Raw genomic sequence first — 56,614 nt, forward strand, 5'->3', positions numbered from 1 at the left:
AAAATCAACGTTTAGATAACCTTGATCCGCAAGCAGTTCAATATGTGGAAGATCTACTAAATAATAGACCTCGAAAGGTGTTAGGATATTTAACACCTTATGAGTATTTGGTCAAAAACGTACTTGTTGCGCTTCGTATTTGAATCTGCCTTCTTTAAAATTTTATTGGTTTTTTGTAAAAGATTGCATGAAATTTCCTTAAGAATTTTTAGGTGCTTTATATAGACTTCCTGAATGAGATTCGATGGTTAAAATCTATCTAAGCTAGATTTTATAAAGGTTATAGCCGTTTCTAGCTAGTTATAAAGCATCTTTCTTGATAGAGGTAAAACAACGAAAAATGAGTATGAATAAGGCATTAAAGACATCAATTTTTTATTAATAAGGAATAATCCTGCGGTTAATTTGATTGTATATATTTAATGATTATGTAGTATACATTAATTTTTTAACAAAGAGGATCATCATGATGAATCATTATCTTATGAAAGCGGTTGGAATATTGGTGTTAGTATCGATGTTGTATGGATGTGATTTGGATAAAGCTGCGGATTCTCAATTTGGAGATCAACACTTTAAAACGGCCATTGCTTTGATCGAGCTTCATAAAGTAAGGACGGGAGATTATCCGGACACGCTTTCGCAATTGCAGTATGTCGGAGATTGGGATCAAATAGCACTTACTTCGGTAAGATATAAGAGGTTGAGAGAAGGTTATGAGCTCGACATCACAAAAGGATTTACCGGAACACCAGAATTAAAATACGATGCCGGTTTTTGGAAAGGTTTAGGGATCAAAAAGACAAATGTTAAAAGTTTGTAAGTGTCGGTTTCTTATAGCAGAAACTGATATTTCATCAACAATTTTAATTTACTGGATATTGTAATATTTCAGTAAAGTATTAAGTTCGATTTCGATGCCAAATTCATTTAGTTTCTCTTTTCGTAATTGGTACAGCTTTTGGAGAGCTTCTTTTTTTGTCTTTGGTTCAGAATGATGGATTAGGCGATGGCAGTTTGGGCATAAGGCTACAATATTTCCTGTAAAATCCAACGAGTGATCGAAGTTATTCTGGAAAGCCATTGGCACCAAATGATGTGCTTCAAGAAAAGGCTTATTATGTGAATCTGCGATAAAAGTGGTGTGAGAAGGATTTAATTCACAGTTCCATTCACTTAGAATTTTCGCAGCAAGACCTTCTATGGGGTTTCTAGTATAAGCATTAGATGCATTTGGTTTTGTTGATTTTTCAGGACGAGGTTTAGGAGTTTTTAGAATACTGGCTAAAACCTTTTCGCCATCAATATCTTTGATATTATTAATCTTTGTTTGAAACTCAATATCAGATTGATCTTCGGAAGTTGAAGCCAAGTGGATTAAAAATTCCTTGAAACAAGTAAAGGTAGCACTAAAAAAACCATGACCTTTCTTGCCGTCCAAACCGCCCCTATTTAATGTTCTGAAGTCTGGTAATTCATTGATACGATTTATTTTCCTTAATGTATCGAAGGTATTTAGCTCATGAATTTCTTCTTTGAATTTTTCTTGGTATAGTAGAATATATCGTATTAAGTACAGCCTATAAGAACCAGCCTTACCACTTGGCTTTTGCGCCTTACCTACTTTAATAGATTGCTGTTCAGCAAAGTCATGAAATTGTTGTAAGGGTGCTTCAAATTTTTTTCGAATAGCTTTGAATTTGGGATCTGTTGCCGGATGTTCATATAATTGGTTCAAAATTATTCTCCTTTAGTTTGTTATCAAAAAATACCGACGGTTATCTAATAACGCCGGTATTTTTTATGATGACTTGATCGCTTTTTTGAGCTGTTTTGAATCTATTTAGGTTAAAGAAGCATTGATATAATGATCTTTTTCGCGGTAGATGCGAACGCCGACTGCTTCCGTATCTTCGATTGCCGTGAGTTTATTGAGTTCAATCGTTAATGCCGGAATATTAAACTCTTCAATGAGCTGTCTTGCGAGCTTTTCTGTGAAGGTTTCGACTAATAGAAATGCCGAGTTTTTCGCAAAATCTTTCACGTAATTACTGACTTTTTCATAATCGAGCGTGAGGGCAATATCATCACTTTTTGCCGCAGGGCGATTATCCCAAACCATCTCAATATTGAGCGTGATGGGTTGGATATTCGTGCGTTCATGGGGATAAATGCCGATGATCACATCGAGCGCTAAATTTTTAATAAAAACGATGTCGTGCTTAGGAATGTATGTATGTTGCATAGTGACCGAATCCTTGGTGAATTGAGAAATGCCGGCGGTTACCGGCACTATTTTATATCTGTTTTATAATATTATTAATAGCGTCGTTAGTAGAGCGCAATAGGATATGATCCGAGCACTTTAAAGTACGAGGAAACATCTTCGATCTCTTTTAGCGCAAGCTGTAATCCGTGCTCTTCAAAATGCCCAAGAACATCAATGAAGAAAACGTAGCTCCAATTACTGTTTTTTGACGGGCGAGATTCTATGCGTGTCATCGTAATATTGTATTTGGAAAGAGGCGCAATGAGATGCAGTAATAACCCCGGGCGATCATTTGCTGATACAAGGATGGTGGTTTTATCATTGCCACTTGCCGGAATACGTTTATTGCCGATAATCAGGAATCGTGTGCTATTCGTGAGATTATCTTCGATGTTTTTCTCTAAAATCGGTAGATCATAAACTTCAGCCGCTTGCTTTCCGCCAAGTGCCGCTGAGCCTTTCTCTTTTGCCGCTCTTTCTGCAGCGCCGGCATTAGAATTTGTTGCAATCTGTTCTACATGTGGAAGATGCTCATCAATCCATGAGCGGCATTGCGCTAGTGATTGCGGATGTGCATAGAGCGTTTTGATCGCTTTGAGATCGGTTTCATGAGACATCAAATTTTGATGAATCTTCAGCTCTGTTTCTCCGCAGATATAGACATTGGAAGATGGGAAGCAATCTAACGTTTGATTAACGGCGCCTTCTGTGGAGTTTTCGATCGGCACGACTCCAAAATCATATTTTCCAGATTCAACGGCATGGAAAATTTCATCAATGGTGCGAACCGGCGTTCTATGCGCAGAACCGCCAAAATGCTTAATCGTCGCTTCTTCGGTAAATGTGCCTTCAGGGCCGAGATAACCGATATTGAGAGGTTTTTCTAATGACAAACAGACCGACATAATTTCTCGAAATAGGCGCGCAATATCGGTATCAGGAATCGGCCCGGGATTAGCTTTCATCTTATTAGAAAGTACTTGTGCTTCTCGCTCCGGGCGATACATTTCTGTATCTCCGCTGGCGATTTTAATATCGCCGATGGCTTTCGCTTCCTTTGCGCGTTCGTTTAGGAGTCTTAAAATCTCACTATCAATTTTATCGATCGCTTCTCGATGTGGCGCTAGTGGATTTATTTTTATCTCGTTTGTCATTTTTATTCCATATCATCAATGAGTGCAGTAAAAGGTTGGCAACTCAATGTTCTTCGGGGTTTATCGTGAAATCCTTATAATATGCTGTATGATTTAATGAATGTTTCATATATTGAATGTTTAGTGACATCCATCAAATCAGTACTGTAATAGTAGTAGCATAAAAACGAAGGTGAACAATGAATAATATTATGGGTTTCGAAGGCAAAAATCCAGAGATTGGTGAGCGGGCTTGGATTGATCCAAGCGCACGATTAATCGGCGATATTAAACTCGGCGATGATGTTTCCATTTGGCCGGGCGTGATTATGCGTGCGGATGTGAATTATATTGAGATTGGAGATCGTACGAATATCCAAGATGGCTCTATTATTCACGTCACAAATATTGGCGCTCATCCACCTCATGGTTTTCCAACGATTATCGGCAGAGATGCCACGATTGGTCACGGCGCAATGCTTCATGGTTGCACGGTGGAAGAAGGTGTATTAATTGGAATGCGTGCGACATTGCTCGATGGATCAAAGGTAGAGAAACATAGTATTTTAGGCGCGGGTGCACTTTTAGCACCAGGAAAAATCGTGAAAACAGGCGAAGTTTGGGTCGGCGCTCCGGCACGAAGAATTAAGACATTAACGGATAAAGAGATCGAAGGTTTATTCTTCTCGGCGCAGCAATATGTGACTTTGAAAGATCGCTATTTAAAAGATTGGGCAGGTCAGCTTTAGGCTTGATTTACGCTTTTTAGGATTCAAGTTCTTAATTAGTTTTAAAAAATGAATTATAAAAAACCATGAGGAATTGACATATTTACGGCATTTAATGCTATAAATATGGATTAAGTGATTGATGAGAAATTCATTCTTCATACACTTTTAATAAGAATTGACCAAAGAAATCAGTATCTGTGAATAAGATTGTGGATAAGCCTTGTAGAGATTGATATGATGCGGAATATGCTTCAAATGTCGCATTTCTACGTGCTTTTTACGCGTGGTAAGCTTCAAAATATCGTGCTATAATTTTTGCAGTGAATTTATTTTTTTGACGGATATGATCTTATAAAAGTGATTCCGAGTTGGAAAGAGTTTCCATCATAATGATATTTACTTATTACTCACAAACATAAGATTCTAGAAGAGGACATATGAAGTTAGTTATTCAAAGAGAACAGTTGATGAAGCCACTACAGGCGATCATCGGTGTGATTGATAGAACACAAACGCTCCCGATTTTAGCGAATGTAAAGTGTGTAGTGAGTGAAGATGAAATTACCTTAACCACTACGGATTTAGAGATTGAGTTAACATGCTCATTCCCGCACATTCCGATCGAGCAAGGCGCTGTGACGTTTCCGGCACGTAAATTGTTTGATATTTTAAAAGCGCTTCCAGATGGCATCGAAGTGCAAATTGAAGTGTCGGATTTAAGAGCAACGATCACTGCCGGCAGATCCCGTTTTACGTTGAGCTGTTTATCGGTGGAAGATTATCCGGTATCAGATCATTTAGAATTTGAGAAAACATTAACGCTTCCGAAAAATGCCCTGCGTAAATTGATTGAGCGTGTTGCGTTCTCAATGGCGGTTTCGGATGTACGTTATTTCTTAAATGGTTTACTGCTGGATGTGAACGGTACGCAGTTAAATGCGGTTGCAACAGATGGTCACCGTTTATCGGTTTCTTATTTAGAGCTTTCAGAATCATCAGGCTTACAAAAACAGCTTATTATCCCAAGAAAAGGGGTAGAAGAGCTATTGAAGCTGATCGAGAATGAATCTGCGCCATTACATTTAGAATTAAGCGAAAATCATCTTCGTGTAGAGCTTGGAAGTATCGTTTTCACAACGAAACTTATTGATGGTAAATTCCCCGATTATAATCGTGTAGTTCCGCCATTAGGTGACAAAATCATTGTGGCAGATCGCCAAGGGTTGATCGAAGCATTGAGCCGAGCATCTGTGTTATCACAAGATAAATTCCGTGGTATTCGCTTCACAGTATCTGATTATCTCTTAAAGCTTCAGGTAAATAACCCAGAGCAAGAGCAAGCGGAAGAAGAAGTGGAAGTAAACTACCAAGGCGAATCATTCGCAACAGCATTTAATGTGGGTTATTTAATCGAAGCATTAAAAGTATTAGATGACGATATGGTGCGTTTAAGCTTTACGGCAACGAATTCGAGCTGTTTGATTCAAAACTCCGATAGCGATGATGTTCGTTATGTTGTAATGCCGATGAGACTCTAATTTCGAGTGATTATTCGATCTCTTCAGGTAGAAAAATTTAGACATTTAGCGAGTCAGAACTTTGAGTTTGACTCGCGATTTAATTTAATTGTTGGAAAAAATGCTTCCGGCAAAACCTCTCTCTTAGAATCCCTCTATTTCCTTTCTCAAGTTGGATCTTTCCGCACTTCTCGTATTAATCAGGCCATTTGTGAAGGCGAAGAGTATTTTCGTGTGATCGCGAAACTCTATTCTCCAAAGCTTGATCTTGAATCTTTACTCGGGCTTGAACGCACGAAAGCGGAAGTCAAAGTCCGGCAAGATGGGGAAACGGTTCAAAGACGTTCGCACTTAGCAAAACTCTTACCGATGCTCTTTTTAGGGCCAGATACCGGTACGAACTTAATGCAAGAGCCAAAAGCGCGTCGGCAATTTATGGATTGGGGGCTGTTTCAAAATTACGAATCGTATTTACGGATTTGGCAACGCTATGATCGTGCATTATCTCAAAGAAATGCGGCGCTCAAAGGGCATTATCCGGATTCCGTTTTAGCAAGTTTAGAGGAAGAGATGGCAGATGCCGGCGAGAGTTTGCATCTTTCCCGGCAATCGTTTGTGGCGGAATTAACGCCGTTAGTCTTAGATCTCTTATCTCGTTTAATTTCTACGGATATTGCATGGACTTTGGAGTATCAAGCGGGTTTTACAGAAGGGAAATTACGAGAAGAGCTCGCTGAAACAAGAGCAAGAGATCGGCAGATGACATTTACCCGAACAGGGCCACATCGGGCAGATTTTTCGCTGAAAAGCAATGGCAGAATAGCGGCGCAACATCTTTCTCGTGGGCAAGTGAAGCTTGCAACCATTGCCTTAATGTTATCGCAAATACGTTTACATCAAACATTAAATCAATCTTCCACGATATTATTAATGGACGATTTGACAGCGGAATTAGATGAAGATAAACGAATAATATTATTAGAAGAATTAATCGCACAAAAATCTCAACTATTTGTGACCTGTTTAGAAGAGAACGAGTTTCCAGAGCTGACAGATCCTATCTTAAAGAGCAGTATGAGTCATTATCAACTTAATGACGGAGTTGCTCAAAAAATGGTATAATCTGCGGTTATTGAATAATAAAAAGTTTTATAAGAATCATAAAGAGGTATTGTGAATGACAACTGAAAGTCAATCTCCAAGCATCAAGGTTTTAAGAGGGCTCGACGCAGTTCGTAAACGTCCTGGAATGTATATTGGAGATACCGATGATGGCACCGGTCTTCATCACATGGTATTTGAAGTGGTTGATAATGCGATTGATGAAGCATTAGCAGGTCACTGCGATGACATCAGCGTGACCATTCATGTCGATAATTCTATTACTGTTACCGATAACGGTCGCGGGATTCCTGTGGATATTCACCCTGAAGAAGGGGTTTCATCCGCGCAAGTTGTGATGACGGTACTTCATGCCGGCGGTAAGTTTGAAGATAATGCCATTTCCGGCGGACTTCACGGCGTTGGGGTTTCGGTTGTAAATGCGCTCTCTTCTAAGTTAAAGCTTGAGATTCATAAGCATGGAAAAATCCATGAACAGGAATATACGCTGGGAGAGCCTGATTATCTCTTAAGAGAGATCGGCGAAACAGATCGTCACGGAACAACCGTCTACTTCAAACCAAGTAAAGAAGTATTCACGAATATTGATTTCGAATATGACATTCTTTATAAGCGTTTAAGAGAACTCGCATTCCTAAACTCCGGCATTCGTATTGTTTTGAAAGATGAGCGTAATGACCGTGAAGATATCTTCGAATATGAAGGCGGAATCAAAGCGTACGTGGAGCTCATTAACAAAAACCGTAATAAAATTCATGATACGATTTTTTACTGCGATAACTTCAAAGATAATATCAGCGTAGAAATCGCCCTTCAGTGGACAGATTCTTATCAAGAGAGCGTATTTTGTTACACGAACAATATTCCACAAAGTGATGGTGGAACGCATTTAGCGGGCTTTAGAGCGGCAATGACAAGAACATTGAACCGTTATATGCAAGATGAAGGTTTACTGAAAAAAGCAAAAATTGCTACAACGGGCGATGATGCAAGAGAAGGCTTAACTGCCATTATCTCTGTGAAAATTCCAGGACCAAAATTCTCATCACAAACGAAAGAAAAACTGGTTTCTAGTGAAGTTCGTCCTGTGGTTGATGGAATTTTAGCAGAGCGTTTAGAAGAGTTTTTATTAGAAAGCCCAGATGATGCAAAAGCGATTACTTCGAAAATTATCGATGCAGCAATGGCAAGGGAAGCGGCTCGTAAAGCGAGAGAAAATACCCGCCGTAAAAGTGCATTAGATATTGCCGGCTTACCAGGGAAATTGGCAGATTGCCAAGAGAAAGATCCTGCGCAATCAGAACTTTTCATTGTGGAAGGAGACTCGGCGGGCGGTTCTGCAAAACAGGGACGTAGCCGAAAATTCCAAGCGATTTTACCGCTTAAAGGAAAAATCCTAAATGTAGAAAGAGCGCGTTTCGACAGAATGATTCAATCTGCCGAGATTGGCACATTGATTACGGCATTAGGTTGCGGCATTGGTCGTGATGAATTTAATCCTGACAAATTACGTTATCATCGCATTGTAATTATGACGGATGCGGACGTGGATGGAGCGCATATTCGTACGCTTCTTCTCACTTTCTTCTATCGTCAAATGCGTGAATTAGTGGAACGTGGACATATCTACATCGCTCAGCCACCACTTTATAAAGTAAAACGTGGCCGTCAAGAAACGTACATCAAAGATGATAATGAATTAGCGTTATATTTCTTAAATACGGCACTTGAAAATGGCTCGATGCATCCAAGCGCTGAAGCGCCGGCAATTTCATCCATTGTGATGGAAAACCTTGCGAAACAGCTGATGAAAGTTGAGCAGATTATTGCGCGTATTAGCCATCGTATTCCGGAAGAAGCACTTTATCATTTCTTAGAACTTCCGGTGATTACTGAAGCATTACTTGGTAGTGGTGATTCGGCTAATTGGGCGAAAGCTTTAGAGAAAGAGTTACAGCACGATATTTCTGAAGGTTCAGTGAATTATACGGTTGTGGCAAATCCTGAAACAGCGCAAATTATCATTACCGGCGAGCGTTATAATATTGAAGATCAATATATTATTGATGCACGTTTTATTAATTCTAATGAATATCAAGAGATTGCTGTGTTATCAGCAGAACTTCATGCATTAATTCAGAAAGGCGCATATGTTCAACGTGGAGAGCGTAAACTTGAAATCACAGGATTTAAGCAAGGTTTAGATTGGTTGATCGATGAAGCAAAACGTGGTCAGCAAGTCTCTCGCTATAAAGGTCTTGGGGAAATGAACGCCGAGCAACTTTGGGATACCACAATGGATCCTGATACTCGCCGTCTGTTACAAGTGAAAGTAGAAGATGCCGTAAAAGCAGATGAAGTATTCACAATGCTCATGGGCGATGAAGTAGAACCTCGCAGAGAATTCATCGAAGAGAATGCACAGCTTGTAGGTAACTTAGACGTATAATTTTGTGTCGGTTCTCATATAAGATGAACCAGCATTCCAATTGATAAACTAAAAGTTGAAAGGCCCTTTTAAGAAAGGGCTTTTTTTCTGTTGAAAATGGGAGGATTATTTTTTTGGAACAAAGTATTCTAACTTTGTATCAAGAATCAAGAGTATATATAGATAGAGAAATTGAAAATGAAGCTTAAAAGGGGAATTAATATATGCGGTTAACGATAGTTTTTATGATTCTTTTATTTAAACTCTCTTTTGGAGCCTGTAGTGATATTTTAGAACTTTTAAATAGTAACAACAAAGATCTTAATGAATCAGAATTGTTAGAAAAAGGGGCCTTAATTGCTATTGGAATAAAATATGTGGATGCAGAAATTCCGTATCAATACGCTCAATATTATATTAAAGAGGATAACTATAATCCCAATAAAATTATGTGTGCTTATAAGATGGCGGCAAGTGTTGGGCACGATATTAGTCAAAAAGAATTAGCGAATATATATGAGTTAGGATTGTACGGTGTTTCTAAAGATATTCTACGAGCAATGTATTGGTATGAAAAAAGTGCACGCCAAAATAACGATGAATCATTGTTAAAGCTAGTATCACTTTATCAAATGCCAGAAATTAAAAAAATGGCAGAAGAACAAGCCTTAAAATCTAAAGATCCTTTAGATCAATATTTAGTTGGCATAATTTACTCGATAAATGAAAACTACCCTGAAGCAATTAAGTGGTATGAATTATCGGCTCTTCAAGGTTTTTCTGAAGCTCAAGGATTACTTGCTGAGTTTTATGAGTTAGGACTTGGTGTACCCATCAATTTAGACAAAGCAATTTATTGGTATAAGTTAGGTGCTGAACAAAATGATGTCCATTCACTAATTAATTTAGGCTTTATATATCTTTTAGATAGAAATTTGGAGCAACATAAAAAGGCTCTAGATTTATTTGAAGTAGCCCGAAATATGCCGGGTGGGAATGATGCTATATATGGATTAGGTTTAATTTATGAGGAAGGATTAGCTGTTCCAAAAGATATGACAAAGGCTAGAAGCCTATATTTAGAAGCTGCTAGAGTCAATGTTATAGATGCACAAATTCATCTAGCAGAAATATATAAAGAAGAAAATAGATTAAAAGAGTCTTTATTTTGGTTGAGGAAAAGTTGTGAAAATGGTTATCAAGAATCTTGTGATTTATTAAGCAATTATTAAATTAAAAGAATGGAGGATAATCATCGATATAAATTTTATCCTTCTTTGTATTTATTTGAGATTTTCCAAGAATGAGATCACTCTATATGAGATTCAATACATAAAATCTAAAAGTGATTGATGCTATTTTTTATCAAGCAGCCTTGGAAATTTTCTTTAAGGCTGTTTTTTATGAACTGATAAAACGGGAATATAAAAAATATCGTAATGGTAATGATGAAGAAAATTAATTTTCAGTACGAGTATCTTGAGTGATTGTTTAGAAAGGGTTTTTATTCTATCTCGCTTTATGAAAATAAGATTTGTTTGTAAAAAGCTTGTGTTTTTGTAATTTTTCTTTAAGATTCATTTTAAATATATCTTTAAGGAGTATGAAATGTTAACAGCCTCGCAAGTACAATTAATTACCGATACCGTTCCTATTCTTCGCGAAAGTGGCGAAGCATTGACGACTTATTTCTATGACAGAATGTTACGTCTTAATCCTGAGTTGAAGGAAGTATTCAATATGGGGCATCAGCGTACCGGCGATCAATCTAAAGCACTTGCATCTGCAGTATTAGCATATGCCGCAAACATTGAAAACCTTGCTGTTTTGGGTTCAGCTGTAAATCAGATTATTACCAAACATGTAAGCTTGAATATTCAGCCAGAGCAGTATGCAATTGTTGGCGAAAACTTATTAGCATCCATCAGCGAAGTACTGAATGTGCCAATGGAAAGTGAGTTAATCGAAGCTTGGAATATTGCTTATACCCAATTGGCGAATATTTTAATTGAAGGCGAAAAAGCACGATATTTAGCCGAGCGTTCAACTGAAAATGGTTGGGATAATTGGCGGGAATTTAAGGTTATTAGAAAAGAACAAGAGAGTGAAGAGATTACTTCTTTTTATCTCAAGCCGAAAGATCAACAATCCGTTGTTGCATATAAAGCAGGGCAATATATTTCAATTCGTCTCTTTGTGCCGGAGCTAGATTGTAAACAACCGCGTCAATATACGTTATCGCATTATGGCTTAGAGGATTGTTATCGAATTTCTGTTAAACGGGAAGATGCGACACAAGAATTGCCGGCAGGCTATGTTTCAACGGTTTTACATCGTGATATAGAAGTGGGCGATATCGTCGAAGTATCAGCGCCGAATGGTATTTTCTATTTACAAAATAGCGATAAACCGAATGTATTAATAAGTGCCGGCGTTGGCATTACACCGATGATGGCAATGCTTCATCAACTTGCAAAAGATGCTTCCGGCAATGATGTTTCCTTTATTCATGCGTGCCGTAATGATCTGGTATTTGCTTTTAACCAAGAAATATTAGAACTACAACAACAATTGCCACAGCTTCAAACATATTTAGCATGTGAACAGAATCATTCTGAGATCATTTCGCCAGATACAATCGGACGATTATCGCTCTCAGAAGTATCGCCAGCATTGTTGCCAAAAGAGGCTGATTACTATATCTGTGGTCCTGATGCATTTATGTTAATCCAAGCTGAAGCATTGAAGCAGTACGGCATTGATGAATCACAGATCTTCATGGAAAGATTTAATGCCGGTAATATTTAAAATATCGCTGTAGAGCATTGTGAGAAAAGTAAACCCTTTCCAAATTAGGCAAGGGTTTTTTTATGCTTCAAAATTGAGAGGCAATAAAAAAGCACGCTGTAGGTAGATCCCACAGCATGCTTATTAGTCATAAAATACTAGAGTTGTGTATTAGCCAATAATGATTTGATTATTTTCTAATAACTCATCTAAAGTCATTTGACGATCTTGGTTTGTTAAGTGAAGCAGAACTTCTGATTCGTAGGTATTTCCAGAACCATCTCTATCCACTGAGATTGTAGCTGTACCAGTTTTCTCATCATAATCTACAGAGATAAACTGACCAACTTTCTCGCTGTTTCCTGAGAGCAAGTCATCCAATGTTAAGCCATTGAAGAAGTCTTCAGTAAACTGAATTACATCTGCATTGCTATCCGCTGGATTACCACGACCAAAGTCTTCCCAAGTATCAATACCATGACCACCTTTACCGCCTTCCCCTTTACCGAATCCTGATAAAAGATCATAAATTAAGGTATCAGTATCATCCGTACCCTCGATAATATCATCGCCTTTCATGGATACGGCAATATCTTCATAGTTAAATTTACCAAGTGAGATAGAACCATTATCTGGGTCGTAGTCTAAGGATCCATTAGCAACTTCAGATTCTAATCCAGTGGTATCTTTAACAGTAATCGAGATACCACGTTTACCTGCCAAGTCTCCTTTAAACATGATGGAGTTCAAAGCATCTTGATAATCCTTAGGAGAGGCTATGCCTGAAAAAACTATTGTCATAACACCATCTATGATGATGATATCTTCAGGATTAGGAGGATTAATCCCATTAGGTAATACAGGTATGAGTATATCCCCGTCTTGTGCACCTGTTATTGTAATCGTCATGCTTTCAAGGTTTTGACTATCTTCATCCGCAATGACAAATTTACCACCAAAGGTAAGTGATAAAGATCCTTGGAGTGAATCATTGCCGACACCATCAGCATTGCCGACAATAATCTCGTTCTTACCTTCATGGAACTTAATGTCATTTAACAGGTCTTTATCGGAAGAGTTTTTAAAGAAAATCTCTTCTAATACTGGTGATGTTGGACTACGTGTTGCATAGAAGCGGATACCATCTTCAGTCATGACAATTTGGAAGCGAGGTAAACCATCTGCATGTTCTACCCAAGGCTTTCCTTCAGATAACCAAGATCCATCTTTAAATACTAAAGCAATTTGATTATCTTCATGTGTCCCATCTCCATGAGGCCCATCTGGTCTTTGGACTTGGAATACATCAGTATTTGCAATGGGCGTATCATTTACCCAGATCATAAATGAGTTATCAAGTTTATCTAGGTTGATAACACTGCGCACAGAGCTAAGATCTTCCCCTTCAGGAATCTCAAATTCTAATTGATGTTTGTAGTATTTGCCAACGACACCATTGCCTGGATTTCGATCCTGGCTATTGTTTGCGAACTTGCCATCTGTAATCGGATTACCATCAGAATCTGTACCTGTAATATCAGGATTAGATAATCCAGAACCGTATTCCACTTTTGGTGGTTTAACAACAACAGAGTCACCGGCTTCTGAACCAACATTACCAACCTTATCAGCATAGAAATTATCGCCATCTACGATGATGTCAATCTTCATCTCACCTTCAGCTTCTGCTTTGATTGGAGCTTTCCAAGTCAAACCATCTTCTGATATCTCTAAGTTGTCAAAATCAATTTCAGCATTTTTCGCTTCGATTAACTCTTTTAACTCTTCTTTAGTCAATGGTTTACCATCTGCGCCATAAGGTACTTCGCTAAATGTGAAGGTTACTTCATTTTTATTGTCCGGATCAATTTCTACAGTGACTGTTGGAGGAGTATCATCTGGAACACCTTCGCCTTGACCCTCAATGCCAATGACAATAGTTGCTTCATCAAAACCACCCTTACCATCAGAAGCTTCTACGATCAGAGTGAAAGGACCTTTTTTACCAATTAAAGATACGCCATCTGCTAGTCTGATTTCACCTTGCTCATTGATAACAAAAAGACCTTCTTCATTACCGGAAAGAATTTTATAAGTAACGTTATCTCCATCTGCATCGACATCATCATGTTTATTTCCGAAGACTTCATTTACATCATGGATAACCTTATCCCCATATACCTCTTGATAATCCTCTTTGATCTCACCAGACCAATCTTCGATATCAGGAGAGGTATTACTCTTGCTATTTTCACCTTTATAGCCCGGATTTTTAGATTTATCTTGATAAGATCCTTCAGGAACTGTCACTGTGAAGTCATTAGAACCTTCAGGTCCTTTTGCAATGTAATTACCATCTTTATCAGGACCTGTAAATTCAATACCAGGGATAAGCTCACCTTCTGGATCTTTGACTTCTACGACGTTATTAGGATCAAAAGAATCATGATCCATATCTTCAGGGAATTTTAGGATGATATTTCCTTCTTTATCAAACTCAATTTTAACCTGTGGACGTTCATTATCAGTATCGCTGTCAGAGTCTGAGTCGCTGTCTGAATCAGAGTCACTATCGGAATCTGAATCGCTGTCTGAATCTGAGTCTGAGTCGCTGTCCGAATCAGAGTCACTGTCGGAATCTGAATCGCTGTCTGAATCTGAGTCTGAGTCGCTGTCCGAATCAGAGTCACTGTCGGAATCTGAGTCGCTATCTGAATCTGAGTCACTGTCAGAGTCTGAGTCGGAGTCACTGTCTGAATCTGAATCACTGTCGGAATCAGAGTCACTATCAGAGTCTGAATCGCTGTCAGAGTCTGAATCGCTGTCCGAATCAGAGTCACTATCGGAATCTGAATCACTGTCAGAGTCTGAATCACTGTCCGAATCTGAATCACTGTCAGAGTCTGAGTCACTGTCTGAATCTGAATCACTGTCAGAGTCTGAGTCACTGTCGGAATCTGAATCACTGTCAGAGTCTGAGTCACTGTCTGAATCTGAATCACTATCAGAGTCTGAGTCGCTATCGGAATCAGAGTCGCTGTCTGAATCTGAATCACTATCAGAGTCTGAATCACTATCGGAATCAGAGTCACTGTCAGAGTCTGAGTCGCTATCGGAATCTGAATCACTGTCTGAATCAGAGTCGCTGTCTGAATCAGAGTCGCTGTCGGAATCTGAATCACTGTCTGAATCTGAATCACTATCAGAGTCTGAGTCGCTGTCTGAATCTGAGTCGCTATCGGAATCTGAATCACTGTCAGAGTCGGAGTCGCTGTCTGAATCTGAGTCACTGTCCGAATCTGAATCACTATCAGAGTCTGAGTCACTGTCGGAATCTGAATCACTGTCAGAGTCGGAGTCACTGTCTGAATCTGAGTCACTGTCGGAATCAGAATCACTATCAGAGTCTGAGTCGCTGTCAGAGTCTGAGTCACTGTCAGAATCAGAGTCGCTGTCAGAATCAGAGTCGCTGTCTGAATCAGAATCACTGTCTGAATCAGAGTCACTGTCGGAATCTGAATCACTGTCGGAATCTGAGTCGCTGTCCGAATCTGAATCGCTGTCTGAATCAGAGTCGCTGTCTGAGTCTGAGTCACTGTCAGAGTCTGAGTCACTGTCCGAATCAGAGTCGCTGTCTGAATCAGAGTCACTGTCAGAGTCGGAATCACTGTCTGAATCTGAGTCTGAATCACTATCCGAATCTGAGTCGCTATCAGAGTCTGAGTCGCTGTCGGAATCTGAATCACTGTCGGAATCAGAGTCACTGTCAGAGTCGGAGTCGCTGTCTGAATCTGAATCACTATCCGAATCAGAGTCGCTGTCTGAATCGCTGTCCGAATCAGAGTCACTGTCAGAGTCTGAATCGCTGTCGGAATCTGAGTCACTGTCTGAATCTGAATCGCTGTCTGAATCTGAGTCACTGTCCGAATCAGAATCACTGTCCGAATCTGAATCGCTGTCTGAGTCTGAGTCGCTGTCGGAATCTGAGTCACTGTCAGAATCTGAATCGCTGTCAGAGTCTGAATCGCTATCTGAGTCTGAGTCGCTGTCTGAATCAGAATCACTGTCTGAATCAGAGTCGCTGTCAGAGTCTGAGTCACTGTCTGAATCTGAATCACTATCAGAGTCTGAGTCACTGTCTGAATCTGAATCACTATCAGAATCAGAGTCGCTATCTGAGTCTGAGTCACTGTCCGAATCAGAATCACTGTCCGAATCAGAGTCACTATCTGAATCAGAGTCACTATCTGAATCAGAGTCACTATCTGAATCAGAATCGCTGTCGGAATCAGAATCACTGTCCGAATCAGAGTCGCTGTCTGAATCACTCTCGAATTCGGAATCATCCGAATCAGAATCTTCACCATTACCTGGATACCAATCATCTCCGCCACCGTCACCACCGCCGCTAGCGAGGGCTGCAATGGCACCAGCGCCTGCTGCGCCTAGTAACCATGGTAAGATTGGGAATGCGCAATCTTCATCTTCGAAAAGTAAATCTGATTCTTCATCATCTTTCTTTGCAAAGAAGTTCTTAATAACGATAGTTTTACCGTTTTTGAGTTTTAAGATGAGATCATTCCCATCTTGAATGAATTCAGCAACATCATCTCTGTGCATTTGCATCTGTATAGTTGATGGTGCTTGAAGGTTTATATTCGAGCCTTCTATGCTCGTTTCACTTAATGATTTTTTGTCTACGACAACAAAAGTGGACATTATTGTATTACCTTAATTTATTAATAATATGTAAATTTGAACGCTATTGAATTCTCTAGAATTATTTATTCAAGATAATGAATGGTTTTCCAGTAGAATCAGCTGATAATGTGAATGATTTCGTCTCGCCGGATTTAATCTCAACATCAGTACCATATGTTGAGCATCTGCCTTGGCAGTTATCGACTTTAAAGTTGTAATTTCCAGGAGCTAGTTGGTAATTTGCGCTGTCATTTATGACAAAGTTACCGACTTTGGTATCATTGATGTAGAAAGCGGTTTGACATTCTTCCGTACCATTTTTACTAATACGTTCAGCTTTATTGTTATCTCTAGTGACCTTAATAATAGGGTCGCTGTTTTCATTGTTAACAGAATATATATCATTATTAACAGATGCACAGCCTATTAAAGCCATCGAAATAGGTATTGCCACTAGGTATTTACCTAACGTAGATGAATAGAAATTTCTCATTGATTATCTTGACCTTAAGCAGTTTAAAACTAAATTTCTGCGAATATTCGCTTGTTTATTGATGTAGATTAAATAAAACTTCAAAATGAATGCGAAATTTTATCACAGTTGTCAAGAATGGTAAATTTTTATACTAAATATGATGGCGTCATAAAATGGCAATAGGAAGATTAAGTTCTATTTTATGAAAGGGTTAGATGCTTAATTGTTAATTAAATCATTACTATTAATATATTGGGTTTTATTTTTGTTTGTTATTAGTAGGATGAGCTTCAATATTTTTAATATTGAATTTTACGAGGGGTATTTTTTCTGATGATAACGTTTCACAATCATCTTCCGAATCTGATCATATCCCCAATTATAGAGGTAGGTATAAAAGAGGAAAAACACGAGTAATCCTGCTTCGATCATCAATGCTTCTAATAATGACACTTTTAGAATATAGGCCAGCATCGGAACTGTGAAAAGTACTAATGTGGCTTCAAATCCTACGGCATGCAATATGCGGATTTTAATCGGGCGGTCGCCATTGACGAAGGGGAATAACTTATCAAAAAGCCAATTAAATAGGATGTTTAGAAGCAGTGCTGTTAGCGAGATTAAGACTGATACAACTCCCATTGAACTTACGGGTTTATTTAGTAGGAAAACACCGATCAGCATTGTAAAAACAATCGCAAAAAATTCAAAAGTACAAGCATGAAAGATTCTTTCAGTGATAGAGCGAGTAGAAGATGTTGCCATAAATGAAGGGTCTTTATTGAATGCTATTCTGTGGGAATTTGAACCTATATGTTCAAATATATAAGGAGATTTTACGATGTCACATCATATATGTTCTTGTTAAAGGCTTCAATATTAATCACTATTTTCACAGTATGACTTTTATAGTGAGCTTTATAAAAAGTAGATGAGTTTATCGAGAAATAGAGGGATACTGAATACTGTTTTATCCGCTTATCAATAGGAACTTTTTCGTAGGAATGGGACTGATATTGAAGGAGTTAAAATGGCGAAGATTAAGATTTTCTTAAGAAAGAAGGATTAAGATAGATTCATGAAAATATTATTGATAGAAGATGACTTATCCCTTGGTGAAACGATTCAGCAATGGCTTGAGATGGATGGCTATATTGTTGATTGGCTGACAAATGGCGCTGATGCAAAAAATGTCATGGTAGATACTTACGATTGTTTACTACTAGATCGTGGTTTGCCGGGATTATCCGGAGATATGATTTTAAAGCTCTTTCGGGGGCAAAAGAAAAATTTACCCATTATTATGATTACGGCAATGGATAGTATTGCAGATCGTATTGAGGGTTTAGATTTAGGTGCAGATGATTATCTTGTGAAGCCTTTTGATTTAGAAGAATTATCCGCAAGAATTAGAGCAATGTCGCGCAGAGTCAGTCAGCAGACGGAAGCAGTATTTACTCACGGAGATGTAACATTAGATCCTGCAACGAAAGTGGTAGAGAAAGAGGGTTGTACAGTAAGCTTAACGGCGAAAGAATATGCCATTTTACATACTTTGATGCAACATCCTACTCGCACATTTACCCGAGAAGAGCTTGAAGATAAGCTATATGCCTGGGGAAATGAAGTGGAAAGTAATGCTGTTGAAGTGCATATTCATCATCTTCGTAAAAAGCTTGGGAATACCTTTATTCGAACTCGCAGGGGATTGGGATATACCTTAATGCAGTAATTTTCATGATCTATAGGTTTATGATTTATAAAAGATTCAGAAAAGATGCATAGAGAGATATGTTAAAAGAAAAAATGAAGAGAAGAATTCGATCATGGTGAATAGATTAACGGCATTTGAGGGGTGATTTTTTGAAACAAAACTTCCAAAAAAAATTGCAGACATTATTTTCGCGCAAAAGAACGTATTCACTTCGTGGAACGCTCATTGCCGGCATTATTGCAACCACGTTAATTTTGGGGGCAATGAGTTTTGTCATTACGACTTATGTGAGTTGGAATCAGACGAAAGATGTGCTTGATGAAGCGCTAGTACGTTCGGCGCAAGTACTGTCTCAATTTGCAGATCGTGATCCAACAGCTTCTCGGCATATGGGAATGCGAGGCTATCATAAAGTGGATCTAGATGAAGATCACTTCTATTTCCAAGTGATTAAAGATGGCAAAGTCGTGGCGAAAAGCAGTAAAGCGCCCAATATTCCTTTTGTTCCAAAGTTTAGAGGTTCTAAAGGATTCGCCGATATTCAAGTGAACGGCGATCCTTGGCGAGTATTTGTTTTGAAAAGACGGCATTCAGATTATGAAGTGCAAGTAGGGCATGCCACTGAAATGCGCCGAGAGTTTCTAGATGATTTAATTGAAGAACTGATTTTTGCCGGATTAATTGTGCTGTTGATTTCTATTATCTTAAATGCGCTTTTAGTCTTTTTTGGCTTAAAGCCTTTAACGGCAATTTCAAAGCAATTGGCAAAATTATCTCCCAAGAATCTGGAGCCGATTGCCGTGAATACTCGTAGTAATGAAATCATTGCCATTGAAGATTCCCTGAATATGCTCTTATCGAACCTAGATATTGCCCGTAAACATGAACGTCAATTTACAGCAGATGCATCTCATGAACTACGAACGCCGTTAAGTGCGATTCAGATGAAGCTTCAGCTTTTGCAACGGCAAGACCCAAGATTGACAAGTACGTTGCAACCTTTGCAACAAGATGTAAAACGAGCAACACATTTAATTGAACATCTTCTGATTCTTGCAAGGCTTGATCCGATGTCTATGGATACTTCAGATCGCTTATCATTAACAAAAGTAGAGGTGAATGAGCTTTTTGCGACATTGAAAGAGAGCTTTCAATCAGAAATTGAAGAAAAATCGATAGTCATTAAAGAAGAGCCGACGTTATTATCCTTTCATGTGAATGATGACTTAATGCTCGTAGCGTTGAAGAATATTATGGGAAATGCCATTAAATATTCGCCGGAAAAAACGACAATCTCTTTGAGTGCTACTGAACGAGGAAAGTATATTGCGCTCACAATTCGAGATTCAGGAGTTGGTGTGAATCCCGATGAGCTTGATCGTTTAACACAACGTTTTTACCGTGTTTTAGGTACGAAAGAGATGGGCAGTGGTTTGGGGTTATCGATTGTGAAGAAGATTGTAGAACTTCATCAAGGAGAGTTAAAACTTCGTTCAAAACCTGAAATAGAAGGATTAGAAGTCACGATTTTAGTGCCTAAAGCATAAGTCGGAATGAGATATAAATTAGAATATTTAGATAAATTTTAGATGGAATAGAGGCGCTCAAAAGAGCGCCTTTTTATCGTTTGTTATTGCGTAATGGCTGATAAATATTATGCCGGACTTTAGAGTTTTTTTGATGATGAAACGACTATTTGATTTTCTATTAACATTTTGAAATTAATCAATAATTATTGATTATCTTAAGTTTAAATTAAGATTGGTTTGTTGTAATAAGCTCATAGAAAACTTTTATCGGTAACTTTTATCAGCACTCACAAGGAGTCAACGTTATGCGTAAGATCATTTTAATATCAGCTTTAGTATTGGGTTCTTCAGTAGCATTTGCACAATTTAATGGACCTGTTGTAGATAATGCAGGAAGTGATTCTAGGAACATGATGCAACAAGTACAAAATCATCCCATGCATTCAGGAATGAACGGAATGCACCAATATCATCAAAATGGACAACATGAACGAGGTCATGGGAATCATGCGCGTCGATCAGATCGTCAACATGATGGATATTACAAAAACCATCAAAATCGTTCAGATAGACAATATCGCGGAGGGCATCGCAGAAATGGTCATAGAATGAATGGTCATTGCTGGTAATATGGATTTTTTAAATAGATTGGAATAGCTACCCCCCTCCTCTTAGATATTTCATCTGCAATTTAACCTTCACATCGTTGTGAAGGTTTTTTTATTAGGAAAGTTTTTTAATATGCCGTGATCCACAAAAATTGATGAAATTATGCTTTTGCCACATCAATCCAAGTTGCTTGTGTAAGGAGCTGTAAGGCTTCCGGCGAAGATTGAAATACTGCATATGGATGTCCGGCGGCTGCCCAAATAGTTTCAAAGCGCTTAAGAGATGGATCTAACATCAATATACATTCGGCGATATGTCCAATAGGAGAAACACCTCCGATGACAAAACCGGTTTTTTCTCTGACAAAATCAGCATTAGCTTTTCCTAACTTTTTGCGGGAAATGCCAAGTTCCTCGGCAACACGTTTTTCATCGACTCTTTTATCGCCACTAATGATGACAAGAACAGCTTGATCATTTTCAAGGTTATGAAATACGATGCTCTTTGCAATTTGGGAAACTTCGCATTGTAACTGATCCGCAGCTTCTTGGGCTGTTTGTGCGGAATCATCTAAAATCGTTACCAAATGTGGATGATGATTTTCCTTTAAAAAATTTTCCACTCGCAAAACTGCGGGATGTTGTTGAATCATAATAGGTATCCTTATAAAGCTTTTGAAAACACATTAATGATAATCACACCAAGTGCGATAAATATCAATCCAATAATGGCAGGAACATCAATCGCTTGTTTAAACCAAAAATATCCTACTAGCGTTACTAAGAGAATGCCGGCACCGCTCCAAATACCGTAAGCAATTCCCACGGGAATAAATTTTAAGGTATGAGATAAACAGTAAAAAGAGCCGGCATATAACAAAATGACCAATACGGAAGGCACAAGTTTTGTGAATTGTTCAGATTTCACTAAAAAGGATGTTGCAATAACTTCTAATAAGATTGCGATCCCGAGCATGGAATAACCAAACATTAGTGGATTCATAGAAGTGCTCCCGAGAATTGGTAGTGTTTATAAAATAGAATAGGGTTGAAAGATACGTCAATAAATGGATGATCGATTTGAAGAATTATTGACGAATAACAACGGGGACATTTTGACTATTTTGCAGTAATCGTTGTAATTCTTGATCATTCAGTTTTATATAAGTTTCTTTCTGTTGATCATTTTGTAATTGTACAATTGGTAACTGGTTGCGTGGTCGTAGGACTTCAGCTTGAAATATTTTTGTGTCATTGGATTTCTGTTTTCTTTGAGCTTTACCGTTTAGGAATGTTTGAACTTCGTAAACCTGTTTGGTAAGTGTTTTTTGTTCTTTATCAACATCCCAAATAAAGAATTCTGTTTTTTCAGAAGTGGCTTTAGCAGAGAAACTAGATAAATGGCGAACGCCCGTTTTATTCGGGAATAGAACGATGACATCTGTCTTACTGAGTCTGTTTTGCGTACTTTTTACTTGCCAAGGGCCTAATAAATCTTGAGGTAACAGAGTATCGCTAGCAATATTGTTGTGTTGCGAGGTTGCGCAAGAGACTAGAAAGACGCTCAAGCAGAGTAGAGTTAATTTTTGTATCAAAGTCATCACTATTTTCCAAGAAAATTGGGGCATAAAATATGGATTATTTTATGACGCAGATTTATGAGTTTACATAATAAAATCACGGAATTGAATAGGGGAAGAGATACTTTTCTAAAGAGATGCTCTTGATGAATATATTCGGCGATGTGAAATCGTCTAATCTGTAATAGAATAGAGCTTCGACCATTCATGATAGAAAATTTTGATGATAGAAATGAGGCTTTCTATCATGTTCGATGGGATGAGCACTATTTTGAGTTTTATGATTCAAGATTTAATAAAAAACTCAAAATAACTGCGGGATTTTAATAGAGGTTTATATGTCTAAGAAAAAAGGCGTGAGTAGCGCACAAATTGCCGGCAATAAGCGGGCATATCATGATTATTTTATTGAAGAGAAAATGGAAGCCGGCCTTGAATTGCAAGGTTGGGAAGTAAAAAGTTTACGAGAAGGTAAAGGACAATTAACAGAAGCTTATGTTCAAGTGAAGAACGGCGAAGTATTTCTGATTGGTTCGAGAATTACACCACTTTTGTCGGCATCAACCCATATTTTTGCGGATGATACGAGAACTCGAAAACTCCTTCTGCATCGCCGAGAAATTGATCGATTAGTGGGTGCTGTGGATCAGAAAGGCCGTACGATTGTTCCTTTAAGTTTGTATTGGAAGAAGGGAATGGTTAAGGTAGAAATCGGGCTTGCGAGAGGTAAGAAAGATCACGATAAGCGCGCAACTATTAAAGAGCGTGATTGGGATCGTGAAAAACAGCGCTTAATGCGTCACGATAATCGCTAAGGATTTATTTGCGAAGTATTGATTTGAGACATTGATTGAAGAGCTGATAAAAAAGATAAAAATTGACGATTTTACAATTTTAAAGTGTTCTCAAAGCGCTCTAAAAGCGCATTAAATCCGTACTAAATTCGAAGAATAACTGAGAGTTGTCATTTGTAGAAATTTACCAAAGGAGATTGGAGATGAAAAAAATTGTTTTTTTAGATCAGGGAACATTAGATCGTTTTACGTTGGATTTTAATTTCCCTCATGAACTCATTAATATTGAAAACTGCCCGCAAGATAAGGTCGCAGAAGCGCTTCAAGGCTGTAAAATCGCAATTACCAATAAAGTGATTATCGATCGTGCGGCGATTGAAGCGAATCCTGAATTAAAACTCATTGCCGTAGCGGCAACAGGTTACAACATTGTTGATGTGGAAGCTGCGAAAGAGCATGGCGTGACCGTTTGTAATGTTGCCGGCTATAGTCAAACGGCAGTGGCAGAACATGCATTTATGATGATGATTGCGCTCATGCACCGGTTACCACTATATGAAACAAGAATGCGAGATGGCGAATGGCAACGATCGCCGTTCTTCTCTATTTTTGGTGCGCCGATTTTTGAATTGAAAGGCAAAACACTCGGTATTTTTGGAAAGGGAAGTATCGGTTCGCAATTTGCTAAATATGCCGAAGATTTCGGAATGAAAGTACTCTTTTCTGAAAGACGAAATGCCGAAGTGATTCGAGAAGGTTACCATTCGTTTGAAGATGTTTTAACAACAAGCGACGTTTACTCGATTCATGCACCATTAACAGCAGATACGAAAGATATGATTGATGTTGCTGAAATTAATCGTATGAAAGAAGGTGCGATTTTATTAAACGTTAGCCGTGGTGGTTTAATCAATGAGCAAGCATTAGCAGATGCGCTTAGATCAGGCAGAATTGGTGGCGCAGGTGTTGATGTTTTAACGACAGAACCGCCAAAGCCTGATAATCCACTTCTTGCAAACGATCTAGGAAACTTTATCATCACGCCACATACGGCATTTGCAAGCGAAGAAGCATTAGCAACTTTGGTAGGGATATTAATCAACAACATTAATCAATTTGTAGCAGGAACGCCGGAAAACGTCGTTAATTAAGAATCATTAAAAGAAAGGAAATATCATGTTAGCAGAAGCTTATTTAGGGATAAAACATACCCATATTATGTTGGCTGTTTTCTCTATCGTCTTTTTCAATTTTCGATTTTGGAAATATTTTTTGTTAAGAAGACCAAAATGGGCACGAATTACACCACATGTTGTGGATACTTTTTTACTGTTAACAGGTATTTTATTAGCGGTAACGTTAAGTATTAACCCCTTTGGTGCAGGTGGTGGTTGGTTAGCGATAAAACTCCTCTTTATCGTGCTCTATATTGTTTTTGCGATTTTTTCAATGAGACGTACGTTAGCTTTGCCATCACGCTTAATCGCTTACTTAATAGCAAATGCAATGGCAATGGGCGTTGTATATATGGCGCTTGTAAGACCATTTATCTATTAGTTGTTTATTCAATGAATGGAAAGTTTGTGTAAATAGTTTACATTTTGTTGATGTGAGTAAAAGATGATGTATACTACTCATCTTAGTTAAGCGCCCATAGCTCAGCTGGATAGAGTACCTGGCTACGAACCAGGCGGTCGGAGGTTCGACTCCTTCTGGGCGCGCCATATGAGAAACCCTAACAACTTGTTGTTAGGGTTTTTTCTTGTTCAAAATAAAACTGAAGGTATATCGGATAGGGATTCATGATGGAGCGTCATATTTGAAAGTTTGAGAAGTATTTTCATATCCTTGCAATGAATGAAAAAGAATTGAGAACTGATGATTTTCTATTTGATGATGGTTTTAAAAATATAGACGGTTAGGTTTATGACTGATAGGTAAATGGTTATACATAGGTTTAAGAAAGTTGCATTGTAAAATAGAGGCTGAATTATCACTGGGTCGAATGCTGGCGTTTTTATGAAGATCCTTAGCCTTAGCTGGCAATATTAATCTTTTTTAGAATTTTAAACCGAAATGACGATAGTTTTTAAGATGATTGTTTTTAAATGGTTTGTAGAAAAAATTTAGGATCTTCTTATCTTTTTGATATTAATTGGTAATTTTATTTATTGGAAAATATGTCAATATAAATGATAGTTTTTTGCGTTAAGAGCGTTGACACCCTTATATATTGATGTATACTACTCATCTTAGTTAAGCGCCCATAGCTCAGCTGGATAGAGTACCTGGCTACGAACCAGGCGGTCGGAGGTTCGACTCCTTCTGGGCGCGCCATACGAGAAACCCTAACAACTTGTTGTTAGGGTTTTTTCTTGTCCGCGATTTAACGATCTTAATTTAATTTCGTAATGAATGAACGTGTGTAGGATTTTTAGGATGTAAAAAAACCTGCATAAAGCAGGTGTTTAGTGCTGTTTTTAAAGAGCATTGTAAGAATTGAGATCTTACTTCTCAATGAGCTCATATTCATAACGTGGACGATCGCCAACTCTGTAATAGATGAAATCTTGTTGGTATGAATCTAAGAATTTTTGACGTGCTTCTAAGCTATCAAACCATCTTTCAGCATTAAAATCAGCACCAAGAAGGTTGTCTCTGAGAAATGTAGAATGCTTAGGAAGGGTCATTTTAACGCCGTATTGTTTGCTCATTGCTTGCTCCGTAATGTTCTAATCTTTGTTGCTATATATGTTTGTTTTGATGTTCAGCCATCCATTCATGGATAGGACGATATTTTATTGATACATGTATGACACATTCTTGCTTAGTGTAGCAATTTAGCCACCGGTCATCGACATAATTCGTGAGATTTTTGTCGCATCCGTTCTAAATTCATGTTTCTGTGGTTTGAGATCAATGGCTCTGCGAATCGCAGATTGTAGCTCTTCATCGCTACATTGATCTCTCAGCATTTCTCGAAGTGGGAAGGCTTCTTCTTGCCCTAAACACATGTAAAGTGTGCCATCGACAGAAAGACGAACTCGGTTACAGGTATCGCAAAAATGTTGGCTCATCGGTGTGATTAAGCCGAATGTGAATTTTTTGTCCGGCGTTTCATAATATTTTGCTGGACCTTGCCCAAGTGTGCTCGTAGTATCAATTAAGCCATATTTCTGGCGTAATGTTTCGAGTAATACCGTGAGATCTTTTCCTTCAGTATTTTGACCTGTAACGCCAAGCGGCATCGCTTCAATGAGGCGAAGAATTAAGCCATTGTCGATACAGAACTGAATCATGTCATCAATATCTTGATCATTCACGCCGACCATCGGCACCATATTAATCTTAATGGTTTCAAAACCAGCATCTTTTGCGGCAAAAATCCCGCGTTTTACCTTTTCAATACAATCATTGCCGGTAATTTTATGCACCGTGAGAGGATTAATTGAATCTAGGCTGATATTAAGACGATCAAGGCCGGCATCTTTGAGAGATTTCGCGTGCTTTTCAAGTTGTGTTGCATTGGTGGTCATGGAGAGATCTTTAATGGTCGGAATCTCTTTCATGCGCTGGATCAGTTGGGAGACATCTTTTCGTAGCAAGGGCTCGCCACCAGTGATGCGGTAGTGATGAGTTCCCATTGCCGAGAAAGCGCCGACAACTCTTAAGATTTCATCAAAAGTCAGCCAATTTTTATTGACTTCAAAGCCTTTGAATCCTTTAGGAATGCAGTAAGTGCAACGAAGATCACACCGATCCGTTACGGAGATGCGGACATAGTCAATACTTCTACCAAATTGATCTACTAACATAACAGTTCCTTTTAAGTAACGGATTCAACGTTAAAGATTAAGATCCTGAATACATTGGACAATGGTTTCTATTTTACGCATTTGCGTAAACTCCCGGCGATATACAAGTGCTACTTTTCGTGTAGGAACAGGATCTGTGAAAGGAATGTAATGAAGAAGCTCTTTAAGATGATCATCTGTTAATGCATATTTTGGCAATACTGAGATTTGATGGCCAGCTGCCACAATATTGCGAATGGTTTCTAACGAATGATGGTGAGAATTTGTGGCATTAATCTCTTTGCATTGATCTAATATTTGATCACGGAAGCAGTGACCAATATTCAGCAGTAGAGGATCGTACTCATGCAGTTCATCTGCTGAGATGGAAGATTTTTTGCTTAATAGATGATCTTTGGGCGTAATCACGAAGAATGGTTCTTCGTAAAGCTCAATCACTTCAAATGTCGGATCAGCAATAGGGAGCGCTAAAATCGCAGCATCAATCTCGCCCGTTTTGAGCATGGGGAGCAAGCTGTCCGTCATATTCTCGAAAAGATTGAGTTGAAGATTAGGCGCTGCAATGCGAAGTGATGGAATAATCTTTGGTAGCAGATAAGGCGCTATCGTGAAGATGATTCCTAAATTAAATCGACCTTCAATAGAATCTGACTCTTTACTAAGGGATAGGAGTTCATCTACGAGTTCAAAAATACGTCTTGCTTTTGGGAGTGCTTTTTCCCCTTCCGGTGTGAGAAATACTTCACTTGTTGTTCGTTCAAATAAGGATACTCCCATCGAGGATTCTAGGTTCTTAATACCGATCGAAAGGGCAGGTTGTGAAATGAAACATTTTTGTGCTGCACGCCCAAAATGCTTCTCTTCTGCGACTGCGATGAAGTACCGAAGTTCATTTAATTTCATAAATTATTCCCATAAATAAACATTAACAAAGTGAAGGATTTACATACTAGCATATTTGCACTAAGGTAATTTTTAAATAAGCATTATATATCGCTATTTTCTTGTTCATAAAATAAATAAAAATAGCCAATAATCAGGCTCTTGACATATTGCACGAAAATACGAAAAATCGGGTATAATGTTGAAAATTTCTTTCTTTTTAATTTCCTATCAATTTGTAGATAACATAAATGTGAGCGAAGCAATGAAACTAATAGATCAATTTAGGGAGTCGTCCGCACTAAACGGTGCGAATCAGACCTATGTCGAGGAGATGTTTGAATCATATCTTGAAAACCCAAGTTCAGTGACGGCTGAATGGCAGGCATACTTTGCAGACTTTAAAAGTGAGCACAGTGAAGATATCGCACAAGGTCCTGTTAAAAGAGCATTTGAAGAGATGCGACGACAACCGAATAGACCTCAGAGCGGTGGTATTGACGAGGTCTTTTTAGCAAAACAGGTAGCGGTACTGAATCTCATTGGAGAATACCGCCGAAGAGGGCATCAAGTAGCAGACTTATGCCCTCTTGATTTGCGTGATATCCCAAATGTTCCTGAGCTGAATCCTGGCTTCTTTGGATTAACAGAAATGGATATGGGAACGGTATTTAAAACAGGGAATCTTGCAGGTAAGTCAGAAATGACGTTACGTGAAATTCTCGATACTGTAAAACGCACGTATATCGGTCATGTAGGTGTTGAAATTGAACACATTACGAAAGATGAAGAGCGCATTTGGTTAAGAGAGCGTTTGGAAGAAGTTCAAGATCATTATCGTTTTACAAATGAAGAGCGTAAAGAGATCTTAAAAGAGCTCGTTTCTGCAGATGGTTTAGAGCGTTACCTTCATACTCGTTATGTGGGTCAAAAGCGTTTCTCACTGGAAGGCGGAGATGCATTAATTCCAATGCTTCACGAGATGGTTGTCGGTGCTTCTAACTTTGGTGCGGAAGAGATCGTAATCGGAATGGCGCACCGTGGACGTTTAAACACGTTGGTGAACATTTTAGGTAAAGCGCCGGCGCAGTTATTTGCAGAATTTGATGGTGTGCCAACTTTTACAAAAGGTTCGGGCGACGTTAAATATCACATGGGTTTTTCATCTTCTGTTCAGGCTACACCAGCGAATCCTCCGGTGCATTTAGCATTAGCATTTAACCCATCACACTTAGAGATTGTCAATCCTGTCGTAGAAGGCTCCGTTCGTGCACGTTTAGAGCGCCGCATTGTAGCTGGAACGCCGACAGGACAATTACCATTTAATACGGTTTTACCAGTATTAATTCATGGTGATGCGGCATTTGCAGGGCAAGGTATTGTGCTTGAGACATTACAAATGTCACAAGTGCGTGGATATACCACAGGTGGAACGATTCATATAGTTGTGAATAACCGTGTCGGTTTTACAACGTCTAACTTATTAGATGCGCGTTCTTCAGAGTACTGTACGGATGCTGCGAAAATCGTTCAAGCGCCGGTATTACACGTCAATGGTGATGATCCGGAAGCTGTGAAGCATGTAATGCAGCTTGCGCTCGGTTACCGTAATACGTTCCACAAAGATGTTGTGATCGATTTAGTTTGTTACCGTAAGCTCGGTCATAACGAAGCTGATGAGCCAAGTGCAACACAGCCAATGATGTATAAAAAAGTTCGTAGTCACAAAACGCCGGCGCGTATCTATGCAGATCGTTTAATTGCGCAAGGTGTGATTACAGAAGATGATTTCAAAGCTTATACGAAAGAGTATCGCGATAAGCTTGAGGAAGGGAAACCAGTAGGATTCCCAACCGTTGAATCCATTAATAGTACGTATAAACAAAAATGGGAAAAAATCTCTAAAATGCACGATCGTTTCGACGAAGAAGGTGCAGTAGTTCCTGAAACAGCCGTTGTTGAATCAAGAATTACCGAGATTGCTCGCATTATGGATAAGCTTCCTGAAGGCTTAAAGCTCCATAACCGTGTTCAACGTATTCATGAGAATCGTTTGAAAATGGGTGAGGGCGAAATCGAAATGGATTGGGGCTTTGCCGAAGTTATGGCTTATGCAACGCTTCTTGAAGAAGGTTACCCAATTCGTATCACAGGACAAGACTCTGGCCGTGGAACATTCTTCCATCGTCACGCGGTATATCATAATCAAGAAGATGGAAGCGCATTTATCCCGCTTCAACATTTAACGAAAGATCAAGCAAACTTCACAGTGATTGACTCTATCCTTTCAGAAGCCGGCGTTTTAGGTTTTGAATTTGGATATGCGGCAACAGAACCAAATGCATTAGTGATTTGGGAAGCGCAGTTTGGTGACTTCGTGAATGGTGCGCAAGTTGTGATTGACCAGTTCATCGCATCGGGTGAAACAAAATGGCGCCGTTATAACGGATTAGTCATGCTTCTTCCGCATGGTTATGAAGGTCAAGGTCCTGAGCATTCATCTGCAAGACCTGAGCGTTTCTTAGAGCTTTGTGCTGAGAATAATATGAGCTTTGTTGTGCCAACAACGCCGGCACAAGCATTCCATATGTTCCGCCGTCAAATGCATCAAGATTACCGTAAGCCATTAATCGTGATGACGCCGAAGAGCTTATTACGTCACAAGCAAGCGGTGAATACGATTGAAGATTTAGCAACGGGTACATTTCGTTCAGTGCTTCCTGAAATGGATGCCGTGAATCCTCAAAGCATTGAGCGTGTTGTAATTTCAGTTGGTAAGATTTACTACGATCTCCGTGATCGCCGAGCGGCTGCGAATGATGACACAACAGCGATTATTCGTTTGGAAGAGATCTATCCATTCCCAGCGAAAGCGATTCAGGATGAACTTGCGAAATATCCAAACGCAACAGAAGTGATTTTCCTTCAGGATGAGCCGTTAAATCAAGGTTATGCGACATTTGTAAGACCATATTTAGAACAAGTGGTCAATGGCAAACAAGCATTGATTTTCGTAACAAGGCCAACGGCAGCAGCGCCGGCGGTAGGTTATAGCCATGTTCATGCAGCGCAAGAGAAAGCACTTTTAGACGCAATTATCCCTTTAGCTGAATAATGTAGCAGAGAAAGAGAGCGAGAAACTCCATTCCAAAACTTCTCGCTCTTCTCATAATTGCTATGAAATGACAGCTTATAAAAGTCTAATTTAAAAGTTTATACATTATTAAAGATTTAGAATTATCTAACGTAGGAGAAAACCCATGAGTATTGAAATTAAAGTTCCGGTATTACCTGAGTCAGTTGCAGATGCGTTGCTTTCAGCGTGGCACAAACAAGTAGGTGAGTTCATCGAAGAGGGTGAAAACCTTGTTGATTTAGAAACGGATAAAGTAATGCTCGAAGTACCGGCAACAGTGAGCGGTATTCTTAAAGAGATTAAAGTAGAAGAAGGTACAGACGTTACTGAAGGTACACTTCTTGCAATTATTGAAGCAGGCGATGCGCCAGCAGCAGATGCACCACAAGCAGCGGCTAAAGAAGAAGTAGCAGTTGTCGTAGAAACAGCGGGCGAAGAGACAGGAATGTCACCCACTGTACGCCGTTTAGTTGAAGAGAATAACTTAGATATCACAATCATTCCAGCAACGGGTAAAAATGGTCGTCATTTGAAAGAAGATATCGAAAACTTCATGAAAAATGGGGGTGCAAAAGCGCCGGCGAAAGCAGCAACAGTTGCGGCAGTTCCAACAGGTGCTCGTATTGAAAAACGTGTTCCAATGACACGTTTACGTGCACGTATTGCTGAGCGTCTTTTAGATGCGAAAAACACAACTGCAATGTTAACAACGTTCAATGAGTTAAACATGGAACCTGTGATGTCACTTCGTAAGAAGTATCAAGATCGTTTCACGAAAACTCACGGTGTAAAATTAGGTTTCATGTCTTTCTTCGTGAAAGCAGCTGTGGAAGCATTGAAAAAATACCCAGCAGTAAATGCATCAATTGATGGTAACGATATCGTATATCACGGTTACTTCGATATCGGTATCGCAGTATCTTCACCACGTGGATTAGTGGTACCAATCATTCGTGACGCAGACCAATTAAGCCTTGCAGATATCGAAAAACAAATTATCGAATATGCAACAAAAGCGAAAGAAGGTACGCTTACAATCGAAGAGATGACAGGCGGTACATTCACAATCACAAATGGTGGTGTGTTTGGTTCAATGCTCTCAACGCCAATTCTTAACCCACCACAAAGTGGTATTTTAGGAATGCACAATACATACGAGCGTCCAATTGTGAAAGATGGCCAAATCATTGCAGCGCCAATGATGTATCTTGCACACTCTTATGACCACAGAATCATCGATGGTGCAGAAGCAGTTGGTTTCTTAGTATCTATTAAAAACTCACTTGAAGATCCAGCAAGCATGCTTTTAGAGCTGTAATTTCAACGGATACTTAATCGCAAACTATAAAATATTATGAAGATCCTTTATTGTTGAATGTGATGATAAAGGATCTTTTTTAAGGAAAATATCATGGCAAAAAAAGAATTTGATGTAATCGTCATCGGCGGTGGTCCTGCGGGTTATGTGAATGCAATTCGTGCAGCGCAATTGGGTCTTAAAACAGCATGTGTTGAAAAATGGATCGGTAAAACAGGCAAGCCAGTATTGGGCGGAACCTGTTTAAACGTGGGCTGTATTCCTTCAAAAGCATTATTAGAATCTTCAGGTCTTTATGTTGCGGCAAAAGATAGCTCAGAAGATCATGGAATCACAGTAGGCGAGATTTCAATCGATCCTAAAGCGATGATCGAACGTAAAGATAAGATCGTCACTGAATTAACATCAGGTATTGCGATGTTATTCCAAGCGAACAAAGTAGAGTGGCTTCAAGGTACAGGTAAACTTCTTGCAAATAATGAAGTTGCTGTAACGGATCATGAAGGTAATGTTGAAACGTATAAAGCAAAAGACGTTGTATTAGCAACAGGTTCAGTGCCAATGGATATTCCTTCGGCAGTTGTGGATAACAATCGTATTATCGATTCTGAAGGCGCACTTAACTTAACAGAAGTACCAAAGCGTTTAGGTGTGATTGGTGCTGGCGTTATCGGTCTTGAGATGGCGAGTGTTTGGTCAAGACTTGGTGCAGAAGTTGTGATTTTTGAAGCGATGGATAACTTCCTTTCAGCGGCAGATCAGCAAATTGCGAAAGATGCAGCGAAACACTTCAAAAAACAAGGTTTAGATATTCGTTTAGGCGCGCGCGTGAATGAATCTATCGCAACGGATAAAGACGTTGTTGTGAAATACAGTGACAAAAAAGGCGAGCACGAAGAGACGTTTGATTACCTTTTAGTAGCAGTTGGTCGTAAAGCATTTACAGATGGCATCGTTGACGAAGCAGTGGGTCTTGAAATGGATGGTCGTTTAGTGAAAGCAGACGATAATTGTAAGACAAATATTGCCAATGTTTGGGCGATTGGTGACTTAGTTCGTGGACCAATGCTTGCGCATAAAGGTTCAGCTGAAGGTATCGCAGTTGCACAACGTATCGCAGGTCAATATGGCCGAGTAAACTACGATGCAGTTCCATGGGTAATCTATACAACACCGGAAATTGCATGGGCAGGTAAAACGGAAGAGCAGTGTAAAGCTGAAGGTATTGAAGTAATTACAAGCTCATTCCCATTTGCAGCATCAGGCCGCGCAAAAGCAATGGGTACAACGGAAGGTTTAGTGAAAGTGATCGCAAATGCGAAAACAGATAAACTTCTCGGCGTACATATTGTAGGACCAAATGCTTCAGAGCTTATTCATGAAGCGGTAATCGTTCTTGAATTTGGTGGTACATCAGAAGATTTAGCAAGCACAATGCATGCGCATCCAACACTTGCTGAAAGTGTAATGGAAGCTGCACACGGCATTCATAAAAGTGCAATTCACATGATGAATCGTAAATAATACGGATATTACGGCGTTATGTAATAGCGGTGAACTTATCGCTATACAGCGCTATACAGCGTTATACAGGTATGATTCAAAGCGTTTCCTTCGGAAAGCGCTTTTTTATGGGACGAATACTTATCTTCTTCTGAAAATCTCGTGGCAACCATATCGATTCTTTTGGAATTTTAAAGCTAAATGACGATGAAATAATGATGGTTGAGAGGATGTAGACATTTTATCTTGCAATACATTCGTTATGATTCGTGGAAATTGTGGGAATATCTAGCTTTTATGAAAATATAGATGTGAATAAATGTTTAAATAAATTCAATGAGATAAAAATGTAGCAATAAAAAGATAGAGAATTATTGCATAAAAAAAGATCGGAAGTTTGACATCCATCAGGGATAGTCCTATTATAGCTACCTGTTCAAGAGGACAACTAGTCCAAAAGAACGATTTGGTCCCTATCGTCTAGCGGTTAGGACACTGCCCTTTCACGGCGGCAACCGGGGTTCGAATCCCCGTAGGGACGCCAAATACAAGCCTACTGATCTAATCAGTAGGCTTTTTTGGTTCTGTTAGAAAATGAAAAATTGGAAGTATGATTTTGAAATAGCTCACAGTAAAAATAGACTCTTCCAATAGAGGATTATGAATTCGAAGCGATGCTAGATCTGTTTTTAGAGATGGAAATTGCTGGCACAAGATTTTCAGAAGCATGCAAGCATTCGAACCAGTGGTGAATCTGCCTATGTCACATTATTGAACCTTTCTAAATGGATTCCGCTATTAGGAAGTATTTCGAAAAGTTTTTAAAAAACATCATCTAATTTTGATTCTGTATTGATATAAAATCCTAATAATTCAATATATTAAATAAGTCCTTAGAGTTGTGTTTAAAATTTAATCATTTTATTTTTTGACATTGAAGAGGTTTAGTCCTATTATAGCTTCCTGTTCACGAGGGCAACAAGCCCAAAAGAACGATTTGGTCCCTATCGTCTAGCGGTTAGGACACTGCCCTTTCACGGCGGCAACCGGGGTTCGAATCCCCGTAGGGACGCCAAATACAAGCCTACTGATCTAATCAGTAGGCTTTTTTGGTTTTAGTCATTTCACATTTCAATAGTGCATTTTTCAGATCTACTTTGTAGATTGCTTGAGAATATGGCGAAACCATTAAAATGATATTTAAACCGATATTTAGAAATTTTGAGACATTTAAATATAGTAAAATCAGTTTGAAACGGATTTGAGTAATATTGCGTGAGCAAGGAGAAAGTATGGCAAAGGTATTTATCTGTAAAGTAACGGAGCTTGCGCAGGGCGAGATGCGTAAATTTACAACGGAAGCGGGCGAGTTATTAGCTTTCAATCGCCAAGGTGAATTTTATGTCACGGATGATCAATGCACGCATGCAACGGCATCTCTATCTGAAGGAGATTACTTTGATGATACGGTGAGTTGCCCACTTCATTGGGGCGAGTTTAATATCATCACAGGGGAAGCAACAGCAGCGCCTTGTAAAAAACCGCTTCGCACGTACCGAGTGATTGTCGAAGGCGATGATCTCTATATTGATAGTGAATTAGAAGCGCTTGAAGCGTAATACGATCATATAGATATTTATATTTCAATATCCTTAATATCCGATACTTCAAGACTTCAGTGCTTGGATGTTATAAAACTCTCACTTTCTGCGGTAAATATCTGCGGTGGAAGTGAGAGTTTTTTTATGGGCTTTTGAAACTTGTTTGTGGATAAAGCGCTTAGAGCATATTTTACCGAAAGGTATATTTTGCCTTCTATCTGTACAAGCTGCGTAATCCGAGCTATATAATAATTGACGCTTTTATAAAAATAATAACAATCAGGGATCAAAAAAAGCGCACAACTATTTAAGGGTTAATCTCAGGAGGAGTATATGTTTACATTTATTGGGGGAGTACTGCTGTTAATTCTAGGTTATTTTACCTATGGAAAATATGTGGAGAAGGTCTTTGGCATTAAAAGTAGACCAACGCCAGCATATACCAACAGCGATGGGGTGGATTACGTGCCGATGAATACGGCGAAGAATTCCATGATTCAGTTACTCAATATTGCCGGTGTAGGACCAATTTTCGGACCTATTTTAGGAGCGCTTTATGGTCCGGTGGCATTTATTTGGATTGTTTTCGGCTGTATTCTTGCCGGCGGTGTTCACGATTATCTGACGGGTATGATCTCCATTCGAAATCGTGGGGCGCATTTACCGGAACTTGCCGAGAAATTCTTAGGAAAATCCATGCGTCACATTGTGAATGCATTTGCATTGCTGCTTTTAGTGTTAGTGGGAACGGTTTTCGTTTCAGCACCAGGGCAGTTGCTCTATGATTTAATGGGCGGAAAAATCGGGATTGCGATTATTGTGGGCGTGATCTTTGTGTACTACGTTTTAGCGACATTGTTACCGATTGATAAAATCATCGGACGATTCTATCCGTTCTTCGGTGTGTTATTAGTGATTAGTGCGGTTGGAATCGGCGTAGGTCTAGTCGTTACCGGCGAAGCTACTAATATTCCGGAACTGACGTTAGATAATCTTCATCCGGGCGGGCTTGCGATTTTCCCACTTCTTTTCTTAACGATCTCTTGCGGTGCGCTTTCAGGTTTCCACGCAACACAATCGCCGATTATTTCTCGTACCACGCAAAATGAAGGGCATGGACGTAAAATTTTCTACGGCATGATGATTGCAGAAGGCATCATTGCGATGATTTGGGCAGCGGCTGCGATGGCGATGTTCTATGTGCCAGATGCACCCTTTGGCGCAGGATTAAATGATGTACTGAAAGATGGCGGACCGGCATTAGTTGTGAGTAAAGTTGCTGTGATGATGCTCGGTGGATTTGGCGGAACATTAGCGATTTTAGGCGTGATTATTTTACCAATCACTTCCGGCGATACGGCATTTAGAAGTGCGAGAATGATCATTGCCGATTATCTCAAAGTGAGTCAAGAGAAAGTCACAAGCCGTTTATGGATTGCTCTGCCGATGTTTGTGATCTCAGCGATTCTTTTACAATTAGACTTTAATATCTTATGGCGCTATTTCTCATGGGCGAACCAATCAACGGCGGTAATAGCACTATTTGTCGGCGCAATGTATCTCTACATTGGCGGCCGAAATTACTGGATTTCGCTCTTGCCGGGAATCTTTATGCTGTTAGCAACGACAACTTATATCCTTGAGCAACCGATTGGCTTTGGTCTTTCCACAAGCGTTTCACAAAGTGGCGCTGTAATCGTTTCGATTATATTAGTGGGGCTTTTCTTCTGGCAAGCACAACGTCAAAAAGCGAAAGGTTTACCGCTGGAAGATGATTTGAAAGATTGGAATGGCGAATTGCCGAAAGGATATGACTTTACCTGTAAAGGTTTATAGTCCGATTTTAGCGGATATCATTATCGAATCTTGATAACAACCAAAAAATCCCGAGGAGCAATCTTCGGGATTTTTGTATTGCGAGATCTGTATTTAAATAATCTCTGAATAAACGTAACAAATCTGAATTTGTTTTTCGGGTACGAGATTTTTTAATGAGCGCCAATATTCTCTCCCGCCATTCAATAGCGCTTCTTAAGAATCCTTATTTTCCTAAAACAGCGTGAACTTGTTTCTGTAATGCTGGTACAACTTCAGTTTCAAACCATGGATTCTTCTTTTGCCAAATGCGATTTCTTGGCGAAGGATGTACTAATGGGAAATATTTCGGAAGATATTGCGCATAGTTTTTGATGATTTCTGTTAAATTTTCTTTAGGCGTTTTCGCAAGATAAGCATGATTTGCGTAACTGCCGATGGTAATTGTCAGCTCTAAATTGGGCATTAAAGCGAGCAGTTGTGGATGCCACTTTTCGGCGAAACCTTTTCGTGGCGGAAGATCGCCGGATTTTCCCATGCCGGGAAAGTAAAAATCCATTGGCAAAATGGCAAAGAGATTTTGGTCATAAAAGGTTTCCCGTGAAACATCGAGCCAAATTCGAAGCTGATCTCCGCTCGGATCATTCCAATACAGCTTCGTCTCTTCGGCAATTCTCCCCGGCGCTTGCCCGATAATCAGAATCTTGGCAGAAGCCGAAGCGCTATACAGAGGATCGATTCCTTTTTGCGTATATTGCGCATTCATCGGGTCGTTTTTAATAGCTTCAAAGATTTGTTGAAATGTCGTCATGATCGCTCCTAATCTCTTCCTGAGTTTTTATGGTAGTTCTTTGATCATAAAGTAGATTTTAAAATAAGGAAATAAAACCTTTCAGAAGCTTTGAAGAAACCTTTTCAGAAAACCTTTTAGCAATATTTGCCGGCAATGTAATCGGTACTAACAGTGAGAATAATTAAGATTGTTGCCATTTCGGCAATGTGCTAAAACAGCAATAAGCTTGCAGTATTTTGAGGCTTGAATTGCCGGAAGCGTGGTCAAAGACGAATAGAGAAAAGCAAATAGAGAAAAACGACTAGAGAACTTTATGAGAAGTTTATCAATAGGAAATGAGGAGCAAGGAAGCGATGAATCAAGTAGAGAATGAGTGTAGCAAAGCCACTTTGCCGGTGGAAATGTCGTATGCAACCGCCGAAGATTTTGCAGAATGGTTGCCACTTTGGCAAGGCTATTTAGAGTTTTATAAAACTGAATTAGCAGATGATGTAACGAAGCGCAGTTGGGAAAGATTTCTGAATCCGGAAAAAGATCAATATTGTTTGGTAGCGAAGATCGATCAAAAAATTGTGGGCTTTGCGACTTTTACATTTCATGCATCGACTTGGACAGATCAGGAATATTGTTATTTAGAAGACCTTTTTGTGAATCCTGAGCTTCGTGGACAGAAAATTGGGAAACAGCTCATTGAGTTTCTTGCCGGCATTGCCAAAGCGCGAAATTGCGCAAGAGTGTATTGGCATACGCAAGAAACGAATCATACGGCGCAAAAGCTCTATGATTGGATTGCCGATAAGCCGGGAATGGTAAAATATCAGATGAATCTGAAGTAATTTCGGCATTTTCATCGGATGAATTTTTCATGGATTCCGGCAATGAATATGTAAAAGATTCTCTTTTTGAACATCCTTTTAGATGTACTTTTAACCGTGATGCGCTATATTTAGAGCCTTCTTTTTAAGGCTTTAAATGAGGCGCATGTGTTAAATATCAGTTCAGCAAAGATTGAGAAAATTATTATTCATCAAGTCGGCAATGGCGGAAGGGAAGAGCTCTGTCTTTTTTCTGAAAACAGCACAACGCCGAGCGCATCTTTGGAATCTTTGCTGTTAGAGCATTATCTTTTGCCGTTAACGGAGCTTGAAGATACATTTGAATTTAATGTCGATGAATTGAATGATGAAGCTTCGGCAACTGAGGAATCATCAGATACCAATCAGATTGCCAATCTTATCGCCGATTATTCAGAACGCATTTTTACAGATAGCGAAAGCTTTCAAGAAGTATCGGTCGATATTGCCAAGCACCTTTATAGCGTGACAAATCACCCCAATATTGCCGGCGGGGATTTTATTATTATTCTCTTTTCCGGTATCTTTGCCGATATGGAAGATTCATCAGAAGGGATCTCCGAGCCATCATGCGCATTAGGGATTTTCAAAGTAGAATCGAAAGATGATTATCTCGATATCTTTGATAATCACGGTACCTTAGAATTTGTGGAAAAAGAGGGGATTTCGCTGAAAGATATTCAGAAAGGCGCACTGATTTTTGCGCATGATTATTCGGTATTAGCGATTGATAGCTTGAAGAAACGCACGAAATATTGGCATGATGATTTCCTCAATCTAAAGCCAAAACAGACAGAAATTGCCGAGCTCAAAGCGAGTAAAGAACTCTATCAAGGTTTGAGTAAACGCATCGAAGCACCGAATCAGCGTTTGGAATTTAATCAGCGTTTAGAGGCGCATCTTGATGAACATGAAGAGATTAAGTTTAGCGATTTAGAAAATTATTCGCGCTCCTTTGTGGAAGAGCCGGATATTCATCGTGTGTTTAATGCCGTACAGAATCGTTCTGGTTTTGAGATTGATCGTGATATTGCCGTGCCGAGTGCAGAATTTCGAGAAAAATCGAAAGGAATCATGAAGAAAATGTCGGTGGCAAAAGGCGTGGATTTAATGATTAGTAATCCGGATACTTATCTCAACGGCATTACCATTGAAGAAACCGAAAAGGGATTTAGAGCAGTCATTAATTTTGATGTGTATTCATCAGATGCCGATCAATCAGAAGAGTAAAGATCGCAACAAGATTGTAAAAAGATTGCATCAGGATCGGGAAAATCCGGAAAAGACTTGGTAAACGCTGAAAAAGAGGGAAGCACTAGATCTCCTAAAAAAATTTGTTATACTTAGGCACGCTATTGAGCAGAGGTTTTAGCGAAACCCTCTATAAAAAACTAAGGAGATCAGTGTGAATAAAGATCGTGCCATCGTCGTTTTCAGCGGCGGTCAAGATAGTACGACTTGCCTTTTCTGGGCAAAACAGCAATTCAAAGAAGTCATTGCCTTGACTTTCAATTACGGACAAAGACACAGTAACGAAGTAGAGTTCGCCGAGCGCATTGCCAAAGAGCAAGGTGTGGAATGGCTCTCTTTCGAGATCGATCTGTTCGGACGTTTAACCAAAAATGCCTTAACGAGTAGCGATATGGATATCGTTGCAGAAGATGGCGAATTGCCATCTACATTCGTTCCTGGGCGCAATCATCTTTTCTTTTCACTTGCCGCAATGGTCGCATATCAACGAGATGCGAAGCATATTATTGTGGGCGTGAGCGAAACAGATTTTAGTGGTTATCCAGATTGCCGTGATAATTTTGTGAAATCCTTAAACGTGACTTTAAACCTTGCAATGGATGCAACCTTTGAGATTCATACGCCATTAATGTGGCTGGATAAAAAAGAAGTGTGGGCATTGTCAGATCAGTTGGGCGCGTTTGAGTATGTTCGAAATCATACCTTAACTTGCTATGACGGAATTCCGGCAAGCGGTTGCGGGAAATGCCCGGCATGTATTTTACGAAATGATGGTTTAACGGCATATTTGGAAGAATCCAAAGGGTTATTGCCGGTAAAGGAGCGATAAATGTTACAGCAATTTTATCCCACTCCCGCGCATGGTTATTGCTTTGAGCTCAATAAAGATCTGCATTTTGCGGCAGCTCATTTTTTAGAACATGAAGATGCCGGCATTTGCCGAAGAATGCATGGTCATACCTATTTTGTGAATGTGACAATTGCCGGCAATCAGCTCGATGATTGTGGGTTTTTAGTGAATTTCCAAGCTTTGAAACAGCTCGTTCATGGACAATATGATCACTCGTTATTGAATGATCATGTCGATTTTCAAGATGGAACGCCTTCCACAGAACGAGTTGCCGAAGCGATTTGGCGCAGAATTCAAGATTATCTCAATCAGCTTTCGCATCAACCTCGTTGCATTCAGATTTTAGTACGAGAAACGCCAACAAGTTATGTTCGCTACTTGCCGAATGAGGAGATGTTTGCATGAATTTTCCGGTATTAGAAATTTTTGGACCGACCATTCAAGGCGAAGGGATGGTCATTGGCCGAAAAACCAGTTTCGTGCGATTAGCTGCTTGTGATTATCAATGCGTTTGGTGCGATTCCAAATTCACATGGGATGGCTCCATGAAGCCGGACTTGATGAATGTGGAAACGATTGTCGAACAGTTAGAGAAAATCTCCAATGGGCAAGCAGATCACATTACGATTAGTGGCGGTAATCCTGCGCTCTATAAAGGATTAGATCAACTAGTGATAGCACTACAAGATCGCGGTTTTAAAGTTGCGATTGAAACCCAAGGTTCCCGTTGGAATGATGCGCTACTTCTTATTGATGAAGTGACGATTTCCCCAAAACCGCCTTCAAGCGAAATGGAAACGGACTTTGAAGTCTTAACCGACATGATCACGAAACTGCAAGATCGAGATATTTCTCTGAAAGTCGTGGTATTTGATGATCTTGATCTCGAATATGCTGAAGAGATTCATCAAAGATATCCCAATATTCCGCTCTTCGTACAAGTGGGAAATGACTTAACTGAAAATAGCGATGAAGCAGAAACCGCATATTATCTACTGAATCGTTACCGTGAATTAGTCGATCAAGTCGTTGCCTCAAAAACTTTGAAAAACGTCCGAGTATTACCACAACTTCATGCACTATTGTGGGGAAATCGACGAGGGGTTTAAGATGGGTATTTATGGATATTTGAAATACCAGATCAATAAATAGAACGATGATTGATAGATATGAATAGCTTACTTCGGGTAAGCTATTTTTTTTGCGATATTGTTTTTTTAATAGAATCTTATGGCTATTTCGGTTTAAAACTTTTAAAAGATTGGATTTTGCTGGCGCGGGATATTCAAAAAAATGTAAGTATTCAAACCAGTGATTATTCAGCCTCTGCTTTCTCATTGAATGTTCTTAAATGAATTTCATTGTAGAACGGATAATAGCTCTTCAAATGAAGATTTTTTAGGAAATAAATCGCTTCTCGGAAAAAATTTTAAATAACGCACAATTCATTGACGACTTAAAACCAACCTAACAACTCTGATTTGTATGATAAAAATCTTATAGTGAATTCTACTCAACTTTTCATGAAATTAAATCAATTTTATTCATGTAGGGAGTTGGGTATGATCGATTCATATTAAGAAGTTTAGTTTTATCTCAGAATTTAGAGGCGGATTATCATGAGTCAAGAGTTTACCTGTTCTATTAAAAGTATTAGCTTTGATGAGAATTACATTCCAGCAAACAGCACGCGTCTTACCACTAACTTTGCGAACTTAGCAAGAGGTGAGAGCCGTGAACAGAACTTACGTAACACGATGCAGATGATCAATAGCCGTTTTAATGATTTAGCAAGTTGGGATAATCCTAAAGGCGATCGTTATTCGGTAGAGCTCGAAATTATTTCTGTAGATCTGGATGTGAAAAATAACGGCGATCAATTCCCGATTATTGAAATCTTGAAAACAAACATTATCGATCATAAAAATAATGAACGAATTGAAGGCATGGTGGGAAATAGTTTCTCTTCTTATGTTCGTGATTATGATTTTAGTGTGGTGCTTTTAGAACACAATAAAGGTCAAGAGAAGTTCTCTGTGCCAGAAGGTTTCGGCGATCTTCACGGTAAACTTTTCAAATATTTTGTGAATTCAGAAGAGTATCAACAGCATTTCCAAAAAGCGCCGGTAATCTGCTTAAGCGTTTCTAGTAGCAAAACGTATTACCGTACGGAAAATCAACATCCGATTTTAGGTGTTGAATATAAGCAAAATGAATTCTCTTCAACAGATGAATATTTTGCGAAAATGGGCTTAGAGGTTCGTTACTTCATGCCTGCAAATAGCGTTGCGCCGTTAGCATTCTATTTCCGTGGCGATCTTCTCAGCGATTACACGAATCTTGAGTTAATCAGCGCAATCAGCACGATGGAAACTTTCCAAAAAATCTATCGTCCTGAAATCTATAATGCAAATGCAACGGCAGGACAATGCTATCAGCCGAGCTTGAATTATGAAAACTACTCATTAACTCGCATTGAATATGACCGTGAAGAGCGCAGTGATTTAGCTGTGAAGCAAGGGAAGTTTACGGAAGAGAATTTCATCAAGCCGTATCAAGCGATTCTTGAGCAATGGGCTGAGAATTACGCATAAAAATCTCGGCAACAACTTTAAAAAACATTAGTTACATCAAATAACAACATATAAAACAATATATAAATGGGGATATCGATCATGTCAAAATTACTACCAACATCAACTGCCGGCAGTTTACCAAAACCATCTTGGCTTTCAGAACCAGAAAAATTATGGTCACCTTGGAAGCTTGAAGAGGAAATCCTAGCAGAGGGTAAACGCGATGCGCTCCTCCTTTCTCTCCAAGAGCAAGTCCACGCCGGCATTGATATTGTTAGTGATGGCGAACAAACACGTCAGCACTTTGTCACAACATTTATCGAGCATTTGGATGGTGTAGATTTTGAACAACGTGAAACTGTGAAAATCCGTGATCGCTATGATGCGAGCGTACCAACAGTTGTGGGCGCCGTTTCTCGTAAGCAACCTGTGTTTGTAGAAGATGCAAAATTTTTAAGAAAGCATACGAAGCAACCCATTAAATGGGCGCTTCCAGGTCCAATGACTATGATCGATACGCTCTATGATGCGCATTACAAAAGTCGTGAAAAACTAGCTTGGGAATTTGCGAAAATTTTAAACCAAGAAGCAAAAGAGCTTGAAGCTGCGGGCGTAGATATTATTCAATTTGATGAGCCGGCATTTAACGTGTTCTTTGATGAAGTGAATGATTGGGGCGTTGCGACTTTAGAGCGTGCAATCGAAGGCTTAAAATGTGAAACAGCAGTACATATCTGCTACGGTTACGGCATTAAAGCAAATACAGATTGGAAGAAAACACTCGGATCAGAGTGGAGACAATATGAAGAAGCGTTCCCGAAACTTCAAAAATCGAATATTGATATTATCTCATTAGAGTGCCAAAACTCTCATGTACCAATGGATCTGATCGAATTGATTCGTGGTAAGAAAGTGATGGTGGGCGCAATTGATGTGGCAACAAATGTGATTGAAACGCCGGAACAAGTAGCAGATACATTACGTAAAGCGCTTCAATTTGTAGATGCAGATAAACTCTATCCATCGACAAACTGCGGCATGGCGCCATTATCTCGCCGTGTTGCAAGCGGTAAGTTAAGAGCATTAAGTGCCGGCGCTGAGATCGTTCGTAGAGAGCTTTTATCATAAAACTTTGATTCTCAGTTTGAAGATAAATTCATCCAATAATGCCTCGTTCCCGTAACGGGGCATTATGCGCTATCGGCATAAGATTTGATTGTATTTATTGAGAGCTAATTATGCGATTCAGTGACGACATTCAATATCTTATTTCGGTTTAAGGGTAAGTTTAAGAGCAAGATTTCAAATGACGGTAACACGGCTGGCGCGAGATATATGGAAGAATGCAAACATTCGATCCAGCAATGAATCAGCCTTAGTTGGATTATTGAATTCTCTTCAATCAATGTCGCTATTAAAATAATAAGAATAAAAAACAACCAACAATAATTAAAAACTATCGAAAGTATCAGACACAAAATCATTTAGGGAAAGCTAGGGAACAGTCATGATTGAAGCAACAGACTTTAGAAACGCCATGTCGTTATTAACAGGTGCTGTAAATGTGATTACCACAAGAGGGGAATCGGGGCGTTATGGATTTACGGCATCGGCAGTATGTAGCGTGACAGATTCCCCACCAACGTTATTGGTATGCATGAATAAATCCGCAAGTTCGCATGCGCATTTTGTGGATAATAAAATTCTCACAGTGAATGTACTTGGTGCAGATCATCAAAATATCTCTACGGCATTTTCTTCCAAAATGAGCCCAGAAGAACGCTTTGAACACGGCAATTGGACAGAGCTTGAAACAGGTGCACCGGTACTCGATGATTCTTTAGTAAGCTTTGATTGTCATATCGACCAAGTGCAAGAAGTCGGCACGCACACAATCTTTATCTGCAATATTGTTGCGATTCAAGAGAGCGAGCAGAATAGAGGATTGGTCTATTTTAACCGCGCGTATCATCATGTTGGAGCTTAAAGTAATCCCAACATGATGTGTCAACGGTTAAATAAATTTACTAATTACTTTTCATCATAATGCAGTTTTACTGATTTTTGGGAATGCTAGGGACCACTCCATAATTAGTTTAGCGTAACTTTCTAAACGAGTACCGAGTATTGAAGAAGTTATAGTATCCCGTAAATTGGGGTATTTATTTTTTTCTATATAGTCTACGAGTTTTTCTAGAAAATCACTTCCAAGTGCTACATATATTTTTCTTTGAGCCTGTGTGCCCTGTTTATATGCTGCTAAATATACTTTACGTTTATTTTTTATTAAGTTTGTCCATTGTTTTTTTGCTTTAGTATCTTTCAAGCTAACCCATTTTGAACTATCGAGATCTAGATTTGAATGATGGTCTAGGCCACTCTTTAGATCAGCAAATAAGTATTCTGTATTTTCGATAGGGGAATCAAAAGCAAGACCTAGATCGATATTTTCAGGAGCAGTTTCTCCATTTTGAATAGCTATTAATAGTCTCAAAGTTTCTATTGGAATTAAATTCTCTAATTCTTGGCAGTCATTTAGTATTATTTTTTTTGCAATATGTTTTCCATATTGGATATCGATAGAGTTAACATTTTTAGCAGTTTCTTTAGGTGTATCAGAAGAGTATAGTTTGTCACTATCGACTATGCATAAAGTGATTCGTGATTTAATTGCTTGAGCGAATACTTTATGGGTAGTACTTCCTCCACCATTTTCTGGATACATTCTTATTTGATGATGAGAAAAGCCACTTTGTTTTTTATAGCTTTCTGCAATGAAATTATAAAAAAAAGCATCAGTTAAATTTTCACATATGAGATGTAAGGGATGATGTTGATATTCTTTTTCATAAAAAAATAAATAACTAACAGGGGAAGTAGAAGTTATATTATTTTTTGTCTTTTTTTCTATTGAAAAATCAACCTCTAAGTAATGCATATCTTCAGACTTTATTGTATTAAGAACTTTTCTTGACGCCTCAAATATAATACGTAAAACCTTCTTCTCATCACTATTTAGGGAATTAGAAGATTTTATTAGTTGGTAATCTGAATTTTCAATTAATACCATATGGTTATTGATGGTTATAGGGTTAAGAAAATCTTTAAGAACATTAATCTTTTTTGGGGATATATCGAAATTAATAAAATTTTTAATTATTATAATCATAGGTAGTTATTAGCAGAAAGAAAGCCAGTAGGCCAATTATTTATATATCCATTTTCATCAAATGTTGCATGTTGTATTGAGCTTAGTCCTTCAGAATCCTTATGAAATAAATCAATCTCAACTAGATCATGATTTAAATCTCCGGAAAGAATACTATCGCTGACAGCATCAATAAGACTTGTGCTATGGGTTTCTAGTATGAAGTTAATATTTGGGGTATTTGTTATAATTTTGGAGATAGCTTTTCCTAAAAGATACTGGAGCTCAGGGTGTAGATGCAGTTCTGGCTGTTCAATAGCGAAAGTTATTATTTTTGTATTACGACTTTGTAATCTTGAAGGTAAATCATTAAATCGTCTAATTTCAAGCCATATTGAAACTAAAATAGGAAGTATTTGTGAGTAGCCAAACCCCATGTCATTTATGTTATAAAAGTACTTATCCGTATTAGACTTTATTTCTAGGGCGTAGTGTATAGAATCTGAAGTTGTTAAATTTACTTCAAAATTCAAGTTTTTCTTGAGCCAAGTACTTAATTCCTGAATACCTGTTACTCCTAGAGAATTAATCACCATGTGGAGATTAGATCCTAGGTGATCTATCTCATGAACTTGTAAGGATTGGTGCCTATAAAATCTTTCAGATGAGGCACGAGTGGGACCAATGTATTTTACTTCACAAAACTTTTGTTCAAGGTCATTATTAATAGCCCGTAAAATTGAGTGAAGTTTTAATGCTAAGAGATCTAATTGAATTTTTTTTAAAATTTTACGATCATCATTTAATAATGCTTCGATAATATATTTAGGAAAACGTAGGCTTCTTATTTGTTCTAGTAGCGCATCTAAAGTATTAAAAACTAGTTTAGAACATCTTTCTTGTAAATACGCAGGAGACTTTCTATACAAAGGTATAATTTCATTTACTATGTTATCGATGAGATTTTTTTTTGTAAATTCGACATCTTTACTAAGGCTAAAATAATTTTTTTCTTTTTTGTCAGACTTGTAAATCAATATTTGAGGTAGTAAATCGTTAGTGCTTTTTAAAAATTTGCTAAAAGGATATGATGTTTGATTAGTACTATTATTATCTTTAATAACAGTACTGAGGATATCGCCATTGTTTGTATATTGTATATGAATAGAAATATCATATTGAGTCATAGATATTTTCAACTCATTTTGTTCTTTGCCAACACCAATTTCTAAATCAATTATTGAAGGTATGTCATCAGTATTAATTTCTTTGTTATATCCTAAGAATCTAGGGAAGTCAGAAAATGAATAAAAATCTGGGGAAGAAATAATGGAGGGTAAGGAAAATGAAAAGCAAAATCTTATATTAGGGTCTTTCTCTTCGTCTTTTGTTAATGAGTTGATGGCAATATCAAATCCGCCAAAGTCTACAAATTTCCCAAACCAAAGAATTGGGCTATCAGTGTCGGTTTCAATAGATTGGCGCAATAATGGGAATAATCGTAAGAAAGTACTTTTACCACAACTATTCTGACCTACTAATAGATTAATTCTTTTTAAATTTATGGAAGTTACAGTCTCTTTAAAGCTACGTAAATTTTTTACAGACATGCTAGTTATCATGGATTACTACCCTTAGTGTTAAAAGTATACATTTATTGTAGCTTGATTATGGTTCTTTTCAAGAAGATCTAAAGGCAAGTTATTTAGTTACTATTCTTAAATAGACATAAAGATTAAAAAATCCCCTTGATGTGAGATAAGCCTTTTTGATTAAGGGGTATTTTTTTAAACTCCAAATAAGATTCTTCGGCAAATTTTCTTAAAGAAGCGCCGATAGTGCCGTATTGGTATTCATTTAAGTTCGCTAAAGAAGCTCTTGCAGAAGGATGTTGTACGCCAAACCCTTCGCCCGGCAATAGAACCACGCCAGTTTCATGAGCAATGCGGAAGAGGAGTTCGGTCGGGTTTTTATTCTCTAAAATCCAATCCGCAAACTCATCGCCGTAAAGCGCTCGGGATGTTTTTTCTAAGTCGATCAATGTGTAGTAATCAGTTGCATTCGGATTCTGTTCCACCGGCGTTCCAAGCTGACGATACAACGCTGCATTACGATTTCGTAGAATGGTTTTGACGGCATTTTTATAATTTTGCTTTGAATCCATCATGTCAAAGAGCGCAAATAATACCATCTGCACTTGCTGTGGCGTTGATAAGCCGGCAGTGTGATTGAGGGCAACGGTACGGCTATCGGCAACCATGCGATCAATAAACTTTAAACCTTCCGGATTGGTCGTTAGGGAAGCGTAACGCTCGCATAATTCTGCTTGTGCTGTTGCCGGTAATGCTTTAATTTTTTCATCGAGAACATTCTCTTTTGTGAGTGCAATAACGCCTAAACGCCAACCAGTTGCGCCGAAATATTTAGAGAATGAATAGACTAAAATCGTATTTTTTGGGCAGATTGCAAATAAGGATTTGAAATCATCGGCAAAAGTGCCGTAAACATCATCCGTTAAAATAATTAAATCAGGGCGTTTTTTCACGATATCAGCGAGAATTTCTAAGCTTTTGTTATCCAATTTTACCGATGGCGGATTACTTGGATTCACGAGAAAGAATGCTTTGATCGAGGGATCTTCTAATTTACGAAGCTCTTCTTCCGGATATTGCCATTCCAAAGCGGGATCAGCGTTAATTAATACCGTATCAAGCTCGTAATCGTTCAGATGCGGAATTTCGAGATACGGCGTAAAAATTGGTGCGCCAATGGCAATACGATCTCCTTTTTCGATCAGTTTATTCTCTTTTAAGGAGTTGAAAATATAGGACATTGCCGCCGTTCCACCTTCTACGGCAAAGAGATCGAGATCTTCTTTTTGTAACCCTTGAATGCCCATTTCACGAAGCACATATTCTTTAATAATATCTTCGCTCACCGTCAGCATACGATCTGGCACAGGATAGTTGCAGGCTAAAATGCCTTCGACAATTTCCAGTAAAAATTGATTCGGATCGATGCCTAATTGATCTTTCACATAAGAGATCGCTTTTGCTAAAAAGACAACGCCGGGTTTATCTCTATTTTCCATCAGGAAATTATCAAATCGAGCGGTTAAACCTTCCGCACGAGGAAAACCGCCAAGCCCTTCATTCGTATAGGAGAAAGAAAATTCAGATTCTGTTGCCGAAAATAATCCGAGTTGAAAAAAAGCTCTGCGAGGAATGGTTGCCAAAAAGTTCGGGTTTCCACGTCCGGCATTTAACATGAGATTATCTCGGCTGTTAGATGCTACTTCGATCAATTTATCTTTTAACTCAAAAGGACTGAGCTTTGAATATTTTGAATAGTCTATGTTTTCCATGTTTTTTCCTATAGATAAAGCAGTAATGGGTTCAGCTATATGAATAACTTCTCATAACGTATATTTTCAAATGATTTATAACTAATTTTAATAATATTTAGGTTTATTTACAAAATCATTATTTTAGGATAGCAATTAAAAATATATGTGCAATTAGCTATTGGGATAATGGAGCTGGATATTTAAATAAAGAGATGTGTTGTTGTAATGACTGGATATTCGATGAAAGAATATGATCCTCAGTGTGATAAAAAGAATAGGATTTTATAAAACCATAAGCTAATGAAAACTTTGGACTTATATCTTTTGGATTTTGCAATATAGATAAATTCTATCCAACAATATCCCAATATCTTTCTAGCGATCTTAGTTCTTCTTGTATGAATAGCTCATTAATTTGCGAATAATCCTGACCTCTACAGGCAATATCTAACGCATCATAATAAGCTAAACGATTTTCAGCTCGAATGATGACAGGTAGATAATCTGCTTGCATCAAAATTAAATTGCTTATTAAGCGTCCTGTTCTACCATTTCCATCACTGAAAGGATGAATTTTAACGAATTCATTATGGAACATTGCCGCGCGAATCACCGGATGAAGTTGATTAAATTCGTCACTATGAAACCATTGCATGAGCTCTTTCATCGCATCGGATACTTTAAGGTGATTCGGCGGTGTAGTGGAAGCACCACTAATAACAACGTTTTGTGTTCGATATGCACCGGCATCTTTAACGGTATTTTTTGTCACTAGATAATGCGTTTCTTTAATCATATTTTCGAGTAAAGGCTCATCATTTCTAATTAAGGATTGAATGTAATCAATAGCTTCTTGATGATTAATGACTTCTAAATGTTCACGTAGTGTTTTCCCTTGTCCAACCGTTAATCCTTCAAGGATTACCTTTGTTTCATTCAAGGTTAAAGTATTTCCTTCAATGGCATTGGAATGATAGATCCACTCAAGATTCATCGCTTCTTGTAATGATGATAATGTGAGTTCAGGCAATGGTCGTAAGTCATGGATTTGATCTTTTAAAGTATCAATTTGATTTAATTTTTCCTGAACCATATTTATTCCTTAGATTGTTTAGTGGTTAGTGCGAAGTATGCCGTGTTTTAAACGCATATTTAGTTAGTGTTTCATATGTGCAGAGCTGATAAGTAGCGATATGTGTGATTGAATTTCTGTATGTTAAGAATCTTATAATAAAGAATTATCATGATATATGCTTGTATTGATACCGTAATTTAAGAGGTTGCTGATGAAACGGCTATTTGAATTTTAGGTATAAAAAAGCCACTTCCTTTCGAAAGTGGCTTTTCAGCTAGCTGGTGGAGGCGGCGGGATTTGAACCCGCGTCCGAAAACTATCCATTCTTGGTACTACATGTTTAGCCGAATCTTTAATTTAACTTCACGTCGTCCGACCGGCAGGAGACGCAAAGCGGTTCTAAGTTTAGTTTTGGAGAATACCCCTTAGAAATGATATTTTCCTATTTCGTTTAAGTTGACTGATGAATAATACTGAACGAACACAATATTATGATCAGTTAGCGGCCTAAGCTGCTAAAGCGTAGTTATTATCGTTTGCAATTATAACTGTTTGCCGCGTTTTTACGAGACTCTCGACCTTCTCGACATGCACCTCAAACTTCAACATCCCCGTCGAATCCAAGAACGCCCCCATTTAAGTTGATCAGGCATTATAAAGCTTTTACAGAATTTACACAATAGGAAATGTAAAGAATAGCGGAATCAATGAATTATCAGTTTTTTATTGTATCTAGATGTATCTAGAGAAATTACTGAAGTTCTGGATGTTTCGTTATGAGTTCTTGAAGTGCGATATTTGCCGGCGTAAAGTTATCTGTTACCAACATCTCTAATAGCTGTTTTGCGCGCGGGAGATCTTTTTGAATGCCGGGACGAGATTTCGTTAGCAGTTTTGCGAGTTCCATTTGTGCATGTTGATGATTTCTTTCGGCAGCAAGTTCATAGAAAGTGACGGCTTTCGGCACATTTAAGCCAACGATGACATCATTTGCATACATATAACCAATTTTGAAGAGCAAATCTCTGTTTTCATCCGTATCTGGAAGCGCTAATATTTTTGCTTCGAGCTTGTCGATTTCTGTAATGGATAGCGGTTCTTCATTTTTAGAAAGGAGGAAGTAACGCAGTGCTAAAGCGAGATCAATGGAGGTTTCGCTCTTCTCTAATTCGATTAAACCAAGATAGTAGAGCGCTTTGGTATATTTTTTATTAACCGCTTTTTCTAAATATTGCGCCGCTTTCACAGGATCTTTAGCCACATATTTCCCTTCAAAGTAGAAGGTTCCCATGCGATATAGATCGACTTTGTTATTAAGCGCTGCGGAGATTCTGGTAAATAGATATTCGAGCATAAGATTCCTCTGAATTTTTTAAAGTGAATCATTTATTGCCGGCAATATGTGATGCCGGAACTTTAATAAGCTTGATAGCTCTTAAGACGAAGTTCATACCGGCGACCTTTTTCGTAGTATGCAATTAATGCCGGCAAATAGTAATGTTGCGGTGAGAGCGCTAATTCAATGCGGTCATCTCCTTCGCCGCTGACATATAAAATGATTGGTGTTGTTTTACCATTGATATAGCCTTCTATTTCTCCTTCCATAATAAATGGAGGGCGTTCATAGACTTTTTTACCGTTGGTAGATTGTACGGTTTCTGTTAAAGGCGCTTGATTGAGTGTTGCTTGCCATGCTGTTGTAAAGAAGTCTTGAGAAAGGGCTGTCATCGGCGCTGAAAGAGATTGTCCATTTCTGCCGTAATGAATCATTTTATTTTTGAGATCAAAATTGGCATAAGCATAAGGTTTTCCCTTGCGTGTATCTCGAAAGGATTCGGTGATGAGGCGATTATCTTTCAATAAACCTTCACTTTTAAACTGCATATTCTTAAACGGGATATGCACATCAGTTTCTAATTGATATTGACCATCGCCGTATTGAAACGTCATGGTTGCCGGCACTTGGAAAGGACCTGTAAAGTTGAGCTTTAAACGTTGTGGCAATGGTTCTGCTTGTATTGATGTTATAAAAAAAGTCAGTGAGAAAAGAAGCAGTAAGCGTTGAATCATGATAGGAAACCTTTAAATATATAGGAAGGGCTCTATATCCCTGATATGATGAATTCTGCTCAGGATTTCTGAGCTTTGTTAAACATTCATATTATACTGCGAATAGGAGCTGCGCATGCAACCGAATTTACGTCAAAGACATTTCCTTAAACTACTCGATTTCTCGAAAGATGAGATTCTCTATCTTGTAGGATTAGCTGAAGATCTCAAAAGAGCGAAGCAAGCGGGAATAGAGCAACGACGATTAAGCGGAAAAAATATTGCGCTCATTTTTGAAAAATCATCTACAAGAACACGTTGTGCTTCAGAAGTTGCAGCTGCGGATCAAGGTGCTGTAACAAGCTACTTAGGAAGCGATGGCACGCAAATTGGTCATAAAGAATCAATGAAAGATACGGCACGTGTTTTAGGCGATATGTACGATGCGATTTTATATCGTGGTTTCAGTCAAGATGTGCTTGAAAATGAATTAGCGGCATATGCCGGTGTTCCGGTTTATAACGGTTTAACGGATGAGTTCCATCCAACACAAATGCTTGCTGATCTCTTAACAATGAAAGAGAATAGCGATAAGCCTATTTCAGAATTAAGCTACGCTTATTTAGGAGATGCGCGTAACAATATGGGGAATTCTCATCTTGTAATGGCAGCAAAACTAGGCGTTGATTTCCGTGTCGGTGCGCCGAAGCATCTTTGGCCGGAAGAATCATTGATTCAGCAATGCCAAGAGCTTGCAAAAATCAGTGGTGCAAATCTTACCTTTACAGATAGTGCTGAAGAAGCAGTGAAAGGCGTGGATTACGTTCATACAGATGTATGGGTTTCTATGGGCGAGCCTGAAGATGCATGGCGCGAGCGTATTGAAATCTTAACACCGTTCCAAATCAATGCCGCATTAATGAAAGCTACTGGCAATAAGAATACGAAGTTCATGCACTGTTTACCGGCATTCCATAACCGTGAAACAACTGTCGGCGAGTGGATCTATCAAACATTCGGTTTAGACGGCGTTGAAGTCACAGAAGACGTGTTCGAAAGTGCGCAAGGCGCTCAATTCCAACAAGCTGGAAACCGTATGCATACGATTAAAGCGGTAATGGTTGCGACATTAGGATAATTTCTAAGAATTGAATCGAAACATTATTGGTGTATCCAATCGATTCATCAATGAAAAGGTAAAAGCTAGAAGGGATAATCTCTTCTAGCTTTTTTCATCTTTGATATTTCTCTGATATTTTTACGGCAACCGTTAATATTGAATATTAGCTTTATCTAGGGATTTGGTTAATTGTTGAATTTGAATATCTAAATCGGGGATTAAGGTATTTTTTCCTAAGGTCAGTATCATTTCTAATTCTTGGATACCTTTTTTTCGTTGATCTAATGTTCCTGTTGTTGCTGTCTCGTAAGCTTTCGGGATGTTTGTCATGATCTTTTCAGCAGATTGTAGAATGGTAGGTTGTAGTTGCAAAGAGATAGGTGCTTCTTGCATATTGTGCCAAATGAACGACGAAGTTTCTAAAGGATAAGCTTTCCAAGGATCGCTAGCATTTTTACTTTCATCTATAAATAACTCTATAGATGATAAGTTGCTTTCGATCTCATTTTTGAGGGATTGTTGCAAGTAGTAGATGTTTTTTTGATTTGTGATGTGATCAAACTGCATCGCTTGTTTAAATCCTTGAGTTGCCGCTAAATATACGCCTAAGATCGTCGCCATTAATATAAATAGTTGGCTTACCCAAAAACTAGGCTTTTTAATTTCACTTTGAGTAGATGGGGAATTAATTGCGGGAAGTTCAATATTGGTAGCGGTTTTTTGTGACATATATACATTCCTAACAAAGTATTAAAATGAGAAATTCACGTGAGTATTACTTATTTGATTTTATCACTAAGAATGTGTTTTATTAATAATTGTATATAGCCAATTTTTTCTAAAGATCATTATATGTATGTTGTAATATTACGGATGGGAAGTTTGGCGAGTTCTTAAATGAAATAAACCCTTCCAAATTGAAAGGGTTTATTTCATCTCTTTTGTTTTACAAAGTATATATATAGTAACAATCCAGTGAAGATATTAGTGTGATCTATATATTGTTACACACCATTATTGAGTCTTCTTAGTAAGTCTTTTGCTTCTTCAGGCGGATAGTTTTGGATAATGCTTAATGCTCTTGGGGCAAAACGATCGCCGGAAGAGGCTGCTTGTTGGAAGAGTTGCATGGCTTGTTGATAATCAGCCGGGAAATCAGGTGTATCTTGAACGTATAGTAAACCTAATCTATATGCAGCATGAGGTTGCTCGGGTAATGCTAATTGATATAGCTGAGCTGCTTCAGGAATACTAACATAAGTACCTTGTCCTGCTTCAAGCATTGAAGCGGCATTTAAAGCGGCTCTTGTATTACCGGCATTTGCGGATTGTTTGAAGTAGCTTAAAGCAGTTTCATAGCTTTTAGGTTCTCCTTGACCGGTGAAAGCAAGCATTCCTAAGTTAAACAATGCACTAGCATTACCTTGATTCCCCGCTTTTTGCCAATAATTCTTTGCTAACGCTAAATTTTGAGGATTGCTCGCATCTTGTGCGTAAGTATTCCCTAAATAATACTGTGCATATTGATCGCCTTTATCTGCAAGTTTTGTAAGATCTGCAGAATTTAAAGAGCGAACCTTTTCAATATGTTCAGGAGAAACGATTGGCGCTGACGTAGCTCCACCATCTTTGTTAGGTGTTGGAAGGCTAATACAGCCCGCTAATATAATAATGGCTGAGGTCATTAGTAAGGAGTGTTTGATCATGGTGAATCCTAAATGAAAAAGTTGAAAAGGGGATCTTTAAAATTCATAAGAGCGATAAGCAGTTACTAATTAGACCCTAATATATTAAATAATGTAGTCATTTTAGGTCAGTGGAAGAATATATGAAAGATAGATTTATCAATTTCATCTTGAATAAAGAAATTTTTCAAGAATTTTGAAATGATATTTGTAATTTTTTGTAAAAACATTTCATTTATTAACAGATAGATAGCATGAATTACTTGTTTTCTTTCAAAATAGACTTGCCAAAAAAAAATAAAGGCGTAATATACACCTTCTTGATTGACGGCAACGTTGAGAAAGGTTCGGAAGGAGGCGGGTTTTGATAGGTTTGTAGTTTGGACTTATCGGTAAGATTAGCTTCTCT

General features: G+C 38.5%; 48 protein-coding genes, 4 tRNA genes and 1 other RNA gene. 31 read left to right on the top strand and 22 right to left on the bottom strand.

What is annotated here, in order from left to right:
• Nucleotides 1-466 precede the first annotated feature (466 nt).
• Nucleotides 467-823 carry a hypothetical protein gene (locus ACYSN2_RS09995; protein WP_461750119.1) on the top strand — a complete coding sequence of 119 codons (357 nt, stop codon included), beginning with the start codon at nt 467-469 and terminating at the stop codon, nt 821-823.
• 48 nt (nt 824-871) lie between these two features.
• On the opposite strand, the gene ACYSN2_RS10000 is transcribed toward ACYSN2_RS09995, so the two are convergent.
• The 3 genes from ACYSN2_RS10000 to pheA form a co-directional block, all read right to left on the bottom strand.
• Nucleotides 872-1,738: an HNH endonuclease gene (locus ACYSN2_RS10000; RefSeq protein ID WP_461750120.1), complete on the bottom strand. Its 867-nt coding sequence runs from the start codon at nt 1,736-1,738 to the stop codon at nt 872-874.
• 105 nt (nt 1,739-1,843) lie between these two features.
• The gene (gene folB, locus ACYSN2_RS10005; protein WP_461750121.1) at nt 1,844-2,245 is read right to left on the bottom strand and encodes a dihydroneopterin aldolase; all 402 of its coding nucleotides are present in this window, start codon (nt 2,243-2,245) and stop codon (nt 1,844-1,846) included.
• Nucleotides 2,246-2,331: 86 nt separating this feature from the next.
• A complete protein-coding gene (gene pheA, locus ACYSN2_RS10010) occupies nt 2,332-3,423 on the bottom strand; it encodes a prephenate dehydratase (RefSeq protein ID WP_461750122.1) in 1,092 nt (363 codons plus the stop codon).
• A 179-nt stretch (nt 3,424-3,602) separates the two neighbouring features.
• Here pheA and ACYSN2_RS10015 point away from each other — a divergent pair, with 179 nt between their 5' ends.
• From ACYSN2_RS10015 to hmpA, 6 genes are all read left to right on the top strand, one after another.
• Nucleotides 3,603-4,151 carry a gamma carbonic anhydrase family protein gene (locus ACYSN2_RS10015; protein ID WP_461750123.1) on the top strand — a complete coding sequence of 183 codons (549 nt, stop codon included), beginning with the start codon at nt 3,603-3,605 and terminating at the stop codon, nt 4,149-4,151.
• Between the two features lie 419 nt (nt 4,152-4,570).
• Nucleotides 4,571-5,671, top strand: a complete 1,101-nt coding sequence (gene dnaN, locus ACYSN2_RS10020; RefSeq protein WP_461750124.1) for a DNA polymerase III subunit beta — start codon at nt 4,571-4,573, stop codon at nt 5,669-5,671.
• Between the two features lie 6 nt (nt 5,672-5,677).
• Nucleotides 5,678-6,772, top strand: coding sequence for a DNA replication/repair protein RecF (recF, locus tag ACYSN2_RS10025; protein WP_461750125.1), 1,095 nt, complete (start codon nt 5,678-5,680; stop codon nt 6,770-6,772).
• A 55-nt stretch (nt 6,773-6,827) separates the two neighbouring features.
• Entirely contained in the window at nt 6,828-9,221 is a 2,394-nt protein-coding gene (gyrB, locus tag ACYSN2_RS10030) for a DNA topoisomerase (ATP-hydrolyzing) subunit B (protein WP_461750126.1), read from the top strand.
• Nucleotides 9,222-9,424: 203 nt separating this feature from the next.
• Nucleotides 9,425-10,432 carry an SEL1-like repeat protein gene (locus ACYSN2_RS10035; protein ID WP_461750127.1) on the top strand — a complete coding sequence of 336 codons (1,008 nt, stop codon included), beginning with the start codon at nt 9,425-9,427 and terminating at the stop codon, nt 10,430-10,432.
• Between the two features lie 376 nt (nt 10,433-10,808).
• On the top strand, nt 10,809-12,008 hold the full coding sequence (gene hmpA, locus ACYSN2_RS10040) for an NO-inducible flavohemoprotein (protein ID WP_461750128.1): 1,200 nt from the start codon (nt 10,809-10,811) through the stop codon (nt 12,006-12,008).
• Between the two features lie 150 nt (nt 12,009-12,158).
• On the opposite strand, the gene ACYSN2_RS10045 is transcribed toward hmpA, so the two are convergent.
• The 3 genes from ACYSN2_RS10045 to ACYSN2_RS10055 all read right to left on the bottom strand — a co-directional run bounded on the left by ACYSN2_RS10045 (nt 12,159) and on the right by ACYSN2_RS10055 (nt 17,928).
• Complete coding sequence (locus tag ACYSN2_RS10045; RefSeq protein ID WP_461750129.1) at nt 12,159-16,706, bottom strand: BapA/Bap/LapF family prefix-like domain-containing protein; 4,548 nt, start codon at nt 16,704-16,706, stop codon at nt 12,159-12,161.
• 61 nt (nt 16,707-16,767) lie between these two features.
• The gene (locus tag ACYSN2_RS10050) at nt 16,768-17,142 is read right to left on the bottom strand and encodes a hypothetical protein (RefSeq protein WP_461750130.1); all 375 of its coding nucleotides are present in this window, start codon (nt 17,140-17,142) and stop codon (nt 16,768-16,770) included.
• Nucleotides 17,143-17,475: 333 nt separating this feature from the next.
• A complete protein-coding gene (locus ACYSN2_RS10055) occupies nt 17,476-17,928 on the bottom strand; it encodes a PACE efflux transporter (RefSeq protein WP_461750131.1) in 453 nt (150 codons plus the stop codon).
• Between the two features lie 313 nt (nt 17,929-18,241).
• Here ACYSN2_RS10055 and ACYSN2_RS10060 point away from each other — a divergent pair, with 313 nt between their 5' ends.
• From ACYSN2_RS10060 to ACYSN2_RS10070, 3 genes are all read left to right on the top strand, one after another.
• Nucleotides 18,242-18,895 (top strand): response regulator transcription factor, encoded by a 654-nt coding sequence (locus ACYSN2_RS10060; protein ID WP_461750132.1) that lies wholly within the window; start codon nt 18,242-18,244, stop codon nt 18,893-18,895.
• Between the two features lie 131 nt (nt 18,896-19,026).
• On the top strand, nt 19,027-20,424 hold the full coding sequence (locus ACYSN2_RS10065; RefSeq protein WP_461750133.1) for a sensor histidine kinase: 1,398 nt from the start codon (nt 19,027-19,029) through the stop codon (nt 20,422-20,424).
• Between the two features lie 287 nt (nt 20,425-20,711).
• On the top strand, nt 20,712-21,035 hold the full coding sequence (locus ACYSN2_RS10070; RefSeq protein WP_461750134.1) for a hypothetical protein: 324 nt from the start codon (nt 20,712-20,714) through the stop codon (nt 21,033-21,035).
• A gap of 140 nt (nt 21,036-21,175) precedes the next feature.
• Here ACYSN2_RS10070 and ACYSN2_RS10075 read toward each other — a convergent pair whose 3' ends face one another.
• From ACYSN2_RS10075 to ACYSN2_RS10085, 3 genes are all read right to left on the bottom strand, one after another.
• A complete protein-coding gene (locus ACYSN2_RS10075; protein WP_461750135.1) occupies nt 21,176-21,667 on the bottom strand; it encodes a YbaK/EbsC family protein in 492 nt (163 codons plus the stop codon).
• Between the two features lie 11 nt (nt 21,668-21,678).
• Nucleotides 21,679-22,005, bottom strand: coding sequence for an SMR family transporter (locus ACYSN2_RS10080; RefSeq protein ID WP_461750166.1), 327 nt, complete (start codon nt 22,003-22,005; stop codon nt 21,679-21,681).
• Between the two features lie 97 nt (nt 22,006-22,102).
• Entirely contained in the window at nt 22,103-22,615 is a 513-nt protein-coding gene (locus ACYSN2_RS10085; protein WP_461750136.1) for a hypothetical protein, read from the bottom strand.
• A gap of 317 nt (nt 22,616-22,932) precedes the next feature.
• Here ACYSN2_RS10085 and smpB point away from each other — a divergent pair, with 317 nt between their 5' ends.
• The 5 genes from smpB (at nt 22,933) to ACYSN2_RS10110 (ending at nt 25,725) form a co-directional block, all read left to right on the top strand.
• Nucleotides 22,933-23,409 carry an SsrA-binding protein SmpB gene (gene smpB, locus ACYSN2_RS10090; protein WP_461750137.1) on the top strand — a complete coding sequence of 159 codons (477 nt, stop codon included), beginning with the start codon at nt 22,933-22,935 and terminating at the stop codon, nt 23,407-23,409.
• Between the two features lie 182 nt (nt 23,410-23,591).
• Complete coding sequence (locus ACYSN2_RS10095; RefSeq protein WP_461750138.1) at nt 23,592-24,539, top strand: D-2-hydroxyacid dehydrogenase; 948 nt, start codon at nt 23,592-23,594, stop codon at nt 24,537-24,539.
• Nucleotides 24,540-24,564: 25 nt separating this feature from the next.
• Nucleotides 24,565-24,945, top strand: coding sequence for a SirB2 family protein (locus tag ACYSN2_RS10100; protein WP_461750139.1), 381 nt, complete (start codon nt 24,565-24,567; stop codon nt 24,943-24,945).
• 90 nt (nt 24,946-25,035) lie between these two features.
• Nucleotides 25,036-25,112, top strand: a tRNA-Arg gene (locus tag ACYSN2_RS10105).
• A 536-nt stretch (nt 25,113-25,648) separates the two neighbouring features.
• Nucleotides 25,649-25,725, top strand: a tRNA-Arg gene (locus ACYSN2_RS10110).
• Between the two features lie 170 nt (nt 25,726-25,895).
• Here the strand turns inward: ACYSN2_RS10110 and ACYSN2_RS10115 are convergent.
• From ACYSN2_RS10115 to ACYSN2_RS10125, 3 genes are all read right to left on the bottom strand, one after another.
• Nucleotides 25,896-26,102, bottom strand: a complete 207-nt coding sequence (locus ACYSN2_RS10115; protein WP_461750140.1) for a hypothetical protein — start codon at nt 26,100-26,102, stop codon at nt 25,896-25,898.
• A gap of 126 nt (nt 26,103-26,228) precedes the next feature.
• Nucleotides 26,229-27,203, bottom strand: coding sequence for a GTP 3',8-cyclase MoaA (gene moaA, locus ACYSN2_RS10120; RefSeq protein WP_461750141.1), 975 nt, complete (start codon nt 27,201-27,203; stop codon nt 26,229-26,231).
• 30 nt (nt 27,204-27,233) lie between these two features.
• Nucleotides 27,234-28,106 (bottom strand): LysR substrate-binding domain-containing protein, encoded by an 873-nt coding sequence (locus ACYSN2_RS10125; RefSeq protein WP_461750142.1) that lies wholly within the window; start codon nt 28,104-28,106, stop codon nt 27,234-27,236.
• Nucleotides 28,107-28,350: 244 nt separating this feature from the next.
• Between ACYSN2_RS10125 and ACYSN2_RS10130 the strand changes: the two genes are divergently transcribed.
• From ACYSN2_RS10130 to ACYSN2_RS10160, 7 genes are all read left to right on the top strand, one after another.
• Entirely contained in the window at nt 28,351-31,200 is a 2,850-nt protein-coding gene (locus tag ACYSN2_RS10130) for a 2-oxoglutarate dehydrogenase E1 component (protein WP_461750143.1), read from the top strand.
• Between the two features lie 145 nt (nt 31,201-31,345).
• Nucleotides 31,346-32,539 (top strand): 2-oxoglutarate dehydrogenase complex dihydrolipoyllysine-residue succinyltransferase, encoded by a 1,194-nt coding sequence (gene odhB / locus ACYSN2_RS10135; RefSeq protein ID WP_461750144.1) that lies wholly within the window; start codon nt 31,346-31,348, stop codon nt 32,537-32,539.
• Nucleotides 32,540-32,632: 93 nt separating this feature from the next.
• Entirely contained in the window at nt 32,633-34,063 is a 1,431-nt protein-coding gene (gene lpdA / locus ACYSN2_RS10140; protein ID WP_461750145.1) for a dihydrolipoyl dehydrogenase, read from the top strand.
• A gap of 448 nt (nt 34,064-34,511) precedes the next feature.
• Nucleotides 34,512-34,586: transfer RNA gene (locus ACYSN2_RS10145), tRNA-Glu, on the top strand.
• Between the two features lie 456 nt (nt 34,587-35,042).
• A tRNA-Glu gene (locus ACYSN2_RS10150) sits at nt 35,043-35,117 on the top strand.
• A 217-nt stretch (nt 35,118-35,334) separates the two neighbouring features.
• Nucleotides 35,335-35,661 (top strand): non-heme iron oxygenase ferredoxin subunit, encoded by a 327-nt coding sequence (locus tag ACYSN2_RS10155; RefSeq protein WP_461750146.1) that lies wholly within the window; start codon nt 35,335-35,337, stop codon nt 35,659-35,661.
• A gap of 315 nt (nt 35,662-35,976) precedes the next feature.
• On the top strand, nt 35,977-37,479 hold the full coding sequence (locus ACYSN2_RS10160; RefSeq protein ID WP_461750147.1) for a carbon starvation CstA family protein: 1,503 nt from the start codon (nt 35,977-35,979) through the stop codon (nt 37,477-37,479).
• Nucleotides 37,480-37,684: 205 nt separating this feature from the next.
• On the opposite strand, the gene ACYSN2_RS10165 is transcribed toward ACYSN2_RS10160, so the two are convergent.
• A complete protein-coding gene (locus tag ACYSN2_RS10165; protein ID WP_461750148.1) occupies nt 37,685-38,269 on the bottom strand; it encodes a uracil-DNA glycosylase family protein in 585 nt (194 codons plus the stop codon).
• 335 nt (nt 38,270-38,604) lie between these two features.
• On the opposite strand from ACYSN2_RS10165, the gene ACYSN2_RS10170 reads away from it, so the two are divergent.
• From ACYSN2_RS10170 to ACYSN2_RS10205, 8 genes are all read left to right on the top strand, one after another.
• Nucleotides 38,605-39,087: a GNAT family N-acetyltransferase gene (locus ACYSN2_RS10170; RefSeq protein WP_461750149.1), complete on the top strand. Its 483-nt coding sequence runs from the start codon at nt 38,605-38,607 to the stop codon at nt 39,085-39,087.
• Between the two features lie 147 nt (nt 39,088-39,234).
• On the top strand, nt 39,235-40,335 hold the full coding sequence (locus ACYSN2_RS10175) for a nucleoid-associated protein (RefSeq protein WP_461750150.1): 1,101 nt from the start codon (nt 39,235-39,237) through the stop codon (nt 40,333-40,335).
• A gap of 175 nt (nt 40,336-40,510) precedes the next feature.
• Nucleotides 40,511-41,185, top strand: coding sequence for a 7-cyano-7-deazaguanine synthase QueC (gene queC, locus ACYSN2_RS10180; RefSeq protein ID WP_461750151.1), 675 nt, complete (start codon nt 40,511-40,513; stop codon nt 41,183-41,185).
• The gene (gene queD / locus ACYSN2_RS10185; RefSeq protein ID WP_461750152.1) at nt 41,186-41,611 is read left to right on the top strand and encodes a 6-carboxytetrahydropterin synthase QueD; all 426 of its coding nucleotides are present in this window, start codon (nt 41,186-41,188) and stop codon (nt 41,609-41,611) included.
• Nucleotides 41,608-42,315, top strand: a complete 708-nt coding sequence (gene queE, locus ACYSN2_RS10190; RefSeq protein ID WP_461750153.1) for a 7-carboxy-7-deazaguanine synthase QueE — start codon at nt 41,608-41,610, stop codon at nt 42,313-42,315. The genes queD and queE overlap by 4 nt, the downstream gene beginning before the upstream one ends.
• Before the next feature lie 510 nt (nt 42,316-42,825).
• Nucleotides 42,826-43,800: a DUF1852 domain-containing protein gene (locus ACYSN2_RS10195; protein ID WP_461750154.1), complete on the top strand. Its 975-nt coding sequence runs from the start codon at nt 42,826-42,828 to the stop codon at nt 43,798-43,800.
• 81 nt (nt 43,801-43,881) lie between these two features.
• Complete coding sequence (locus ACYSN2_RS10200; protein ID WP_461750155.1) at nt 43,882-44,910, top strand: methionine synthase; 1,029 nt, start codon at nt 43,882-43,884, stop codon at nt 44,908-44,910.
• A 379-nt stretch (nt 44,911-45,289) separates the two neighbouring features.
• A complete protein-coding gene (locus ACYSN2_RS10205; RefSeq protein WP_461750156.1) occupies nt 45,290-45,769 on the top strand; it encodes a flavin reductase in 480 nt (159 codons plus the stop codon).
• A gap of 54 nt (nt 45,770-45,823) precedes the next feature.
• Here ACYSN2_RS10205 and ACYSN2_RS10210 read toward each other — a convergent pair whose 3' ends face one another.
• The 7 genes from ACYSN2_RS10210 to ACYSN2_RS10240 all read right to left on the bottom strand — a co-directional run bounded on the left by ACYSN2_RS10210 (nt 45,824) and on the right by ACYSN2_RS10240 (nt 53,421).
• Nucleotides 45,824-46,951, bottom strand: a complete 1,128-nt coding sequence (locus ACYSN2_RS10210; RefSeq protein ID WP_461750157.1) for a hypothetical protein — start codon at nt 46,949-46,951, stop codon at nt 45,824-45,826.
• Entirely contained in the window at nt 46,948-48,540 is a 1,593-nt protein-coding gene (locus ACYSN2_RS10215) for an AAA family ATPase (RefSeq protein ID WP_461750158.1), read from the bottom strand. Before ACYSN2_RS10215 ends, ACYSN2_RS10210 begins: the two co-directional genes overlap by 4 nt.
• Before the next feature lie 125 nt (nt 48,541-48,665).
• Nucleotides 48,666-50,294 (bottom strand): bifunctional aspartate transaminase/aspartate 4-decarboxylase, encoded by a 1,629-nt coding sequence (locus ACYSN2_RS10220; RefSeq protein WP_461750159.1) that lies wholly within the window; start codon nt 50,292-50,294, stop codon nt 48,666-48,668.
• 331 nt (nt 50,295-50,625) lie between these two features.
• Nucleotides 50,626-51,369: a Fic family protein gene (locus ACYSN2_RS10225; protein WP_461750160.1), complete on the bottom strand. Its 744-nt coding sequence runs from the start codon at nt 51,367-51,369 to the stop codon at nt 50,626-50,628.
• Nucleotides 51,370-51,630: 261 nt separating this feature from the next.
• Nucleotides 51,631-51,985: a transfer-messenger RNA gene (gene ssrA, locus ACYSN2_RS10230) on the bottom strand.
• A 117-nt stretch (nt 51,986-52,102) separates the two neighbouring features.
• The gene (locus ACYSN2_RS10235; protein ID WP_461750161.1) at nt 52,103-52,705 is read right to left on the bottom strand and encodes a tetratricopeptide repeat protein; all 603 of its coding nucleotides are present in this window, start codon (nt 52,703-52,705) and stop codon (nt 52,103-52,105) included.
• Between the two features lie 62 nt (nt 52,706-52,767).
• Complete coding sequence (locus tag ACYSN2_RS10240; protein ID WP_461750162.1) at nt 52,768-53,421, bottom strand: hypothetical protein; 654 nt, start codon at nt 53,419-53,421, stop codon at nt 52,768-52,770.
• Nucleotides 53,422-53,536: 115 nt separating this feature from the next.
• Here ACYSN2_RS10240 and argF point away from each other — a divergent pair, with 115 nt between their 5' ends.
• Nucleotides 53,537-54,538: an ornithine carbamoyltransferase gene (gene argF, locus ACYSN2_RS10245; protein ID WP_461750163.1), complete on the top strand. Its 1,002-nt coding sequence runs from the start codon at nt 53,537-53,539 to the stop codon at nt 54,536-54,538.
• 132 nt (nt 54,539-54,670) lie between these two features.
• Here the strand turns inward: argF and ACYSN2_RS10250 are convergent, their stop codons facing one another.
• Together ACYSN2_RS10250 and ACYSN2_RS10255 are read right to left on the bottom strand one after the other, a co-directional pair.
• Nucleotides 54,671-55,249, bottom strand: coding sequence for a hypothetical protein (locus ACYSN2_RS10250; protein WP_461750164.1), 579 nt, complete (start codon nt 55,247-55,249; stop codon nt 54,671-54,673).
• Nucleotides 55,250-55,524: 275 nt separating this feature from the next.
• Nucleotides 55,525-56,226 carry a tetratricopeptide repeat protein gene (locus ACYSN2_RS10255; protein ID WP_461750165.1) on the bottom strand — a complete coding sequence of 234 codons (702 nt, stop codon included), beginning with the start codon at nt 56,224-56,226 and terminating at the stop codon, nt 55,525-55,527.
• Nucleotides 56,227-56,614: the final 388 nt, after the last annotated feature.

Source organism: Ignatzschineria sp. LJL83 (assembly GCF_054871845.1).

Bases quoted from the DNA above. Each gene is read 5' to 3' on its own strand.
- ACYSN2_RS09995 (WP_461750119.1), top strand. From the start codon at position 467: ATGATGAATCATTATCTTATGAAAGCGGTTGGAATATTGGTGTTAGTA.
- folB (WP_461750121.1), bottom strand. From the start codon at position 2,245: ATGCAACATACATACATTCCTAAGCACGACATCGTTTTTATTAAAAAT.
- pheA (WP_461750122.1), bottom strand. From the start codon at position 3,423: ATGACAAACGAGATAAAAATAAATCCACTAGCGCCACATCGAGAAGCG.
- ACYSN2_RS10015 (WP_461750123.1), top strand. From the start codon at position 3,603: ATGAATAATATTATGGGTTTCGAAGGCAAAAATCCAGAGATTGGTGAG.
- dnaN (WP_461750124.1), top strand. From the start codon at position 4,571: ATGAAGTTAGTTATTCAAAGAGAACAGTTGATGAAGCCACTACAGGCG.
- gyrB (WP_461750126.1), top strand. From the start codon at position 6,828: ATGACAACTGAAAGTCAATCTCCAAGCATCAAGGTTTTAAGAGGGCTC.
- ACYSN2_RS10035 (WP_461750127.1), top strand. From the start codon at position 9,425: ATGCGGTTAACGATAGTTTTTATGATTCTTTTATTTAAACTCTCTTTT.
- hmpA (WP_461750128.1), top strand. From the start codon at position 10,809: ATGTTAACAGCCTCGCAAGTACAATTAATTACCGATACCGTTCCTATT.
- ACYSN2_RS10045 (WP_461750129.1), bottom strand. From the start codon at position 16,706: ATGTCCACTTTTGTTGTCGTAGACAAAAAATCATTAAGTGAAACGAGC.
- ACYSN2_RS10055 (WP_461750131.1), bottom strand. From the start codon at position 17,928: ATGGCAACATCTTCTACTCGCTCTATCACTGAAAGAATCTTTCATGCT.
- ACYSN2_RS10060 (WP_461750132.1), top strand. From the start codon at position 18,242: ATGAAAATATTATTGATAGAAGATGACTTATCCCTTGGTGAAACGATT.
- ACYSN2_RS10070 (WP_461750134.1), top strand. From the start codon at position 20,712: ATGCGTAAGATCATTTTAATATCAGCTTTAGTATTGGGTTCTTCAGTA.
- ACYSN2_RS10075 (WP_461750135.1), bottom strand. From the start codon at position 21,667: ATGATTCAACAACATCCCGCAGTTTTGCGAGTGGAAAATTTTTTAAAG.
- ACYSN2_RS10080 (WP_461750166.1), bottom strand. From the start codon at position 22,005: ATGTTTGGTTATTCCATGCTCGGGATCGCAATCTTATTAGAAGTTATT.
- ACYSN2_RS10085 (WP_461750136.1), bottom strand. From the start codon at position 22,615: ATGACTTTGATACAAAAATTAACTCTACTCTGCTTGAGCGTCTTTCTA.
- smpB (WP_461750137.1), top strand. From the start codon at position 22,933: ATGTCTAAGAAAAAAGGCGTGAGTAGCGCACAAATTGCCGGCAATAAG.
- ACYSN2_RS10095 (WP_461750138.1), top strand. From the start codon at position 23,592: ATGAAAAAAATTGTTTTTTTAGATCAGGGAACATTAGATCGTTTTACG.
- ACYSN2_RS10100 (WP_461750139.1), top strand. From the start codon at position 24,565: ATGTTAGCAGAAGCTTATTTAGGGATAAAACATACCCATATTATGTTG.
- ACYSN2_RS10115 (WP_461750140.1), bottom strand. From the start codon at position 26,102: ATGAGCAAACAATACGGCGTTAAAATGACCCTTCCTAAGCATTCTACA.
- moaA (WP_461750141.1), bottom strand. From the start codon at position 27,203: ATGTTAGTAGATCAATTTGGTAGAAGTATTGACTATGTCCGCATCTCC.
- ACYSN2_RS10125 (WP_461750142.1), bottom strand. From the start codon at position 28,106: ATGAAATTAAATGAACTTCGGTACTTCATCGCAGTCGCAGAAGAGAAG.
- ACYSN2_RS10130 (WP_461750143.1), top strand. From the start codon at position 28,351: ATGAAACTAATAGATCAATTTAGGGAGTCGTCCGCACTAAACGGTGCG.
- odhB (WP_461750144.1), top strand. From the start codon at position 31,346: ATGAGTATTGAAATTAAAGTTCCGGTATTACCTGAGTCAGTTGCAGAT.
- lpdA (WP_461750145.1), top strand. From the start codon at position 32,633: ATGGCAAAAAAAGAATTTGATGTAATCGTCATCGGCGGTGGTCCTGCG.
- ACYSN2_RS10155 (WP_461750146.1), top strand. From the start codon at position 35,335: ATGGCAAAGGTATTTATCTGTAAAGTAACGGAGCTTGCGCAGGGCGAG.
- ACYSN2_RS10160 (WP_461750147.1), top strand. From the start codon at position 35,977: ATGTTTACATTTATTGGGGGAGTACTGCTGTTAATTCTAGGTTATTTT.
- ACYSN2_RS10165 (WP_461750148.1), bottom strand. From the start codon at position 38,269: ATGACGACATTTCAACAAATCTTTGAAGCTATTAAAAACGACCCGATG.
- ACYSN2_RS10170 (WP_461750149.1), top strand. From the start codon at position 38,605: ATGAATCAAGTAGAGAATGAGTGTAGCAAAGCCACTTTGCCGGTGGAA.
- queD (WP_461750152.1), top strand. From the start codon at position 41,186: ATGTTACAGCAATTTTATCCCACTCCCGCGCATGGTTATTGCTTTGAG.
- queE (WP_461750153.1), top strand. From the start codon at position 41,608: ATGAATTTTCCGGTATTAGAAATTTTTGGACCGACCATTCAAGGCGAA.
- ACYSN2_RS10195 (WP_461750154.1), top strand. From the start codon at position 42,826: ATGAGTCAAGAGTTTACCTGTTCTATTAAAAGTATTAGCTTTGATGAG.
- ACYSN2_RS10200 (WP_461750155.1), top strand. From the start codon at position 43,882: ATGTCAAAATTACTACCAACATCAACTGCCGGCAGTTTACCAAAACCA.
- ACYSN2_RS10205 (WP_461750156.1), top strand. From the start codon at position 45,290: ATGATTGAAGCAACAGACTTTAGAAACGCCATGTCGTTATTAACAGGT.
- ACYSN2_RS10210 (WP_461750157.1), bottom strand. From the start codon at position 46,951: ATGATTATAATAATTAAAAATTTTATTAATTTCGATATATCCCCAAAA.
- ACYSN2_RS10215 (WP_461750158.1), bottom strand. From the start codon at position 48,540: ATGTCTGTAAAAAATTTACGTAGCTTTAAAGAGACTGTAACTTCCATA.
- ACYSN2_RS10220 (WP_461750159.1), bottom strand. From the start codon at position 50,294: ATGGAAAACATAGACTATTCAAAATATTCAAAGCTCAGTCCTTTTGAG.
- ACYSN2_RS10225 (WP_461750160.1), bottom strand. From the start codon at position 51,369: ATGGTTCAGGAAAAATTAAATCAAATTGATACTTTAAAAGATCAAATC.
- ACYSN2_RS10235 (WP_461750161.1), bottom strand. From the start codon at position 52,705: ATGCTCGAATATCTATTTACCAGAATCTCCGCAGCGCTTAATAACAAA.
- ACYSN2_RS10240 (WP_461750162.1), bottom strand. From the start codon at position 53,421: ATGATTCAACGCTTACTGCTTCTTTTCTCACTGACTTTTTTTATAACA.
- argF (WP_461750163.1), top strand. From the start codon at position 53,537: ATGCAACCGAATTTACGTCAAAGACATTTCCTTAAACTACTCGATTTC.
- ACYSN2_RS10250 (WP_461750164.1), bottom strand. From the start codon at position 55,249: ATGTCACAAAAAACCGCTACCAATATTGAACTTCCCGCAATTAATTCC.
- ACYSN2_RS10255 (WP_461750165.1), bottom strand. From the start codon at position 56,226: ATGATCAAACACTCCTTACTAATGACCTCAGCCATTATTATATTAGCG.